The following is a 53,901-nucleotide window of genomic DNA, read 5'->3' as shown; positions in this document are numbered from 1 at the left end:
ACACGTAGATCGCGTACACGGCGACCGGCATGACGAAGGCCACGCCCATCACCTGCAGGGCCCAGCGCGCCAACCAGGGCGGCAGGCGGCGCGGCCATTGCTCGAACAGGCCGAACACCAGCATCGCCAGCAGGCCGAGCGACACGGCCCGCGCCATCAGCGGCCAGAAGCTGGACTGAAAGCCGAGACCGATCGGCAGCCCGATCGCGGCGGACGCGCACAGCGCGAAGCGCACGCGCCGCCAACCCAGCAGCAAGGCGAAACCGCGCGGCGGCGCGGCGGTCAGAGTAGTAGACATGGGCCGATTATAGCCCACGGATTTGGCGGAAATCGCGGCGTCGGCGCCGCTGTTTTGCGGACGCCGGCAGCCATCGTCGTTCGTCGGCGCCGGCCGTGCTTCGTCCGCAAAGGGTCGTCGTTCGTCGGATACGGCTGGCGCGCGCCGGTGCGTTCGGCCATATTCCACTGCGACGCCGGCCAACGGCGCAACACAAACAAGGAGGAGTGAGATGTCGGATACCCTGATGATGGATGGCGCCGTCCCCGCCGCGCGCGGCATGCGCGTGCGCGCCGGCCAGGCGCTGAAGGCCGCCGCCGCGTTCTGGTTCGCGGTGATGGTTGCAGGACAGGCGGTCTTCGCGGCCTATATCGTGTCGTTCTACGGCGGCGCGGTCGCGGCGGGCGACTGGACGCGCTGGAACAAGGTGCTGCTGGTCGGCTATGTTCAGGGCGACCGCGTGGGCAACGCCGCGCTGGCCGCGCATCTGGCGATCGCCGCGCTCGTCACGCTGGCCGGACCGTTGCAGTTGATCCCGGCGCTGCGGGCACGCTTCCCGGTATTCCACCGTTGGAACGGGCGCGTCTATGTCGCGGTCTCCATCGTCACCGCCATCGCCGGCGCCTACATGATCTGGACCCGCAACGCGGGCGGCGACATGATCCAGCGCTTGGGCACCACGCTAAACGCAGTGCTGATCGCACTGTGCGCCGTGATGGCGGTGCGCCATGCGCTCGCGCGCCGGCTGGACCTGCACCGGCGCTGGGCGCTGCGGCTGTTCCTGGTGGTCAGCGGCAGCTGGTTTTTCCGCGTCGGCCTGCTGTTCTGGATATTGGTCAATGGCGGCCCGGTCGGTTTCGATCCCAAGACCTTCACCGGCCCGGCGCTCAACATCCTGGTGTTCGGCGAATCGCTGCTGCCGCTGGCGCTGCTGGAGCTCTACCTGCGCGCTTGCGATGGCGGCCGGCCCGTCCACAAGCTGGCCACAGCGGCAGGCCTGACGCTGCTGACACTGGCGATGGCGGTGGGGATCTTCGGCGCCAGCATGGCCATGTGGCTGCCCCATATTTCCTAGACATCGCTGATCGGCGCGGCGGCCGCCTCGGCAATGCCGCTGGCGGCCATGCCGCGGCAGTAGCGCTCCAGTTTCGCGGTGTCGCAGTGGACCTCCAGCTTGTGCACGCGGCCCCAGCGCAATTCGAATTCATGCACGCCTTGGTTGGAGCCGGTGCTGCCGTCGGGCAGCGTGAAGCGGTCCTTCCACGTCACCGTGGCGACCGTGCGCCATGGCCAGCCGGTGACGGCGACGGCGTCGATCTCGAAGCGCAGGCCCGGCAGCAGCCGCGCCAGGCGCGCGTACCACTGCGCGGTCGACACCATCGTGCGGCGCTCGCCGGCCAGCGGATGGTGGCCGTGCATCACATGGCGGTGCGCGGCCGCGAACTGCGGCAGCACCCGCTCGTAGGCGCCGGCGTTGAGATCCCCGAAAGCACGCCGCAGCTTGCGGCCAACGATGAAGTGGTACATCTGCGCCCCCAATCTTTACACTGGAAAGATCTGTATAGTGCGTTTATATCTTTCTCATGTCAAGATGACTTTATGGCCACCAAGCCCTACCATCACGGCAATCTGCGCGACAGCCTGCTCGATGCCGCCGACACCCTGCTGACGCAGAATGGCGCGCAGGCGCTCACCTTGCGCGAAGTGGCCAAGGCGGCGGGGGTGTCGCACGCAGCGCCCTATCACCACTTCGCCAGCCGCGAACAGCTGCTGGCGGCGGTGGCGGCGCGCGCCTTCGCCGGGCTGGCGGCGGCCATGGCGGCGGCGGACCGCGACCACGCGCGCGCGCAAGGCGAGCGGCTGGTCGATATCTGCGAGGTGTATGTCGAATTTGCCCGCGCGCGGCCGGCGCAGTTCCGTTTGATGTTCGGTCCGATGCTGGCGCAGAAGTCCCGCTACCCGGATCTGAAGCAGGCGGCCGAGGGGGCGTTCAATGTGCTGGTCGCGGCGGCCACCGCTTTCGACGCGGCACGCGGCCCGGAACTGGCGCTGACCGGATGGAGCCTGGCGCACGGACTGGCCAACCTGGCGATCGACGAGGCGCTGACGGATTTGCCGATAGCGGTACCCGCGCCGTCGGTGCTGGCGCGCGCGATGGCGGCGCGGATGCTGGGCCTACAGGGCGGCGTCGGCCAATAGCTGCGGCTGCAGGGCGCGGATGCGCAGCTCGGTGAAGTAGCCGCCGGCCTCGTTGTAGCGCAGGTAGTGACGGCCACAGTTCAGGCAGCGCGCGACCTGGCTCAGGTTGCATGGATAGTAGCGCGGCGCGATGGGCGCCTCTTCGCTGTCGTAGCGCGTGCCGTGCGGGTGATATTCGGCGAAGGTTGGCTCGTCGTACGGGTCGTCCATCAGCGTGCCGACTTCCTCGAAGCGATCCAGCTCCAGCGACGCTGGCAAGCGCTGCCAGGCCGCCAGCGAAACGGTACTGCAACTACACGGCACAGTCACATCGGCAGAGGCCCGGGCCAACAACATCAACTGCGCAAAATCGATTTTCTGCATATTACTTCCATCAAAAAAGGGAGCCGAGGCTCCCTTGCTTGTTACATGATGTGGTGACCGACCCACCAGGCCAGCGCGGCCACGAAGGCCGAGGCCGGGATCGTGAACACCCAGGCCCACACGATATTGCCCGCCACGCCCCAGCGCACCGCCGACATCTTCTGCGCCGAACCAACGCCGACGATGGCGCCGGTGATGGTGTGCGTGGTCGACACCGGCACGCCGAAGTGCGAGGCGATCAGCAGGGTCAGCGCGCCGCCGGTTTCAGCGCAGAAGCCGCCCACCGGTTTGAGCTTGGTGATCTTCTGGCCCATGGTCTTGACGATGCGCCAGCCGCCGAACAGCGTGCCGAACGAGATCGCCGTGTAGCACGAGATCACCACCCACAGCGGCGGCGAGGCGTCGCCGGCCGGTACCTGGCCGACCGCGATCAGCAGCATCCAGATGATGCCGATGGTTTTCTGCGCATCGTTGCCGCCGTGGCCCAGGCTGTACGATGCGGCCGACACCAGTTGCAGGCGGCGGAACCACTTGTCGACCCGGCGCGGCGTCGAGCGCACAAAGATCCACGAGACGATCAGCATGATGATGGAGCCGAACACAAAGCCCATCAGCGGCGACAGGATGATCCACTGCACCGTCTTGAGCAGGCCGCCGCCGACCAGCGCGCCGGTGCCGGACTTGGCCACCGCGGCGCCGACCAGGCCGCCGATCAGCGCGTGCGACGACGACGATGGAATGCCGTAGTACCAGGTGAACAGGTTCCACGCGATGGCGCCGACCAGCGCGCCGAAGATCACATATTGATCGACGATGCCGGGATCGATGGTGCCCTTGCCCACCGTGGAGGCCACGTGCAGGCCGACCACGAAGATGGCGGTGAAGTTGAACAGCGCGGCCATGGCCACCGCCGTCTGCGGCTTGAGCACGCCGGTCGAGACCACGGTGGCGATCGCGTTGGCGGCGTCGTGGAAGCCGTTCATGAAGTCAAACACCAGCGCCAGGGCGATCAGGACGCCCAGCACGTAGATGCTGATTTGTAGGGTATGCATGTTGGACTATTCTTTTGTAGTTATGTATGCGTTACGCGTTTTCGACGATGATGCCTTCGATGATGTTGGCCACATCTTCGCAACGGTCGGTCACGGTTTCCAGGATCTCGTAGATGGCCTTCATCTTGATCAGGTTGCGCACGTCCGGTTCGTCGCGGAACAGCTTGGACATGGCGGCGCGCATCACGTGGTCGGCGTCCGATTCCAGGCGGTCGATCTCTTCGCAGATGGCAACGATCTGGCGCGAATTGTCCATGTTGTGCAGCAGGGCCACGGCGTCGCGCACCTTCTCGGCGCAGGCCAGCACCAGCTCGGCCAGGCGCTTGGCTTCCGGCGTGACCGAGTGCAGGTCGTACAGCGAGACGGTCTGGCCGGCGTCTTCCAGCAGATCGAGGATGTCGTCCATGCGGGTGATCAGCTTGTGGATGTCGTCGCGGTCGATCGGCGTGATGAAGGTCTTGTGCAGCAGGTCGACGGTGGCGTAGGTGATCTTGTCGGCCTGCTTTTCGATGCTCTCGATCGCGTGCACGCGATTTTCCAGATCGTCGAAATTGGACATCAGGCCCAGCATTTCTTTTGCACCTTTGACGCACAGCTCGGCGTGTTGGTTAAACAGGTCAAAAAATTTGCCCTCGGTGGGCATCAAACGTCCAAACATTTTATTCTCCGTTCCATTAATTACTGCAGATCGCCGCCCCAGGTAAGGACGGCGCAAAGATTAGTCGCCCTGGGTTAATCGCCTTGATACAGCGCCAGGTTACCGACATAGTTGCCAAACTTGGTGTACTGGCCGATCCAGGTCAGGCGTACCGAGCCGATCGGGCCGTTACGCTGCTTACCGATAATGATTTCGGCCGTTCCTTTATCGGGCGAGTCCGGATTGTAGACCTCGTCGCGATACAAGAAGATGATGACGTCCGCGTCCTGCTCGATAGCGCCGGATTCGCGCAGGTCGGACATGACGGGACGTTTATTGGGGCGCTGCTCCAGCGAGCGGTTCAGCTGCGACAGCGCGATCACCGGGCACTGCAGCTCCTTGGCCAGGCCCTTCAGCGACCGGGAAATCTCGGAAATCTCGGAGGCGCGGTTGTCGCCCGGCGTCGAGCCCTGCATCAGCTGCAGGTAGTCGACCACGATCAGGCCCAGCTTGCCGCACTGGCGCGACAGGCGGCGCGCGCGCGCCCGCATCTCGATCGGGTTCAGCGCCGGCGTCTCGTCGATGTAGACCTGGGCGTCGTTCATTTTCTGGATGGCGTGCGTCAGGCGCGGCCAATCCTCGTCGTTCAGCTTGCCGGTGCGCAGGCGGTGCTGGTCCAGCTGGCCGACCGAGCCCAGCATACGCATGGCCAGCTGCACGCCGCCCATCTCCATCGAGAACACGGCCACCGGCAGGCCCTCTTCCACCGCGACGTTCTCGGCGATGTTCATCGAGAACGCGGTCTTGCCCATCGACGGACGGCCGGCCACCACCACCATGTCGCCCGGCTGCAGGCCGGAGGTCATGCGGTCGAGATCGATCCAACCGGTCGGCACGCCGGTGATCTCGGAGCCGGACTCGCGCGAATACAGTTCGTCGATGCGCTCGACCACCTGGGTCAGCAGCGGCTGCACCGGGATCCAGCCGGCCGCGCCGCGCGCGCCCTGCTCGGCGATGGCGAAGATCTTCGACTCGGCCTCGTCGAGCATCTGCTTGACTTCCTTGCCCTGGGGCGTGAACGCCTGGCCGGAAATCTCGTCGGCCACGGTGATCAGCTGGCGCAGGATGGAGCGGTCGCGCACGATCTCGGCGTAGCGGCGGATGTTGGCGGCCGACGGCGTGTTCTGCGCCATCGCGTTCAGGTAGGCCAGGCCGCCGACGTCGTCGGCCTTGCCCAGCTGGGTCAGCGTCTCGAACACCGTGATGACGTCGGCCGGCTTGGAACCGTTGATCATCTTGACGACTTGTTCGTAGATGATACGGTGGTCGTAGCGGTAGAAGTCTTCCGGATGCATCATGTCCGCAATGCGGTCGAACGCCGCATTATCGCGCAGCAGGCCGCCGATGACGGACTGTTCTGCTTCGATGGAATGCGGCGGGACGCGGAGTGAATCGACTTGCGGATCGGAGGGGGCGTTCATGGCGCGAATTATACCTGCTTGCTTGAGCCGTATTACAAATTTATGACGAGAAAAAAGCCGGGCAAGCCCGGCTTTTTCAAAGGTGTTGCAACACTTGCCAGACGTTGCCGTCCGGCCAAGTATTAGGCAGCTTCGCCCACAACAGCAACGGTCACTTCCACCACCACGTCGGTGTGCAGAGCAACGCTGACTGGGTGCTCGCCAACGGTCTTCAGAGGACCGGTAGGCATACGCACAGCAGCTTTTTCAACAGCGAAACCAGCTTTGGTCAGCGCTTCAGCGATGTCGAAGTTGGTGACGGAGCCGAACAGACGGCCGTCCACACCAGCTTTTTGCGAAACGGTCACGGTCATGCCGTTCAGTTTCTCGCCTTGGGCTTGAGCAGCAGCCAGCTTCTCAGCAGCGGCTTTTTCCAGTTCAGCGCGCTTGACTTCGAATTCAGCAACGGCGGACGCGGTAGCGCGGCGAGCCATTTTTTGCGGAATCAGGAAGTTACGTGCGTAACCGTCTTTAACTTTAACGACTTCACCCAGGTTGCCCAGGTTGACGACTTTTTCTAACAGAATGATTTGCATAGTTCTTCTCCAGGATCTTATCTAGACGACGCAATTAAGCGTGGTGCAGATCGGTGTAAGGCAGCAGCGCGAGGTAGCGAGCGCGCTTGATTGCGGTGTCAACTTGACGCTGGTAGTGCGCCTTGGTACCGGTCAGACGTGCTGGCATGATTTTGCCGTTTTCCTGGACGAAGTCTTTCAGGGTGTCGACGTCTTTGTAGTCAACTTGTTCTACGTTTGCTGCGGTGAAGCGGCAGAACTTCTTACGCTTGAACAGTGGATTTTGTTGCTTGCGCTTTTCTTTCAGCTTGAGCTTGTTTTTGTCGAACTTTTTACCGAATGCCATTTTAGGCTCCTGTATCTAAATTGAGCTGTCTGGGACAGCACTAAAATCAATGATGTGAAACACCAGGCTTTTGCTATTGCGATTCTTCTTGTTCAGAAAACCGGAGAACTGATACATGCCTGCCAGTGGCGCCTGACTGAAGCGGCCTGAAATCTCGCCTGCGGCAACCGCGGCAATTTCAAACTCGCTCAATCGGGCGATGCCTGCTTCGACCTGCTGCGAGCGGTGCTGGAGTACAGCATTCACGATCGGCATGCCGGCAGGGGTGTAGCGCAAGGCGTCCCGTTCGGCGATCAAAGCAATGAACTGGAGCTGGTTCAGCTCGGTTCCCTGGAACAATTAGGCCGCAGGAGCAGCAGCAACTGCTGGGGCTTCGGTGCGATGCGATTTCGCTGCATCTTCACGTTGTACCGACTTCATCATCGGCGAAGGAGCGGTTTCCGCTTTCTTCATCTTGACGGTCAGGTGACGCAGCACGGCATCATTGAATTTGAAGGCGGTTTCCAGCTCGACCAGGGTCTCGTTGTCGCATTCGATGTTCATGCAGATGTAGTGTGCTTTAGCCAGTTTCTGGATCGAGTAAGCCATCTGACGACGGCCCCAATCTTCAACACGGTGCACGGCGCCGCCGCGGGTGGTTACCGAGGCTTTGTAACGCTCGATCATGGCGGGCACTTGCTCGCTCTGGTCCGGGTGGACGATAAATACTATTTCATAGTGACGCATGCAAACTCCCTTAAGGACTGTGAATATAGCCCACCCTGGCGTCAAGACAGGTGTGGGAAGAGGTAAGCCCGCGACTATATCAGCTTTCCCGGCAAAAGGCCAGCCCCTCGGGTGGGGTCAAGTCTGACATTCGGACACGGCCTCTGCCCTAGCGGACGCTACGGCAGAGGCCGTGTCCGAATGTCAGACTTGACCCCACTTGAAATTATTTCGTGCCAAGCAACAAATTCCCTTGCATTTCGCTTCACACTGTACAAAAATACAGACTGTCTATATACACAGGCCTAAAGCACTCTATGATCAAGCTCACCGCAAGACAGGAACAAATTCTCAATCTGATCAAGGATGCCATCGAGAACACCGGCTTCCCGCCGACCCGCGCCGAGATCGCCAATGAACTGGGCTTCAAATCCGCCAACGCGGCCGAGGAGCATTTGCAGGCGCTGGCGCGCAAGGGCGCGATCGAGATCGCCGCCGGCACCTCGCGCGGCATCCGCCTGCTGGGCGTGCACGCGGAACCGGCCACGCCCAAGGTGCCGGTGTCGCTGATGATGTCGCTGCCGCTGATCGGCCGCGTGGCCGCCGGCTCGCCCATCCTGGCGCAGGAAAACCTGGAGACCAGCTATAGCGTCGACCCGGCCATGTTCTCCTCCAGGCCGGACTACCTGCTCAAGGTGCGCGGCGAATCGATGCGCGACGCCGGCATCATGGACGGCGACCTGCTGGCCGTGAAAAAAGTGGACAGCGCCAAGAACGGCCAGATCGTCGTGGCCCGCATCGGCAACGACGTCACCGTCAAGCGCTACAGGAAGACCGGCTCCACCGTCGAGCTGCTGCCGGAAAATCCGGACTTCAAGATCATCAAGGTCGATCCCGAAGCCGACGAGTTCGCGCTGGAAGGCCTGGCGGTCGGCCTGATGCGCAGCTGGCACTAAGCACGGCGCCTAGCGCTTGCCCGCCGTCTCCGGCAGGTGCGACAGGTCGCGCGCGCTCAGGGCGATGTCGCCGCGCCGGCCTTCCCACGCGGCCTGCGCCAGCGTGACCGCGTCCGCCTGGCGCTTGGCCTCCTCCGCCACCTGCACGAACACCTGGCTCATCAGCGTCTGGGCGGCGGCCATTTCATCGTCCGTCATCAGGTCGGCCAGGTCGGGCGGGATGCTTTTGCCGACCGGCAGCGCGGCGTTGTAGTTGGCAAGGAACTGCTCGTAGCAGGCGCGCCACGCGGCCAGCGCCTGCGTCACCGCAGGGCTGCCAGCCAGCGCTGGACGCATCGGGATGTTGGGCGGCTGGCAGTTGAAGCGGGCCAGCGAGATATCGGCGCCGTCGTAGCGGCTGGTGTAGTACTCGATCTCGGCCTGCCGCGCGAGGCGGCGGGCCTGATCGTCGGCGAAGGCGTTAGTCGACAGCAAGGTCAAGGCAAGTACCCATGCTGCTCTCATCACGCCTCCTCCCGCTTGGCAAAATTGAAAGCTTAGATTATCACAATCTGGTGCGGAGCTCAGCAAGCTTCCAGTGCGCAGGTGAAATCGTCCAGCAGATCGTCGGTGTCCTCGATGCCGACCGACACCCTTATCAGCGATTCGGCGATGCCCATCGAGGCCCGGCGCTCGGCGCCCATCTCGTAGAAGATGGTATGCGCCACCGGGATGATCAGCGTGCGCGTGTCGCCCAGGTTGGAGGCGGGAATCGCCAGCTTCAGGCGGTTCAGGAAATCGAAGCAGTCGATGCCGTCCTTCAGCTCAAAGCTCAGCAGCGAGCCGAAGCTGCGGAACAGTTCGCTGGAGATCACATGCTGCGGATGCGACGCCAGCCCGGGATAGTAGACGGCGGCCACGCGCTCGTCCGCTTCCAGCAGCGTGGCCAGCGCCAGCGCATTGGCGCTGGTGCGCTCCATGCGCAGCGCCAGCGTCTCGGCGCCGACCGCGATGTGGTGCGCCGCCTCCGGCGCCAGCGAGGCACCGAAGTCGCGCAAGCCCTTGGCGCGGATCTGCGCCAGGCCCCATTGCAGCGGCGCGGCTTTCTTGTAGTTCTCGTAGATGTTCGGGAAGCGGGTCCAGTCATAGGCGCCGGTATCGGTCAGGCTGCCGCCCAACGCATTGCCGTGGCCGCCGATCGACTTGGTCAGCGCGTTGACCACTAGGCCGGCACCAACCGACTTCGGGCGGAACAGGTAAGGCGTGGTCATCGTGTTGTCGACGATGTAGAGGATGCCGCGCTGCTGACACAGCTCGCCGATACGCTTGAGGTCGGCCACTTGCGTGCGCGGGTTGGCGATGGTTTCGACGAACACCACGCGGGTCTGGTCGGTGATGGCTGCAACCACGTTGGCGACGTCGGTGGCGTCGACGAAGGACACGCCCACGCCCTGCGCCATGGTGGTCTGCCACAGGCTGTTGGTGTTACCGAACAGGAAAGACGACGACACCACGTGGTCGCCCGCCCGCAGCAGCGCCTGGAACACGGCGCCGATCGCGCCCATGCCGGTGGCGAAGCAGATCGTGCCGACGCCCTGCTCCATCTTGTTGACCTTGTCTTCCAGCGCGGAGATGGTCGGGTTGCCCTGGCGGCCGTAGCGGAAGCCCGGCTCCTTGCCCTGGAATACCGAGGCCAGCTGGCGGGCGTCGGCGTAACCGAAGGCGACCGAGGTGTGGATGGGTTTGTGCAGCGAACCGTGCTCGATGCCCTTCTGGCGATCGTTGTGCAGGATGGTGGTGGTGAAGCCGTAGGTTTTTTTATCGTTCATGGACGGGTACCGGAATTATTGACTGTCGGTGCGATGCCGCTTTCCACCCCGCATTGCGGCAAAAAGGGGTCAGACCCCGTACGGGGTCTGACCCCGGTGGCCGGGGTGCGGGGCTAACGCTCAATCAGCCTTCGGCGGTCGCGAGATTCAGATTCAGTTGCGAGCGGCCCGCATCCTCGGGGCCGGAGGCCTTCGGATGGTGGCGCGCGTACTCCAGCTTGTCCAGGTAGTCCTTGGAGATGTCGCCGGTGACGTACACGCCGTCGAAGCACGACGCCTCGAAGTTCTTCAGCGCCGGATTGACGTCGGAGATGGCGCGCTTCAGCGCGTCGATGTCCTGGTAGACCAGGTAATCGGCAGTGATCTCGCGGCACACTTCCTCGGTGCTGCGGCCGTAGGCGATCAGCTCGTCGCGGGTAGGCATGTCGATGCCGTACACGTTAGGGAAGATCACCGGTGGCGCCGCCGAGGCGAAGATCACTTTCTTGGCGCCGGCTTCGCGCGCCATCTGCACGATCTCGCGGCTGGTGGTGCCGCGCACGATGGAGTCGTCCACCAGCAGCACGACCTTGTCCTTGAACTCGGAAGCGATGGCGTTCAGCTTCTGACGCACCGACTTCTTGCGCGCAGCCTGGCCCGGCATGATGAAGGTGCGGCCAATGTAACGGTTCTTGATGAAGCCTTCGCGGTATTCCACGTTCAGCGCCAGCGCCAGCTGGATCGCGGCGGGACGCGACGAATCCGGAATCGGCATGACGACGTCGATCTCGCCGTCCTTGAATTCGCGCTTGATCTTCTCTGCCAGGTACTCGCCCATCTTCAGGCGGGTGGCGTACACGGAGGCGCCGTCGATCACGGAATCCGGACGGGCCAGGTAGACGAACTCGAACACGCAAGGATTGAGCGACGGATTGTCGGCGCACTGGCGCGCATGCAGCTGCTTGTCGGCGTCGATGAAGACGGCCTCGCCCGGCGCGATGTCGCGCACGAAGCGGAAGCCCATGCCTTCCAGCGCCACGGACTCGGAAGCGATCAGGTACTCGGCGCCCTGCTCGGTTTCGTTGATGCCCAGGCACAGCGGACGGATGCCGAACGGATCGCGGAAGGCCAGCAGGCCGACGCCGGCGATCTGCGCCACGGCAGCGTAGCCGCCACGCACGCGGCGATGCAGCACGGTCACGGCTTCAAAAATCGTGTCGGCGTCGATCGAGATGCCGGTGGTGGCTTTCTGGATCTCGTGGGCCAGCACGTTCAGCAGCACTTCCGAATCGGAATCGGTGTTGATGTGGCGGCGGTCGTTCTGGAACATTTCTTTCTTGAGCTGTTCCCAGTTGGTCAGGTTGCCGTTATGCGCCAGCGTGATGCCGAACGGCGCGTTGACGTAGAACGGCTGCGCCTCTTCCTCGCTCGACGAGCCGGCGGTTGGATAGCGGCAGTGACCGATGCCGGAATTGCCTTGCAGCGTACGCATGTTACGGGTACGGAAAACGTCACGCACCAGGCCGTTGGCCTTGTGCATGGCGAACATGCTGCTGTGATTGGTCGCGATACCTGCCGCATCCTGGCCGCGGTGCTGCAACAGCAGCAATGCGTCATACAGCAGTTGGTTGACAGGTTGATGAGAAACGACGCCGACGATGCCACACATGATGTTGCTCCTGGACTGGGTGCTACTGATTTAAAGAATTCAAAAATTCACATGCTGCGCCATGGCAGCGGGAAGAAAGGCTTTCACCGTATGCGCCCCGGTTTCCGCGAGCGGACTCAATAGCGCATTCTTCCAAAATGCTTGTTGCGGTATCGAGGTCATCCCACACAGGATGACACCGGCCAGCACAATTACAAGGCCGCGACCGAAGCCGAACACCATGCCCAGCGCGCGGTCAACCAGGCTGAGGCCGCCGGCATCGAGCAAGGCGCCCAGCGCCATGCTCAGCAGGCCCGTCAAAATCTTCACACCGATAAACAGTGCGATAAAGGCAAGGATCAGCCGCAGCACCTCGCCCGGCAGCACCGGCGGCAGCATGGGCGCCAGCACGGCGGCGTAGGCGTTGGCGAGCACGAAGGCCACCACCCAGCCGGCCAGCGACAACACTTCCTTCACCAGGCCGCGCATCATGCTGATGATGACCGACGCGACCAATACAAAAATCACCAGATAATCGAAGATCGTCACGTCGGGCGCCTGCTCGATCAGACGGTTTCGAGACGGCCGTTCAGGCCCATAGCGCTCAGCTTGGCCCGCACTTTTTCGGCCTCATCCTTGTTGGTGAACGGGCCCACGCGCACGCGGGTGATGTCACCGGACGGCGTCTTTTGCGTGAAGGAGCTGATGCCTGCTTTCTTCAATTTGTCGCGCAGCTCGTCGACCTTGCCCTGGTCGCTCAGCGCGGCCACCTGCAGTACGAATTTCTGACCGGCTTCGGCGGCCGGCTTGGCGGCCGGCTTGCCTTCCAGGATGGCCAGCGCGCGCGCGTCTTCCGACGGCGCGGCCGGCTTGGCGGCCTTGGCTTCGGCCAGCTTGCGCTCGGCTTCGGCCTTGGCCTTGGCTTCGGCCTTCACTTCGGCCTGCTTGCGTTCGATTTCCTGCTTGTAGTCGGCGTCCTGGCGGGCCTTGGCTTCGTTGTCGGCCTTGAGTTTGGCGACGGTCTCCGCCTTGGCGTCCGCCTTGGCGTCCGCCTTGGCCTTGGCTTCAGCCTTCAGTTCGGCGTCGCGCTTGGTGGTGTCGACCTTGACGGGCGCCACAGCCAGCGGCGCTGCAGGCTTGGCCGGCTTGACGTCGTCGACGATTTCTTCCTTGGCGTCCAACGCGGCGCTCTGCGCGACCGGCGCGGCGACGGCCGGGGCCGGAGCAAGCGGAGCCTCGGCCGGCTTGTCCTTGGCGGGAATCTTGATTTCAATATCGGACGCCAGCGGCTTCGGTTCGGAATCGAGCACCATCGGCAAACCGATGGCGACGCCCAGCGCCAGCGCGATGGCGCCAACCAGGCGGCGGCGCGCGCGTTTCTTTTCCGGCAACACCGGGTCGTCCGCTTCGCGGTCTTTGCTGCGGCGGGGTTTGGCGGAACCATCCGCCGACGAGGCGCGCTTGGAGCGTGCGCGCTCCGTCGCGGCCTGGTCATCTGCGCTGGTGTAATAGCCACTGTCCTGACCGGCGGCCTCTTGCTTGTTTTTACCGAGTTTCGAGAACAAGCCCATGCGTGATTTCAGTCCTGTGCGTTCAATGGAATGCGGATTTTCGTGCCGCCATGACGCCGGCGACCGTGAGGAAAGATCCAAAGACCACAATTCTATCATTCTCCCCGGCTCGGCTGATCGCATTTGCATAGGCCGCGGCCGGATCGTCGAAGATATTGATGGTGCGCTCGGCTTTGTCCGCCTGCACGATTTGCACCTTGGCCGCCAGTTCCGAGGCGCTGGCCGCGCGCGGCGACGGCAGCGTGGTCAGGCACCAGTGGTCCACATGCTCGGACATGGCGGCGATCACGCCGTCGATATCCTTGTCGTGCATGGAGCCGAACACGGCGTAGGTGTACGGGTGGAAGCCCATGTTGCCGAGGTTCTGGTTCAGCGCCGAGGCGGCGTGTGGATTGTGCGCCACGTCGAGGATCACGGTCGGGCGGCCAGGCAGCACCTGGAAGCGGCCCGGCAGCTCCACCGTCACCAGGCCGGTGCGCACTTCCTGCGCGCCGACCGGCAGTTCCAGCTTCAGCGCTTCCAGCGCGGCCAGCGCGGCCGAGGCGTTGAGGATCTGGTTGGCGCCGCGCAGGCTAGGATAGGCCAGCGAATTGCGGCGCTGCGAGCGGCCGCCGTAGTTCCATTGCTGCTTGTCGCCGGAATAGTTGAAATCGCGGCCCATCAGCCACAGGTCGGCGCCGATGGCGTTGGCGTGGTCGATCAGCGATTGCGGCGGCACCGGGTCCGAGCAGATGGCGGTTTTGCCGGCGCGGAAAATGCCGGCCTTCTCGAAGCCGATCGCCTCGCGCGTGTCGCCCAGATAGTCGGTATGGTCGATGTCGACGCTGGTGACGATGGCGACGTCGGCATCGACGATGTTGACCGCGTCCAGGCGTCCGCCCAGGCCCACCTCCAGGATCACGACATCCATGCCGGCGCCGCTCAGCAGGTACATGATGGCCAGCGTGGTGAATTCGAAATAGGTCAGCGGGGTATCGCCGCGCACAGCCTCGACCGCGTTGAAGGCGGCCACCAGCACTTCATCGCTGGCCAGCTCGCCGTTGATGCGCGCGCGCTCGTTGAAGTCCAGGAAGTGCGGCTTGATGTACAGGCCGACCTTGTAGCCGGCGCGCATCAGCACCGATTCCAGCATGGCGCAGGTCGAGCCCTTGCCGTTGGTGCCGGCCACCATGATGACCGGGCAGCTGAAATTCAGTTGCAGGCGCTCCTTGACGGCGAGCACGCGGTCCAGGCCCATGTTGATGACGGTTTCGGCGTGGCGCGACTCAAGCAGTGCAAGCCAGGCGGGCAAAGTAGTTGGGAGATTCGGCATGATGGGGGCTCAGAAATGAAAAACGGCGCGCAGGCCGGCATGATAGCCGATTGCGCGCCGTAGCGTGAGGACGTGGCTGCTTTTAGGCGAGCACTTCGACCGCTTGATTTTGCAGCAGTGCCATCAGACGGGCGATTTCTTCGCGCATCTTGCGGCGGTCGACGATCATGTCGACGGCGCCCTTGGTGACCAGGAACTCGGCGCGCTGGAAGCCTTCCGGCAGTTTCTCGCGCACGGTGTTTTCGATCACGCGCGGGCCGGCGAAGCCGATCAGCGCTTTCGGCTCGGCGATGACGACGTCGCCCATGAAGGCGAACGAGGCCGACACGCCGCCCATGGTCGGATCGGTCAGCACGCTGATGAACGGCAGCTTCTTCTCCGACAGCTTGGTCAGCATGGCGGTGGTCTTGGCCATCTGCATCAGCGACAGCAAGCCTTCCTGCATGCGGGCGCCGCCGGTGGCGGTGATGCAGATGAACGGCACTTTCTGTTCCAGGGCCACTTGCGCGCCGCGCACGAAGCGCTCGCCGACCACGGAGCCCATCGAGCCGCCCATGAATTCGAATTCGAAGCAGGCCACCACGCATGGCAGGCTCATGATGGCGCCGCCCATGACGATCAGCGCATCGGTCTCACCGGTGGCTTCCATGGCTTGCTTGAGGCGGTCAGGATATTTCTTGCTGTCTTTGAACTTCAGCGTATCGACCGGCAGGGTGTCCATGCCGATTTCGTAGCGGCCGCCGGCGTCGAACAGGCTGTCGAGGCGCTCACGGGCGCGGATGCGCATGTGATGGTCGCATTTCGGGCAAACGTGCAGGTTCGATTCCAGATCGGTGCGGTACAGGACGGCTTCGCAGGATGGGCATTTGACCCACAGGCCCTCGGGCATGGTCTTGCGTGCGGCAGCGTCGGAACGCTGGATACGTGGGGGCAGCAGTTTTTCCAACCAACTCATAAATTCTCCTTGCAGCTAACTTGTGGCCGAAGTGTAGCCGTTTCTCGCCCCCCTGTCGAACTTTGCAGTACAACAATTTTTAAACTTCGTCATGGAATTGGCGGGTTTTTAGAGGGAATCACCTACTGCCTCCTCCGCTTGTTCGGCCCCCAAGACAGGCAAATCCAGAGGAATTTTGTAACCTGTATAGGCGATATTCCTTAGGTACAATTCGATAATCCGATGTGCCGGCCAGCCAAACTTATCGCCAATTTGCTGAAAATAGTTGATCGTGTCATTCGGCAAACGCAGCGGCAATTCACGCGTCAATAGCTCGACAAAAGGATTCGGCACCGGGACGCACCTGGAAACATCGATCTCGTCCTCGCACATAGCATCACTCCCCAAAATAAAGTTGGACTTCCAATGCATTGGCTTTGCGAGCAGAAAAAATTCGGATGACGTCATTGCCGCGAAAACAATAGCATACCGACAACAACCTACCTCGATCACTAGCACCGATATTGATAAACCTATCCTCATCGTCCGAGTGTTCGGTGTCAGCCAGAGACCTTGCTCGACCATCATGAAATACCGATTCCGCCTCTTCGAAACTCACGCGATGCTTTTGCAAGTTAGCCTTGGCCTTGCGAACATTCCATTCGAAACGCACGGCCGCTCTCCTTCAACATAGTCAGTGCTTAACTATGTATCAAGGTGAGCGGTCGGGATTTGAGGGGCGGCAAGCGCCCCGGAGAGGTTTTAAGCGTCGAGGGCGCTGCGGATGCCGCTGACAAAGGTTTGCACGGCGGCGACGGCGCCGTCCTTGCCGGCGTTTTCGATTTCCTGGATGATGCGGCTGCCGATGACGACCGCGTCGGCCACCTCGGCCACGGCGCGCGCGGTGGCGCCGTCGCGGATGCCGAAGCCTACGCCGATCGGCAACTGCACGTGCTTGCGGATCGCCGTCAGACGTTCCGCCACTTCCACCGTGTCGATATTGCCGGCGCCCGTCACGCCCTTCAGCGAGACGTAGTAGCTGAAGCCGCCACCAACCTTGGCCACCTGGGCGATGCGCTGTTCGGTCGAGGTCGGCGCCAGCAGGAAGATCAGGTCCAGCTCGGCGGCACGCATGGCGGCCGCGAACTCTTCGCACTCTTCCGGCGGGTAGTCGACCACGATGGCGCCGTCCGCCCCCACCGCCTTGGACTTGGCGATGAAGGTGGCCGCGCCGATGCGCTCGATCGGATTGGCATAGCCCATCAGCACCACCGGCGTGGTCTGGTTGGTCTTGCGGAACTCCGCCACGTAGCCGAACACGTCGTGGATGCCGACGCCGTTGGCCAGCGCCCGCTCGCAGGCGCGCTGGATCACCGGGCCTTCAGCCATCGGATCGGAAAACGGCACGCCGAGTTCCAGGATGTCGGCGCCGCCCGCCACCATGGCGTGCATCAGCGGCACCGTAGATTCCGGCGACGGATCGCCGGCGGTGATGAAAGTGATGAGCGCGGTTTTGTTGTGCGCCTTCAGGGCGCTGAAAGTTGCTGCGATTTTGGACATGGATTTTCTCTTAGTTGAATGTCGAACCGTCGTTCCCGCGCACGCGGGAACCCATGCTGAGTATGGGCCCCCGCTTGCGCGGGGACGACGCGTCAGCTGAAATTCAGCCCCATACGCTCTGCGACGGTATGCATGTCCTTGTCGCCCCGACCCGACAGGTTGGCCAAAATAATTTGATCTTTAGGCAAGGTTGCCGCCAGCTTCGCCGCGTACGCCAGCGCGTGCGACGATTCCAGCGCCGGGATGATGCCTTCGATATGACAGCAATCGTGGAAGGCCTTCAGCGCCTCCTCGTCCGTGATCGACACATATTCCGCGCGACCGCTGTCCTTCAGGTAGGCATGTTCCGGCCCCACGCCCGGATAGTCCAGGCCGGCCGACACCGAATGCGTCTCGATGATCTGGCCGTTCTCGTCCTGCAGCAGATAGGTGCGGTTGCCGTGCAGGACGCCCGGATAACCCTTGGTCAGCGACGCGGCGTGCTTGTCGCCATCCAGCCCCTCGCCCGCCGCCTCGACGCCGATCAGGCGCACCTGCTTCTGGTCGATGTAGGGGTAGAAGATGCCCATGGCGTTGGAACCGCCACCGATGCAGGCCACTACGCAGTCCGGCTGGCGGCCGGTCATCTCCGGCATCTGCACCAGGCATTCCTCGCCGATCACCGACTGGAAGTCGCGCACCAGCATCGGGTAAGGATGCGGGCCGGCCACGGTGCCGATGATGTAGAAAGTGTTTTCAATGTTGGTGACCCAGTCGCGCATGGCTTCGTTGAGCGCGTCCTTCAAGGTCTTGGAACCGGACTCCACCGGCACCACGGTCGCGCCCAGCAGCTTCATGCGGTAGACGTTCTGCGCCTGGCGCTTGACGTCCTCGCTGCCCATGTAGACCACGCACTCCAGCCCGAAGCGGGCGCAGATGGTGGCGGTGGCGACGCCGTGCTGCCCGGCGCCGGTCTCGGCGATGATGCGCGGCTTGCCCATGCGCTTGGCCAGCAGGGCCTGGCCGATGACGTTGTTGATCTTGTGGGCGCCGGTATGGTTCAGGTCTTCGCGCTTGAAGTAGATCTGCGCGCCGCCGGCCAGCTCGGACCAGCGCTTGGCGTGGTAGATCGGCGACGGCCGGCCGACAAAGTGCTTGAGCTCGTAACGGAACTCGTCGAGGAACTCAGGATCCTTGCTGTAGCGCTCGTAGGCTTCGTTGAGCTCGGCCAGCGCGTAGGTCAGGGTTTCGGCGACGAAGGAGCCGCCGTAGGGGCCGAAATGGCCTTTGGAGTCGGGAAGGCTGTAGTCTTTAGCGTGGAACAGCGGCTTCGCTGGGGCGTTCATCATGGTGGATTTCGCTTTCATTCATAGTATCTCCGGCCCGCACCGCCGCGACAAAGTCGGCGATCTTGCGGGCGTCCTTGATCCCCTTGGACGCTTCGACACCACTGCTGATGTCGACGGCGTAGGGGCGTACACCGACCACCGCGTCAGTCGCGTTGTGTACGCTCAAGCCACCACTTAAAACGACCCGAGGCGCGAGATCTTTTGGAATGAGAGACCAATCAAAACCCTTTCCTGCGCCACCGTAGGCATCCACATAGGTATCCAGCAACAGGCTGGTGAACAAGGGACTGGCGGCGCGGCACAGCTGCTCGTATTCTAGCAAATCGGACGGCTGCGTGTCAGGTTTGACGCGGAACACCCGCATGAACTGTCGCCCGGCCGCTGCGGCGATGGCGGCGGACTGCTCCACCGTCTCGTCGCCGTGCAGCTGGATCAGCGAAATCGGCGCCACCTGGCAGGTGGCCGCCACCTCCTCCGGCGTGGCGTTGACGAACAGGCCGGTGCAGGTGATGAAGGGCGGCACGGCGCGGATCAGCCCGGCGGCCTGCGCGGGCGTCACGTAGCGCGGGCTCTTCGGATAGAACACGAAGCCGATCGCATCGGCGCCCGCCGCCACGGCGGCTTGCACGTCTTCCACACGGGTCAGGCCGCAAATTTTGATACGGGTGCGCATGATGCTCCTTTAGAACCAGGGGAGCGCGCTGGTGGTTTCCAGCGGCAGCTCCCATTTGGGGTCGTAGTCGATCTTGGCCAGGTACAGGCCATCCGGCATGAAGGTCGGGGCGGCGGCGTGGCGGTCCTTGGTCTCCAGCAGCTGGCCCAGCCATTCCGGCTTCTCGCGCCCGGTGCCGATGTAGACCAGCGAGCCAACCAGGTTGCGCACCATGTGGTGCAGGAAGGCGTTGGCGGTGATGGTGAACACCACCAGCTCGCCGTGGCGCTTGATCTGGATATCGTGCATCAGCTTGACCGGCGACTTGGCCTGGCATTGCGCCGCGCGGAAAGCGGTGAAGTCGTGCCAGCCGATCAGCGGCGGGATGGCCTGCCGCATCAGCTCCACGTCCAGCGGACGGAAGCAGAAGCCGGCGCGCCCTTCCAGCAGCGGCGAACGGGTCGGATTGTTGTACAGCACGTAGTGATAGGTGCGCGCGCGGGCGCTGAAGCGGGCGTGGAAGAAGTCGTTGACGGTCGGGTCGCCGTCCAGCTGCCTGGCCCAGCGCACCGCGATCGACGGCGGCAGGAAGGCGTTGACGCCGCGCACCCAGGAATGGGTGTCGCGTACCAGCTCGGTGTCGAAATGAACCACTTGCTCCAGCGCGTGCACGCCGGTGTCGGTGCGGCCGGCGCAGGTGGTGGCCAGCGGCACCCTGGCGAATTTCTCCAGCGCCTGTTCCAGCTTATCCTGGACCGTGTGGCCGTCCGCCTGTTTCTGGTAGCCGTTCCACGCGGTTCCGTCGTACTGGACGCCGATTGCTATCCGTTTCAATTGCTGCCCGATGTAATGTCTGAGTCAGCCATTATATACGGAGCGGGATTACCCCAATTGGGCGCGCATCGCATTGGCCTTGGCGATCTGGTCGTCACTGCCGCCGCGCAGCACTTCGTCCAGCAGTTCGCGCGCGCCTTCCTTGTCGCCGATTTCCTGGTAGGCGATTGCCAGGTCCAGCTTGGTGTCCATTTCCATGTGGTGCGCCGACAGCGTGTCGTCGCGCACGTGGGATGGCGCGGCGTCGGCCGCGGCCGGGGCGCCGGAGCCGCCCAGCGCGCTGTCCAGGTCGAGGTCGATGCCGGACAGGTCGAACTCCTGCGCGGCCGGGGCCGGCGCAGGCGTGACTTCTTCGACCGCCTGCAGGGCGTCGGCGAAGTCGCCGGCGTCCAGCTCGGCGGCTGGCGCTGGCGCTGGCACGGCCGGCAGTGCCGGAATTTCAAAATTCATCAGGTCCAGGTCCAGCGGATCGGTGCTGGCCGATGGCAATTCAGGCGCCACCGCCTCGGCAGGCAAGTCCAGGCCGAAGTCCATGCTCAGGTCTTCCGCCGGCGCTGGCGCTGGCGCAGGCACAGGCACGGGCGCTGGCGCGGCTGGCGCGTCGAAGGCGAGGTTGAAATCGTCTTCCGGCAACGCTTCCGGCTCGACCGCTGCGGCCGGCGCTTCAGCCGGCGCAGGCGTGGCAGCGGCCGGCTCGAAGCTCAGGCCGCCCAGATCGAAGTCCATCAGGTTGTCGGATTCCGCTGCCACCGAGGCCGGCGACACCGAGGCATCGGCTGCCTGCGGCAAGGCGGTATCCATCTCGCTGCCGAAGTCCATCAGATTGCTGTTGCCGGCGGCAGCCGGGGCGTCGGCGCCCAGATCCAGGTCGAGGCCACTTGGGGCAGGCGCCGGGGCGGGCGCGTTGAAATCGCTGCTAAAGTCCGATGGGTTGAACGCGGCAGCGCCGGCGGCGACACCGGCGGCAGCCACCGCCGGCGCGGCGGCGAACATGCCGGCGCCGTCGTCGGCGGCAGCGCCACCCTCGGAGTACAGCGGATTGCTTGGGTCCAGCGTACGGCCCATGGCGGCGGCTTGCGCCCATTCATCGCCCTGGCCGCGCGTCATCGAATACAGCTCGGAGGCCTGGCTCTCGAAGGCGCGCGCGTCCTTGCGGGTGACGTAGATTTCCAGCAGCTTCAGGCGCACCGCGTGGCGCTCCGGATGGCTGCGCAGCGCCTCTTTCAGGATTTCCTCAGCCTGGGCGTCGCGGCCGTAGGCGATGTAGACGTCGGCCTCCGCCACCGGATCGACCTCATTGGTGTCGAGCTGGCTGGCCGACGGCGCGAAGTTGGAATTGAACACGCTGTTGTTGGTGTCCACGCTCTGGCCGCCCGTTTCGGCGATCAGCGCCTGCGACGGGATCGCGGTGTCGCCGAGGATGCTGGTCTCTTCCTTCGGCACCTCGAACTTCTTGCGTCGGCGCGAGGCGATCACCGCGCCGACGCCGGCCAGCAGGGCCGCGGCAGCCAGGCCGACGTATTGCAGGTTGTCCATCAACGTTTCGAACAGGCTAGGTTCGAGTTTCTTCGGCGGGATCACCAGCGTGCGCTTGGGCTTGACCGGCGCCGGCGCTTCGACCTGGGCCGATGCGGACACCGAGGCAGAGGCCGAGGCTTTTGCGGAGTCCGCGCCAGCCTTGTTCTTCACCGCCATCAGCTTTTCGAGGTCGTGGACGTTCTTTTCCAGTTCCTTGGTGCGCGCGGCGGCTTCGTCCAGTTCCTTCTGGTGGGCGATCTTGTCTTCCACCGCCATGCCGGTCTTGCCTGCGACCGGCGCGCCGGACGTGGTTTTCGACAGCGTCAGCTTGTCCTTGGCGGCGTTGACGGCGTTGGGCTTCTCTTCCACCTTGGCGGTGATCTTGCCCGACACGTTCTGGGTGGTGTCCGGCTCCTTGGCCGGCGTGCTGTTGGCCACCTGCCCGGCCAGCTTGGCGCGGTAGGCGTTGAAGTCGGCCGCGTGCGCGACCACCACGCCGCGCGCCTCGCCTTCCGGCACGGTGTTGCGGATGGTGTCGGCATCCGGCACGGCCAGGATCTGGCCCGACTTCAGGCGGTTCATATTGTTGCCGGAGAACGCCTCCGGGTTGGCGCGGTACAACGCCACCAGCATCATGTCCAGCGACACGTCGACCGGCTTGACCTGATTGGCGATGCGGGTCAGGTTGTCGCCGGACTTGACCGTGTATTCCTTGGCGGCAGGCGCGGCAGGCTGGCGCACCGGCGCCGGCGTGCTCTGCGCCACCGGCGCGGCGGCCGGCGTCGCGGGGACAGCGGCGGCGGCTGGCGCGGCGTTGCGGCCCAGGTCCACCGGCGCGGCCACCTGCGGCGATTGCGTCGCGCGCATGTCGGCCGGGTCCAGCAGGAAGGTGTATTCGCGGACCATGCGGCCGCCGGTCCAGTTCAGTTCCAGCAGCATGTCGACAAACGGTTCGTTGACCGGCTGGCTGGACGTTATGCGTATCACCTGGCGGCCATTGCGCTGTTCGACTTCGAAGCGCAGCGACAGCAGGGTCGGATTGAAATCGATGTTGGCGGTGCGGAAGGCTTCGGCCGGCGCCAGCTTGGCGACCAGCGCGCCGGCTTCTTCCGCCGAGACCGCGGTCAGTTCGATCTCCGCTCGCAGCGGCTGCCCCAGCGACGATAAGACCGTCAGCTTGCCGAGCCCGGCGGCGTTGGCCGAGGCCGCCACTAACACCGCACTGGCGACAGCTCCGGTGAGTGTCTTCAACGCGAAGGAAACAATGCTGGAGCGAGTGGGTACGTGCATAGTGGGCGGCATCAGGTTGTCAGAGGGAAAATGTTACTTTCCCAGATATACCAACATATCATCATGCTCCAGAGCATGCAAGCTTTGCACGATGTTTCTCTAGTGATACATGAGGATGTGTAACGTCTATGCCTACTTTAAACCAAAAAAAGGGGTTTTCCCTATGAGAGCTCATAGAGAAAACCCCTTCTGCTTTAACAATTGCACAGCATGAACAGTGGTGGGGTCTGACCCCGTACGGGGTCAGACCCCTGCCTGGCCTTGCGGGTTTACTTGTCCAGCACGATGCGCAGCATGCGGCGCAGCGGTTCGGCCGCGCCCCACAGCAGCTGGTCGCCGACGGTGAAGGCCGACAGGTAATCGTCGCCCATGCTCATCTTGCGCAGGCGGCCGACCGGGATGGTCAGGCTGCCGGTGGCGGCGGCCGGCGACAGGTCCTTGACCGACGCTTCACGCGTGTTCGGCACCACTTTGACCCACTGGTTGTTGGCGGCGATGATGTCGTGGATCTCGTCGATCGGCACGTCTTTCTTCAGCTTGATGGTCAGCGCCTGCGAGTGGCTGCGCATGGCGCCGATGCGCACGCACAGGCCGTCCACAGGGATGGCTTTCGAACCGAAGTCCGCGCCCAGGCCCAGGATCTTGTTGGTCTCGGCGCCGCCCTTCCATTCTTCCTTCGACTGGCCGTTGCCCAGGTCCTTGTCGATCCACGGGATCAGGTTGCCGGCCAGCGGCGCGCCGAACTGCTTGGTTTCCTCGGCCGTCAGGCCGTGCTGGGTGGCCAGCACCTGGCGGTCGATTTCCAGGATGGCGGAAGCCGGATTGTCCAGCAGCGCCTTGACCGACGAGTTGATGGTGCCGAACTGGGTCAGCAGTTCACGCATGTGCTGGGCGCCGCCGCCCGATGCCGCCTGGTAGGTCATGGAGGTCATCCACTCGACCAGGTTGTGCTGGAACAGGCCGCCCAGGCCCATCAGCATGCACGACACGGTGCAGTTGCCGCCGATGTAGTTCTTCACGCCCTTGCCCAGCGCGTCCTTGATGACGTGCAGGTTGACCGGGTCCAGCACGATGACGGCGTCCTTCTCCATGCGCAGCGTGGAGGCGGCGTCGATCCAGTAGCCGTTCCAGCCGGCCGCGCGCAGCTTGGGGAACACTTCGGTGGTGTAGTCGCCGCCCTGGCACGAGATGATGATCTCGCACTTTTTCAGTTCGTCGATGTCGGTCGCGCTTTTCAGTTTGGTTTCATTCTTCGCCATCGCCGGGGCGTCGCCGCCCGGATTCGAGGTGGTGAAAAACACCGGTTCGATGTGGGCGAAATCGCCCTCTTCCTGCATGCGCTGCATCAGGACCGAACCGACCATACCGCGCCAACCTACCAAGCCTACGAGTTTCATCATCATTCCTTTATATTGTTTATACCGTTACCCCGTCGTTCCCGCGCAAGCGGGAACCCATGCCGCGCTGGCGCCTACGCGGCGTCAGCATGGATTCCCGCTTGCGCGGGAATGACGGCTCATACGTTTCAGGCCAAAGCCTTGACCACCGCGTTGCCCATCTCTTCCGTGCCCACCTTGGTGGTGCCGGCTTCGTAGATGTCGCCGGTGCGCAGGCCTTGCGACAGCACGTGCTTGACGGCGTTCTCGATGCGGTCGGCCTGTTCGGCCTTGTTCAGCGAGTAGCGCAGCATCATCGCGGCCGACAGGATCGTCGCCAGCGGATTGGCGATGCCCTTGCCGGCGATGTCGGGCGCGGAACCGTGCGACGGCTCGTACAGGCCCTTGTTGTTGGCGTCCAGCGAGGCCGACGGCAACATGCCGATCGAGCCGGTCAGCATGGCCGCCTGGTCGCTCAGGATGTCGCCGAACATATTGCCGGTGACGATGACGTCGAACTTCTTCGGCGCGCGCACCAGCTGCATCGCGGCGTTGTCGACGTACATGTGCTCGAGCGCGACGTCCGGGTACTCCTTGTGCACGTCGGTGACGATATCTTTCCAGAACTGGAAGGTTTCCAGCACGTTGGCCTTGTCGACGCTGGTCAGGCGCTTGCTGCGCTTCTGCGCGGCCTGGAACGCCACGTGGGCGATGCGGCGGATTTCGCCTTCGGCGTAGCGCATGGTGTCGAAGCCTTCGCGCTGGCCCTTGAAGGCGCCGTCCGGGCACTCGCGCACGCCGCGCGGCTGGCCGAAGTAGATGTCGCCGGTCAGTTCGCGGATGATCAGGATGTCCAGGCCGGACACCACTTCCGGCTTCAGGGTCGAGGCGTTGGCCAGTTGCGGATACAGGATGGCCGGACGCAGATTGGCGAACAGGCCCAGGTTCTTGCGCAGGCCGAGGATGGCCTGCTCGGGACGCAGCGCGCGTTCCAGCGTGTCGTACTGGTAGTCGCCAACGGCGCCGAACAGCACCGCGTCGGCCGCCTTGGCCAGCGCCAGCGTGCCTTCCGGCAGCGGGTGGCCGTGGGCCGCGTAGCCGGCGCCGCCGACCGGCGCGCTTTCCAGCTCAAATTTTTCGCCCAGTACGTTGAGGACTTTGACAGCTTGCGCAATGATTTCCGGGCCGATACCGTCGCCCGGGAGGATAGCGATTTTCATGAGTAGTTTTCGAGATTAGATGACGTTGGCCAACCAAGGTTGGGTTGCCAGATGGCGCTCTTCGAAGCCGCGGATAGCGTCGGCGTGACGCAGGGTCAGGCCGATATCGTCGAGCCCGTTCATCAGGCAGTATTTGCGGAAGGCGTCGATCTCGAAGGGATAGGAGACGCTGCCATTGCTGGTGGAGATGCGCTGCTGTTCAAGGTCGACCACCAGACGGTAACCGGGGAAGGCCTTGACTTCATTGAACAGATGGTCGATCTGCGTTTCGGATAAAACGATGGGCAGCAAGCCGCTTTTGTAGCAGTTGTTGAAGAAGATGTCGGCGAACGACGGCGCGATGATGGCGCGGAAGCCGTACTGGTCCAGCGCCCACGGCGCGTGCTCGCGCGAGGAGCCGCAGCCGAAGTTCTTGCGGGTCAGCAGGATCGAGGCGCCCTGGTAGCGCGGCTCGTTGAGCACGAACTCCGGATTGAGCGGACGCTGGCTGTTGTCCTGGCCCGGCTCGCCGTGGTCCAGGTAACGCCATTCGTCGAACAGGTTCGGGCCGAAGCCGGTGCGATGAATCGACTTCAAAAATTGCTTAGGAATGATGGCGTCGGTGTCGACATTGGCGCGGTCCAGCGGGGCCACCAGTCCTTCGTAGATCGTAAATTTATCCATGATTCTCGTTCGGGTTGTGCGACGGCGGACCGTCGCGGCCCGCCGTGCTGCGGTTTATTTTTTGGTCGAAGCGCCTTCCAGCGACTCACCGACTTTTTTGACGTCCTTGCCGAAGCCGTTGACGGTGTTGCAACCGGTCAGGATCAGCGCGATGATGGACAGGGCGAATAGTTTTTTCATGTTGGTGTACTCGTAGTATCAAAAGGAAAAATCAACGCAAGGCTCAGCGTAAAGCGCGTACGTCAACGAAGTGGCCGGCGATACCGGCGGCGGCGGCCATCGCGGGAGACACCAGATGGGTGCGTCCGCCCTGGCCTTGGCGTCCTTCAAAATTGCGGTTCGAGGTCGAGGCGCAGCGCTCGCCCGGTTCCAGGCGGTCGGCGTTCATCGCCAGGCACATCGAGCAGCCCGGATCGCGCCATTCGAAACCGGCATCCTTGAAGATGCGGTCCAGGCCTTCCTTCTCGGCCTGGTCCTTCACCAGGCCGGAGCCCGGCACCACCATCGCCAGCTTGACGTTGGAGGCGCGGTGCTTGCCGCGCACCACCTCGGCGGCGGCGCGCAGATCCTCGATGCGCGAGTTGGTGCAGGAACCGATGAAGACCTTGTCGATGCGGATGTCCTCGATCGCCATGTTCGGCTTGAGGTTCATGTAGACCAGCGCCTTTTCGATGGCGTCGCGCTTGACGCTGTCTTTTTCGTGTTCCGGGTCCGGCACGCGGCCGTCGATCGAGGTCACCATTTCCGGCGACGTGCCCCAGGTCACCTGCGGCTTGATCTCGGCGGCGTTGAGCGTGACCACCAGATCGAACTTGGCGCCGGCATCGGAATGCAGCGTGCGCCAGTAGTCGACCGCGCGGTCCCAGTGCGGGCCCGCCGGCGAGAACGGGCGGCCCTTGACGTAGTTGATGGTGACGTCGTCGACGCCGATGATGCCGGCGCGCGCGCCGGCCTCGATCGCCATGTTGCAGACCGTCATCCGGCCTTCCATCGACAGCGCGCGGATGGTCGAACCGCCGAACTCGATGCAGTAGCCGGTGCCGCCGGCGGTGCCGATCTTGCCGATGATGGCCAGCACCACGTCCTTGGCGGTGACGCCGGCCGGCAGCGCGCCGTCGACCTGCACCAGCATGGCCTTGGATTTCTTTTGCAGCAGCGTCTGGGTCGCCAGCACGTGTTCGACTTCGGAGGTGCCGATGCCGTGCGCCAGCGCGCCGAAGGCGCCGTGGGTGGAGGTGTGCGAGTCGCCGCAGACCACGGTCATGCCCGGCAGGGTGGCGCCCTGCTCCGGCCCGATCACGTGGACGATGCCCTGGCGCTTGTCGTTCATATTGAAGTAGGTCAGGCCGTAGGACTTGGCGTTCTTGTCCAGCGTTTCCACCTGCAGGCGCGAGACCGGGTCGGCGATGCCGTCGGCGCGGCCGGTGGTCGGCACGTTGTGGTCGGCCACCGCCAGGTTGGCGGACACGCGCCACGGCGCGCGGCCGGCGGCGCGCAGGCCGTCGAAGGCCTGCGGGCTGGTGACTTCGTGCACCAGGTGGCGGTCGATGTACAGGATCGTGGTGCCGTCTTCCTCGGCCTTGACCACGTGCGATTCCCAGAGTTTGTCGTAAAGCGTCTTCATCATAATTTATGAGTACTGCTGCAGCCTGTGTGAGTGATCCACTTCGATTATGCCATATTGTGCAATGCGGCAGCGGGCGCCGCTGTCAGGCCTCGTGAGCCGATGCGGTTCCGCCTACCGATACACTTTTTATGACTCCTTTTGAAAAATCTTGTATTGCGAATAAAAAAAAAGCCTGCGTGGACGCAGGCTTTTGGTCTATCTGGCTTAGTGCTGAGACTAAGCCGCCATGCGTACACTACCTCGACATCCGTCCATTAGGAACGATAGGCCCACCACTAGCACCAGTTCGCCTTCGGCCGAACGCGCGGTGCCGGTGATGCCCTCGACGCTAATCGCGGTCATCGGTTTAATCACCAGGTCGGCGGTGCCGTCGACCGCTTCCACCGCCAGGATGTATGGCTGTGGTGCGGCGACAACAATGCCCACCTTCTCGCGGCAGCTCTCGTAGCCCAGCGAATCGGCCAGCGAACGCACCGGCAGCGGACGGCCCTGGTCTTTCAGCACCGGCGCGCCGCCCACCTCCATGAACACTTCCGGCAGCTCGACCACGCGCTGCACCACGGCCATCGGCAGCGCCAGCGCGGCGCCCGAGGTCGAGACCAGCATGGTCGGCACGATCGACAGCTCGATCGGCAGGCGGATGGCGAACTTGGTGCCCTTGCCCAGCGCCGATTCGATGTGGATGGCGCCGCGGTTCTTCTCCACGGCGGTCTTCACCACGTCCATGCCGACGCCGCGGCCGGACACGCTGGAGGCCACTTCCTTGGTCGAGAAACCCGGCAAGAATACCAGCTGGAAGCATTCGTCGTTGGTCAACTGCACCGATTCCGAGATCAGGCCCTTTTGCTGGGCCTTGGTGCGCAGCACCACCGGATCCATGCCTTTGCCGTCGTCCTGAAGCACAATCATAACGCTATTTGCTTCTTGCCATGCTTTGAGCGAAATATAGGCCTTGGCCGGCTTGCCGGCGGCGAGCCGGTCTTCCGGCGATTCGACGCCGTGGTCCAGCGAATTGCGCAGCATGTGCACCAGCGGATCGTACAGGCTGTCCACCACCACGCGGTCGACCTCGGTCTCGGCGCCTTCGATGGTCAGCTCGACGTCCTTGCCCAGGTCTTTCGCCAGTTCGCGCACCAGGCGCGGGAATTTCTGGAACAGGCGGCCGACCGGCTGCATGCGGGTCGCCAGGGTGGCGCGTTGCAGTTCGGTGGAGTAGCGCGAGGCGCGTTCCAGCGTTTCCGCCAGCGTCGCCATCAGGGTCTGGGCCTGGCCTTCGAACTTGAACTGCAGCAGGCGCTCCAGCAGCACGGCGGCCTGGTTGGCGGCCTGCACCGATTCGCCGGCCACTTCCAGCAGCGCGTCCAGCTTGACGGCGTCGACCCGGATCGATTCTTCCTTGGCCGGCGCGGCGTGCGGACGCTCTTCGCGTTTCTCGGCGGCTTCGCGCCTGGCCGGCGCGGCGGCCGGCGCAGCGGCCTGCACGGCAGCCACGACGGCGGCCAGTTCGGCCGCCGGCAGCGGGGCCGATGGCGCATGCGCCGCCGGAGCCGCGGCCGCGACAGGTTTGGTGTAGCTACCGGCCGGCATCACCGCTTCGTACATGCCTTCCCAGTCCAGGCCGTCAGGCGACGGCGCCGAGGCGGGCGCAGCGGCTGGGGCCGGCGCAGGGGCGGCAGCCGCGGCCGGTGCGGGAGCGGGGGCTGGCGCCGGCGTGGCGGCCTTGGCGGCCGGCGCATGCGCCGGCCCAGCCGTGGTCTTGCCTTCGATGGCGTCGGTCAGGATGACTTCCAGATCCTTGGGCATGGCCGGCAGGCTGTCCGGCTCGGCGCCGTTGTTCAGTTCGGCCAGCTGGTCGGCCACGAAGCCCGACGCCTGCAGCGCCGCCTCGATCGCGATCGGCGTCACCGGCGCGGCGCCGGTGCGCAGCGCGTCGAACAGGTTCTCGGTCAGGTGGCAAGCCGCCACCAGCGCCGGCAGGCCCATGAAACCGGCGCCGCCCTTGATGGTGTGGAAGGAGCGGAACACCGCGTTCAAAGTTTCTTTGTTATCCGGGTCGCGTTCGAGCCGCAGCAGATGCTCTTCAACGTTGACCGCAAGATCCATCGCCTCGACGACGAAATCCTTGAGCATATCGTCCATTAGAATCCCAGGTCAGCAAGCAGGTCGTCGACATTGTCCTGGTTCAGCGCTACGGCTGGAGCCGAAGGGCCGGACATCAGGGACACTTCTTTTTGCGCGATTTTCTCGCGTACCGCCGGCGGCGCGTTGTCGCGCAGCAGTTCTGCCAGTTCGTGCTCCACCGTCTTGGTGATGTTCACGACTTTCTTGATCAGCTGACCGGTGATGTCCTGGAAGTCCTGGGCCATCATGATTTCCAGCAGGCGGGCCTTTTCCGCCTCGGTGGCGGCCGAGACGGCCACCGCGAACGCCTGCGAATCGCCGGCCAGCTGCTTGAACTGGTCCAGGCTGAGCTTGCCTGCGAACAGGTCGGCCCAGCGGGTTTCCATTTCCTTGGATTTCTTCGACAGCACGTCCTGCTCCGGCATGCCTTCGTCCAGGGTGTTAAGCACCTTGTTGGCGGCTTGCTCGGTCAGGGTGGCGACGTACTCGAGCCGGTCCTGGGCATCGTTGATCTGCGACGACGCCTCGGTCAGCGCCTTGTCGTAGCCCAGTTCGCGCAGCGAATCGTGCAGCAGGCGCACGATGCCGCCCAGGCGTTCGAACATCGGTTTGTCTTCGCCGTCGGCGGCGCCGTCGGCCGGCGCGGCGGCGGCGACAGGGGCTGATGCTGGGGCTGGTGCCGGGGCGGCCGCGTCTGCGGGCCGGGCCGAGGATACTTCGTCAAACAGGCTTTCCAGGTCGTCCTCGGCGGAGGCCGCTGCGGGGGCAGGTGCTGGAGCAGGCGCTGCCGTCTTGCTCTGAGCAGACACTTCATCAAATAGTGCGTCGAAATCGTCAGCGGCGTTGGTCATAATCCCTGCTTCTCCATAATTTGTAAAATTGCTGCCCTAAACTTGCATGCTTGTGATGACGCTCGGCAATATAACGCTCTTACCCGAGTTTAGCAGGGCACAGCCAGATTATTCAATCCCAGAGTCGGGTCGCCTGCCCTGCGCTCCGGGTCCAAGCCAAGTTTCGTTGTATTTGGAGATACTAACATTGGTTAGATAGACAAAACACGCCTTGAGACACAAAAGTAGTGCTCGAATGCAAAAAAAGCAGGTAAAAAGTATGAAAGCCAACACGGGTGCTACAGCATAAAGCGCTTTCATTTGATAATCATCAAGTCTTTCCATACTAACAATAATGTAAATCGGGGCTACAATTAAGAGCAGCCAGCTGGATTTAAAAGGAGGTTCATCATGTACCGCAAAATCCTGATCACCACCGACGGCTCCGCCGTTTCCAGCAAAACCGCCTGCGCCGGGGTGGCTTTTGCCGAACAGATGAAGGCCGAAGTGCTGGTGCTGTTCGTGGCGCCGGAATACCAGTACCCGATCTACGTCGAAATCATTCCGCCCAGCTATCCCAGCGAGGATGAATACCGCGCCGCCATGCTGCGCGCCGGCAAGGAGCATACGCAGGACGTGGTCGATTCCTGCGCCAGGCGCGGCGTGCCGTGCGAGGCCTTGACGGTGTTTGCGGAAAGCGCGGCGCTGAAGATCGTCGATGTGGCGGAAAAACACCATTGCGACCTGATCTTCATGGGATCGCACGGCCGCAGCGGCTGGGGCCAGCTGCTGTTGGGCAGTGTAACCAACAAGGTGTTGTCGCACGCCAAAACACCGGTGCTGGTGCACCGCCTGATCAAGGAGCCCGGCAGCAAATAAAAAGCGGGCGAGGTGCTTTTTGTAGTAAGATCATAAGATTAGTTCAAACATAATATAGCTTACTTTTAATTACTTTTACCCAAGCATCTCTATGATTCGAATTGTCATTGCCGACGACCACACCATCATGCGCGAAGGTCTTAAGCGCATACTCGACGGCGCCCCCGACATCGATATCGTAGGCGAGGCCATCGACGGCTTCGAAGTCCTGGGCCACGTGCGCCAGGGCGGTTTCGACCTGCTGCTGCTGGACTTGTCCATGCCCGGCCGCAGCGGCGTCGACCTGATCCGCCAGATCAAGGCGGAGGCGCCCAAGCTCGCCATCCTGATCCTGACCATGCACGAAGAGGAACAGTACGCGGTGCGCGCCATCCGCGCCGGCGCCCAGGGCTACCTGACCAAGGAAAGCGCCGGCACCCAGCTGGTCGGCGCCATCCGCAAGGTCGCGTCCGGCCGCCCCTACATCAGCACCGAGGTGGCCGAGCAACTGGCGCTGAACATCATGATGCCCAACGAAAGCCTGTTGCATAAACAACTATCGGACCGCGAATTCGAAGTCTTTTCGCTGTTGGTTGCGGGCAAGTCGATCACGGAAATCGCCAACAACCTGCACCTGAGCGTCAAGACCGTCAGCACCCACAAGACCCGCATCATGCAGAAAATGGGCATGAGCTCGCTCTCAGAGATGGTTCAATATGCCGTGGCTCATCGTCTGTTATCGCCCTTCAAGACCTGATACCTCCGTCCGCCATTAGGACAACTCCTACAATACCGCGCTAGCTCCTACGCGCATATTCAGCCATTGCTGATATCTATCTCCTCCCCTCGTTGGCATACTGAAACCATACGATTCATGCTGCACGGCTACAGACAAGCAGCACGATGCCGTGCGACACCACAACAGGAAACCAAGCAGCACGGTGCAGCCCAGTTCCCATCCTATCGAAAAGCAATACCTGTACACAGGAGATCACCATGCTGTCTACGCAAACGTCTGAAATTCGCCCTGCCACCACTGCGACCATGCAGTCCTCGTCGATGGAGGCTGGCCGTCAGCGCCAGGGGCGGCTCTGGTCGAACCTGAAGGAAGTCTGCGATTTGCTGCACATTCCGGCGGCCTGTTCGGTCACCAACGAGGAGCTGCTGTTCCAGCACGTGCAGTTCAAGACAGGCCAGCGCATCCACACCATCGGCCAGCCGTTCGACACGCTGTACATCGTCAACTCGGGCTTCCTGAAAACAGTGCTCATCGACGAATTCGGCAACGAACAGGTGCTCAGCTTCCCGATGAAGGGCGACATGCTGGGCGTGGACGGCATCCACACCCGCCACTACTCGTCCGAGGCGGTGGCCCTGTCCGACTGCGACCTGATCCTGCTGCCGTTCAAAAAGCTCACGGCTCTGGGCCGGGTCCACCTGGAACTGGAAAACATGATGTACGGCGTCATGAGCCGCGAGCTGGTGCGCGAGCAGGCCATGATCGGCATGCTGGGCGCGCTCAGCGCCGAGGCGCGCGTGGCGCGCTTCCTGGTGTCGCTGGCCGAGCGCTTCGCGCAGATGGGCTATTCCAGCAAGCTGTTCAACCTGCGCATGACCCGCCATGAAATCGGCAGCTACCTGGGCCTGACGCTGGAAACCGTCAGCCGCACGCTGTCGGCCTTCAACGAAATCGGCCTGATCAGCGTGGACCAGCGCACCATCGGCATCAAGGATCCGGAGGCGCTGAAAACCCTGCGCCGCCTGCCGCCTTCGCGCACCCGCGCCAAGCAGCTGGCCGCCGCCAAGACCAAGGGCGCCGAGAGCGACGCGCCCGCACAATTGCTGGCCGCGCTGTAGGCTGGCGCCGCCCTGCTTCGATCCCAGCTTGGGCCCGGTCACTCCTGCCGGGCTCTTTTTTCTCCCAAATAACACTTGCATTCCTCCTGTGCTTTCACAATAATGAATGCGAATCATTCTTATTCATGGAGCCAAGAGATGACCACCACCGTGCCCGCCATCACCGCCCACGCCGCTGCCATCGCTGCCGCGCCGGTCAAGCGCATCACCAGCGCCAGCCTGATGGACGACCGCCGCGAGGTCGAGATCGAGCACGCCGGCCGCATCTACCGCCTGCGCATCACCCAGCTCAACAAGCTGATCCTGACCGCCTGATGTCGCCCTGGGCGCCCGAGCGCCTTTCACCGAATAGCCAGCCGCAAGCGCCAGCCAGACTTCCTAACTGACGCGTCGGCCGCGGCGTAAGGAGCCCCAACCATGTGCGAAAAACATGATCCGTTGGCGGCCACCATCGCCGCCGACACACTCGCCTCGCGCCGCCGGCTGTGGGAACTAGCGCACCGGCAAGCGCTGCGTGTTCATCGACAACTCCTGCATCTCCAGCCTGGCGCGCGGCCTGGAACAAGCCGGAACCGAGTAGTACCCCGCACGGCCAAGCGGGGTCTGACCCGCCGGGTCAGACCCCTGCCTCTGTTCTGCGGGTCTGGCCTGAACTAATAAACGTCGCGCCGGTACCGTCCGGCGGCGGCCAGCTGGTCCAGCGCCTCGCGGCCCAGCGCGGCGGCCAGCGCGGCGTCGACACCGGCCGCCATGCCGTCCAGACTGCCGCACACATAGATGGCAGCGCCGCCAGCGACCCAGGCGCGCACCGCGTCCGCCTGCTCGGCCAGCACGTCTTGCACATAGCGACGCTGCGGCTGGTCGCGCGAAAACACCATGTCCAGTTTTTCCAGCTTGCCGTGCAGCTGCCAGGTCGCCAGCTCGTCGCGGTAGTGATAGTCGTGGGCCGCGTTGCGCTCGCCGAACAGCAACCAGTTGCGAGCCCGCCCGGTCGCCGTGCGCGCCTTCAGATGGCCGCGCAGGCCGGCGATGCCGCTGCCGTTGCCAATCAGGATCAGCGACCGCTGCGCGTTATCTTCCAGGCGGAAGCGGCGATGCTGACGCAGGCGCAGCTGGATGGTCTGACCGAGCTCGGCCTGCTGCGTCAGCCAGCCGGAAGCGGCGCCGTGGCTGCCGTCCTCGTGCGTGTGCAGGCGCACCAGCAAATGCACGCGGCCGTCGGCCGGCATCGAAGCGATCGAGTATTCGCGGGCGCGCCCGCTATCGGCCGGCGCCGACACCTGCGCCAGGTCGCCCGATTCCCAGGCTGGCAGCACGCCGTCCTGCGGTTCCAGTTCCAGGTGATACACCGGCGCGCCGGCGCTGCCCGGATTGAGCAGCACGCGCGCGACCAGCCGCCACGGATCGAACGCCGGCGCGCTCCAGTCCGGCGCATCGCTGGTGCCGGCCACATGACTGAGCTGCTGGCGCCACACGCCGATGGCCTCGGCCGAGCTGCGGTCCACCTCGATGCGCGGGAACAGGCTCTGCGCGCCCTGCGCCTGCAGCCACTGGTCCAGCGCGCGGCCGAAGCCGCAGAACTGCGCGTAGGCGCTGTCGCCCAGCGCCAGCACCGCGTAGTGCAATTGCGGCAGCGCCAGGCCGTTGCTCATCAGACGGCCGGCAAAGGCAGCTGCCGCGTCCGGCGCATCGCCCTCGCCGTAGGTGCTGACCAGGAACAGGATGCGCTCCGCGCCTTGCAAATCTTCGGCATGCAGTTCGGACAGCTCGCTCAGCTGCGCGGGAATGCCGGCCAGCCGCAAGGTCGCCAGCGTCTGGCCGGCCAGCTCCTCGGCATTGCCGGTCTGGCTGGCGTAGGCCACGATCCAGCCGGGGTTGGCGGCGGCTTCGGCCCTGGCGCGCCGCGCGGCCAGACCCTTGCGGCGCGTGCGCAGGTAAGGCGCCAGGCACACCAGCGCGTAGCTCATGCCCAGGCTGGCTACCAGCATCAAACGGGTGGGGTCGTTGGTCCAGATCATTCGTCGAGCATGCTGCGTAAATGGGTACTCATGTGATCGGTAAAACCGCCGTCGCGCCGGCGGACGACAAAGCGCGCCGCCAGCCCCTGTTGCTCGGCCAGGCGCAGGCCGTGTTCGCAGCCCAGCACCGTCAGCGCGGTGGACCAGGCGTCGGCCGCCATGCATTGCGGATGGACCACGGTGACCGAGGCCAGGCCGTTGGCGATCGGCATGCCGTTGCGCGGATCGATGGTGTGGGAATAACGCTGGCCGTCCAGTTCGAAAAAGCGGCGGTAGTCACCGGAGGTCGCCACCGACAGGCCGTGCAGCGCCAGCACCAGTTCGTCCGGCTGCGCTGCGAAGTTATCGGAGCTGTCGGCCACCTGCTCCAGCGCCACCCACCACGGCTGGCCGTCCGGCTTGACGCCGGCGCCGCGCAGCTCACCGCCGACTTCGACCAGGCTATGCGGGTAACCCTGGCTCGTCAAAAAATACGCCAGCCGGTCCACGCTATAGCCCTTGGCCACGGCCGACAGATCGAGCTGCACACCGCCCGGCTGCAAGGCGCGGCGGCCTGCGCGTTCCAGCAGCACCGGCGGCGGCGCCAGCGCGGCGCCGATCTGCGCGTCCGACGGCGGCACAAAATCCGGCTGTCCGAACTTGCCGTGCGGACCGAAGCCCCACAGGTTGACCAGCGCGCCGGCGCAGGGATCATAAGCGCCGCCGGACACGCGCGCCACGTCCAGCGCAAACGCCAGCACATCGAAAAACGCCGGGGGCAGCGGCTGCCAACTGCCCGCCTCGGCCCGGTTGAAACGGCCCAGGTCGGAATCGCTTTCCCAATGGCTCATCTCCGCCACCACGGCGTCCAGCTGCTGCTGCAAGCCCTGCTGCAGATGGGCGCAAGCGTCCTCCGGCGCCGACACCAGCCGCACCGACCAGCTGGTGCCCATGCTGCGGCCACCGAAATCGCGGATCACGCCGCCGGCGGGCGGCGGCGCGTCGGCGATCGCATGGGGCAGCAATACACGGCGCATGGCAGGCGTACCGCGCCTTATTGCGGCAGGATTTCCACCGTCGCCGCATAGCTGACGCGGCGCGGCGGCATCTGCGGCGGCTGGCCCGGCGCCTGCGGCGCGGCCGCCGGCCAGGCGCTGCTGACCAGGTACATGCCGGCCGCCGGCAGCTCGAACGTCGCCTCGCCATTGGCGTCGGTGTTCTTGCGCAGCTCGCCCAGCGTGCCGCGATAGCGCACGCCGCCGGGGATCAGGCTGAAGCCTTGGTTGGCGGCCGGCTTGCCGTCCAGCAGAAAGCGCCAGGTGGCCTTCTCGCCCGCGCGCATATCGTTCGGGTGCGTCACCGGCACCAGCTCCAGGCCGACGCCGCTCGGCTTGAACACCGCCAGGTCCGGCGTGCCGGTCGAGACGAAGGTCTCCAGGCGGCTGTGCATGCGCGTCAGCCTGACATCGCTGGCATCGGCCGGCACATCCCTGGCCAGCGTTTCCTCGCTGCCGCGGAAGCGCTTCATCTCGCCTTCCTTGTTCTTGTAACTGCCCATCACGCTCTGCGACACCAGCGCGATCTTGTAGGTGCCCGGCTTGGGCAGCTTCAGGTCGAAGGTATTGCGCAGCTTGCCGTTGTTGACGTTTTCCATGGCCAGCTTGCCGCCGTCCGGGCCGGTGATGACGATGCCGTCCAGCTTGAGCGGCTGATGGTCGATATCGAACAGGCCTTCGGAAATGGCGGCATCCACGGTCAGCCAGGCTTCCTTGCCTTCAACGATGGTCGACGACGGCAGCAGCCACGGCTTGTGCGCCTGCGCATTCAACGACACCGCCGACAAGCCCGCCAGCGCCAGCACGATAAACGATTTATACAGTTTCATGAACATGCCTTAAGGTTTGAGTTGTACCACCACGGCGCCCAGCTCTTCCTTACCTTGGCCACTCACGTTCTGCGCCGACTTCGGCGGCCACTGCAGCGGCACCTTGACCGCTTCGCGGCCGCCGGCTTCGCGCGCCGCCTCCACCACCAGCGTGTACTGGCCGGCCGGCAGCTTGTCCAGCACCGCCTTCGCCCCCGGGAAGCTCAGCGACTGCTCGCCCGGCGCCCTGGTCGCGCCGCTGACGCCGTCCATCGGCATCCGCAGGTCGCGGCCGCTCTTGCGCCACCATTGACGGACATCCTTTAGCCACTTGGTGCCGGCGTTGTCCTTCTTCCTGACGTCATACAGCACGGCCAGGTTGGCGACCACTTTCTGGTCGGCGTTTTCCAGCCACGCGGCGATGTAGGGACGGTGGTATTCGGCCACGTTCAGTTGCGGCACCTCGAGCTTGAGCGTCAGCTCGGCGCCCATGGCCGTGGCGCTGGCCAGCGGCAGCCCGAGGACGATGGAATAGCGTAATTTCATGGAATACCTGTCGTGAATTTAATGAATGAACAGCAGTGCAATGACAAATGGAATCAGGACGCCCAGGCCCACCATCGGCCAGGTGAACGGCCGGTTGGCCGCGTGGAACTTCAGGATCAGCAAACCGGTGATGCAGAACACCAGGCAGGCGCCGGCAAATATATCGATGAACCAGTTCCAGGCCGGGCCGGTGTTGCGGCCCTTGTGTACATCGTTGAGCCAGGAGATCCAGCCGCGGTCGGTGTTTTCGAATTCGGCCGCGCCGTCTTCCAGCGCGATGCGCACCCAGGCGTCGCCGCCGGCCTTCGGCAATGGCAGGTAGACTTCATCGGCGGCCCACTCGGCGACGCGGCCGCCAGCCTGCACCTTCCAGGTATCGCGCAGCCATTGCTCGGCGGCGGCCGGCAGCGGCTCTTTGGCGCCATCATGGCCGGCGGCGTAGGCGCGCAGCTGCGCCGTCAGCGCGGCCGGCGCGGAGGCCTGCTGGCGCACGACGGCCGGCTTGGCCTCGATCTGCGACGAGTGATTCAACGTGATGCCGGTAATGCTGAACAAGAACATGCCCATCAAACACATCGCCGAACTGACCCAGTGCCATTGGTGCAGATGCTTGAGCCAAACGGCACGGCTGGCGTTACGGGCGGAGGCGGCGGCTTGGGCGCTCAAGGGCTTTCCTTCATGGGCATAAATGTAGATGATAATGATTATCATTTGCGAAGTCAATCGCCATCATGTATCGCTAATGTAAAACTACGTGAAGCCACGCACCGAGTTTTCCCCGCAGGACGGCTAAGGTGGAGCTGTCCACCGCCATCATGGAGGCGCATTATGCCGCTCTATAGTCAGGAACAAATCAACACACTCGCCGCCAAGATCAAGGATGTACGCTTCGGCATGTTCACCACGAGCGACGACGAGAACCTGCTCAGCAGCCGCCCGCTGGCCATGCAGCAGATCGACACCGAAGGCAATATGTGGTTCTTCACGGCCGACGACGCCGACTTTACCACTGCCCTGCCGCAGCATCCCGGCGTCAACATCAGTTTTTGCCATCCGGCGGAGAACCTGTACCTGTCGGTGTCCGGCCACGCCAGCCTGCTGAAGGACCGCGCCAAGGCGCGCGAGCTGTGGCGCCCCATGACGCGCAGCTGGTTCCCCGGCGGCCTGGACGATCCGCACCTGGCGCTGATACGCGTGCGCATCCAGACCGCCGAATATTGGGACGCCAGCGCCAGCAAGATGAAGCAGTTGTTCGAGCTGGCCAGGGCGGCCATCGGCGGCCGCACGCCGCAGCAGACCGGGCCGCACACCACGATCTGCCTGTAACGCCAGGCCCCGCGAAAGCGCGAGCCCATGCCGAGCATCCAAGGTCGGCGTTCTATGGATTCCCGCCTGCGCGGGAATGACGAAAGCCGCCCGCACAGAAGTCTGTGCGGGCGGCCTGTTAACAATCAACGATTACGACTTGGAGCTTGAACCGCTTGACGATCCCGAACGGCTGGAACCGCTGCGGCTGCCTTTACCGCCCTCGTCCTCGTCTTCCTTGCCACCGCTCTGCGATCCGCTGCCGGGTGAGCTGCTCTGGCTGCTACGCGCATCGTTCTTGTGGCTCATGCTGCCGGCCCGGCGCGCTTCTTCGGAAGTGAATTCGTGCGCCGTGCCTTTCTCGTGAGCCGCGCGGCCGCCTTCGGCCGCGATCTCACGCTGCTGCTCCGGGTCCATGGAAGCGAAGCCACGCTTGCTGGTGTCCTTCTGTTGGCTACCCGATTTATCGTCTTGCTTGCTGCCTTGGTCATTACCTTGGTTGGAAGTGGCCATGATGGTCTCCTCTTGAAAACTACCTATAACTGATCCTGCTTGCAGCACAGGAGCAGTCATCGTAGTTCACGGCCCATCCGCACAATATAGGACGCCTGCAGACAGCGACGTAGGACCATTCCGTGTACCAGTTGGTATGCCTAACCGAATGTCCCTTACAACGCCCCGGGCTCAGACGACATCGATGTACTCCACCATGAAGTCCAGGTTCTCGTCCACCTCCTGATTGATGACGACGTGTTCCCCCCCCACCATCAGCATGGCCTCGATTTCCGCCGACAGCCTCGGCGGTCCGTAGGGCGCTGCCCTTCCCCCACTGGACGATACTCTCTGTTTCCCCTGACGCGGTAAGACGGCGTTCTTTTTTCTGGTCGGCATATGTGATCCGTTTTCGATGGTCAACAAAAACGCACGCGGCCCGTGAGCCGCGACGCACTGCCTTCAAGAGTAGCGCGAGTAGCGCGCGCACGCCATCGGAGGCTGCCTACAACTATCGTAGGAGGGTCTCGGAAAACGGCTAGGAGTCGTTAGGAATTAAGTCCTTTCATGCCTTCCTGCGGATAGCGCGCGCCGGCCGCGATGCCGGGCGGCAGCGCCGCGCCGATGCGCGCCAGCTCTTCCGCACTGAGCTGTACGCGCAGCGCGCCCAGGTTCTCCAACAGGTATGGGATGCGCTTGGTGCCCGGGATGGGAATGATGTCGTCCCCCTGCGCCAGCAACCACGCCAGCGCCAGCTGGGCCGGCGTGCAGCCCTTGTCGCCGGCAATCGCGCGCACGATGTCGACGATGCGCTGGTTGGCCGCCATGTTTTCCTCGGCGAAGCGCGGACTGATCTTGCGGAAGTCGCCCTCCTCCAGCGGCGCCACCTTGCCGGTCAGGAAGCCGCGGCCCAGCGGGCTGTAGGCGCAGAACACCGCGCCGACTTCGCGGCAGGCTTGCAGCACGCCGTCCTCCGGGTCGCGCGTCCACAGCGAGTACTCGCTTTGCACGGCGGCCACCGGATGCACGGCGGCGGCGCGGTGCAAGGTGGCGGGCAACACTTCGCACAGGCCGATGGCGCCGATCTTGCCCTGGCGAACCAGTTGCGCCAGGGCTTCCATCGACTCTTCCAGAGGCGTTTCCGCCAGATTCAAACGGTGTATATAGTATAAATCGATATGCTCGATATCCAGCCGGCGCAGCGAGGCCTCGCAGGCCGCGCGGATGTAGTCAGGCGAGTTGTCGACGCGGCGCTCGTAATTGCCGGCCTTGCGCACCAGGCCGAACTTGGTGGCCAGCGTCACCTTGTCGCGCTTGCCGCGCAGGAAGCGGCCCAGCAGCTCCTCGTTGTGGCCGACGCCGTAGGAGTCCGCCGTGTCGAACAGCGTCACGCCCGCCTCGTAAGCCGCCTCCAGCGTGGCCAGCGATTGCGTGTCGTCGGTGGCGCCGTAGAACTCCGACATGCCCATGCAGCCCAAACCGATCCCTGATAATTTCTTCATGCCGACCTCCGTTGTTGGTTGATGGGGCCAGTCTAGCCATCGTGCGCGGCAGGCGGAATGTGCAAAATCGTGATACCTTTTCAGTATCATGAGAAAACTCGACACCCACGCCCTGCAGATGTTTGTCGCCGTCGCCCAGTGCCTGAACTTCCGCCAGGCCGCCGAGCAGCTGCACATGACGCAGCCGCCGCTGAGCCGCGCGGTGCGCCAGATGGAGGAGCGCCTCGGCGTCAAGCTGTTCGAGCGCGACACCCAGCACGTCGCGCTGACGCCGGCCGCCAACGAGTTGCTGCCGCGCGCGCTGCACATCCTGGCGCTGCTGGACCAGGCCGAGCAGGCGCTGCAAACGCGCCAGCCCGCCATGCGGCTGCGGCTGGGCATGACCTCGTCGATGGAGTCCGACCTGTACCGCGCCTTCACCGACGGCATCTCGGCCGCGCTCGGCGACGGGCCTGCGCTGGAAACCGTGTTCGACGCCTCGCCGCGCCTGGTCGCCCGCCTGCGCGCGCGGCGGCTGGACGCGGCCATCATCGCCTTGCCGACCAAGACCTTCGACCTGCCCGTGCTGCAGCTGGGGAAACAGCCGACGCTGGTGGCGCTGTCGAGCCGCCATCCGCTGGCCAGGCGCCGCAGCCTGGCGCTGGCCGACCTGCAAGACCAGCCGGTGTACTGGTTCGAACGGGCGCGCCAGCCGGCCTTCTTCGACCACAGCCACGCGGTGTTCCGCAAGCACGGTTTCGCCCCGCGCTTCCTGCTGGAGCCGCACGACCACCACGTGCTGCTCAGCGACGTCGCGGCCGGCAAGGGCGTGGCCCTGCTGCCGACCTCGTTTGCCGCGATCAGCCGCAGCGGCGTGGCCTACCGCAAGCTCAAGGAAGGCGACGAGCTGGCCGCCGGCCTGGGCCTGATCGTCGCGGACGGCCACCCGGCCGCCGCCCTGCTGCGCCGCCTGGCAAGCGCCACCCTGGGCTGATCCGGCCGGTTCGATCCTGGCCGATTCGCAGCGCACCGGCGCGGAAACGGCTACCATATCGTCCTGGAAAATTTATCTTACAAGATCATCATGACTTTCACCCTCAGCGACACCGCCTACGGCACCGACACTCCCGAAGCCAAACGCGCCATGTTCGACGACCTGCGCTCGCAGCTGACCGGCCTGGTGCATGGCGAAAGCGACCTGATCGCCAACACCGCCAACTTCAGCTCGCTGGTGTTCAACAGCATGCCGGGCCTGAACTGGGCCGGCTTCTACTTCCTCAAGGGCGAGGAGCTGGTGCTGGGGCCGTTCCAGGGCAAGCCGGCCTGCATCCGCATCAAGAAGGGCCGCGGCGTTTGCGGCTCCACCGTGGTGGAAGGCAAGTCCATCGTCGTGGCGGACGTGCACGCCTTCCCCGGCCACATCGCCTGCGACGTCAACTCGCGCTCGGAGCTGGTGGTGCCGGTGCGCGGCGTTGACGGTTCGATCGTCGGCGTATTCGACCTCGACAGCCCGCTGCCGAACCGCTTCGACCAGACCGACGCCGACGGCATCGAAGCCTTGGTCAAGATACTCGAAGCCACGCTGGCCTGAGATTTACCCCGCACGGCCAACCAGGGGTCTGACCCGGCCGGGTCAGACCCCGCATCGGCATCGGGGTGAGCGGCGGCGTTTTTTTTCGCTTGCCAACAGACCGACCGGTCTGTACAGTAAACCCATGACGACACCACCTACACGAGAACGACTGATCCGCGCCATGGGCGACGCCCTGCAGCGCAAAGGCCTGCATGGCGCCGGCCTGAGCGAGATCCTGGCCGCCGCCGACACGCCCAAGGGCGGCCTGTACCACCACTTCCCCGGCGGCAAGACCGAGCTGGCGGTGGCGGCCATCGAACAGCAGGTGGCCGAGCTGTGCGCCCTGCTCGACAAGCTGCTGCCGGCCGCGCCCGATCCGGTGGCGGCGCTGGAACTGTGGACCAGCCGCGCCCAGCAGATCCTGGCCGCCAGCGGCTTCCAGCGCGGCTGCCCGCTGGCCACCGTGGCGCTGGAATCGGAGATCGACGACGTCGCCATCCGCCAGGCCCTGGCCGACGGCTTCGCGGCCATCCGCGCCCGGCTGGCGCAGGCCTTCGAGGCTTCCGGCAAGATCGCCAACGCCGCCGGCCTGGCCGCACTGATCGTGGCGGCCTACGAAGGCGCGCTGCTGCAAGCGCGCGTGGCCGGCAGCGTGGCGCCGATGGAACTGGTCAGCGCCACCCTGTTCCCGCTGCTGCGCGCGCAACTCCAGGGACACCGCCATGACTAAGCCGCAGACCGGGCAACTGATCCTGAACGCCGCCGACGGCTACCCCATCGTCGCCAGGCTGTACCCGGCAACTGGCGCCACGCTGGCCCACCTGGTGGTTGCCAGCGCCACCGGCGTGCCGCAGGGCTTCTACCGCCGCTTCGCCGAGTTCGCCGCCGCGCGCGGCTACCGCGTGCTGACGCTGGACTACCGCGGCATCGGCCTGTCGCGCCCGGCCACGCTCAGGGGTTTCAAGATGGACTACCTGGACTGGGGCCGGCTCGACCTGGCCGCCGCCATCGACCACATGGCCAGCGACGAGGTGCCGCTGTTCATGATCGGCCATTCCTACGGCGGCCACGCGCTGGGCCTGCTGCCCAACCAGCACAAGATCGCCGCCTGCTACCTGTTCGGCACCGGCGCCGGCTGGCACGGCTGGATGCCGCCGCTGGAGCGCGTCAAAGTGTGGGCCATGTGGAACCTGGTCGGCCCGCTGCTGACGCGCTGGAAAGGCTACCTGGCCTGGAGCAAGCTGGGCATGGGCGAGGACCTGCCGCTGGGCGTCTATCGCCAGTGGAAAAGCTGGTGCCGCTACCCGCATTACTTCTTCGACGATCCGACCATGACCGGCATCCGCAGCAGCTACGACCGGGTGCGCATGCCGGTGGTGGCGGTCAACGCGCTGGACGACCTGTGGGCGCGCCCGGCCTCGCGCGACGCCTTCATGGCCGGCTACCGCAATGCCGACGTCACCGCCGTGACCATCGACCCGGCCCGCGCCGGCGTGGGCGCCATCGGCCACATGGGCTACTTCAAGGCCCCGGCGCAACCGCTGTGGGAAGCGGCGCTGGGCTGGTTTGCGTTTCACAATTCTGTAGAATGAAGGTGTTCTCGCCGGCGGCAGGCGGAACACCTCATTTGATCGATCGGGAGATATCATGAAAAAGCAATTTGCATTAGCACTGACTGCGCTGGCATTGATAAGCGAATCGGCCCATGCGGCCGGATGCCTCAAAGGCGCCGCGGTAGGCGCCGTTGCAGGCCATGTCGCCGGCCATCATGCGGTGGTTGGCGCAGTCGGCGGATGCGTCGTCGGCCACCATCTTGCCAAGCAAAAGGCGAAGCAGGAAAAGGAAGCCGAGAAGCAAGCTGAAAAGGAAGCCGCACAAGCTAAAAAGTCGCAACAGCTGCCCTCACCCGCTCCCGCTCCGGCGAAATAGGAAACCAGGAACATCGATTCCTGAAATGCCTTTTACTGGGCGGCGGCGCGCGCCAGCAGCAAGGTGCGTTCGCGCTCGTTCTGCGTCAGCTGCGCCGCGCGTTCGAATTCGCCGCGCGCCTCGTCGTGCCGCCCCAGCTTGGACAGGAAGTCGCCGCGCACGCTGGGCAGCAGATGGTAGTTCTTCAGCGCCGCCACATCCATCAAGCCATCCACCACTTCCAGCCCCGCCTCCGGCCCGAAGGCCATAGCCAGCGCCACCGCGCGGTTCAGCTCCACCACCGGCGACGGCGTCAGCTGCGCCAGCGCGTCGTACAGCGCGGCGATGCGCTGCCAGTCGGTATCAGCCGCGAGCCGCGCGCGCGCATGGCAGGCCGCGATGGCCGCCTGCACGCCGTAGGAGCCGAGACCACGCCCCGTATGCTCGGCGCGCGCCAGCGCCGCCAGGCCGCGCCGTATCAGCAGCTGGTCCCAGCGCGCGCGGTCCTGCTCCAGCAGCAGAATGGGTTCGCCCTTGGGGCCGACGCGGGCGCGGGCGCGCGAGGACTGGATTTCCATCAGCGCCACCAGGCCGTGCACCTCCGGCTCGTCCGGCGCCAGCTCGGCCAGGATGCGGCCCAGCCGCAGCGCTTCCTCGCACAGGGCCGGCCGCATCCAGTCGGCGCCGGCGCTGGCGGAATAGCCTTCGTTGTAAATCAGGTAGATCACTTGCAGCACCGACGCCAGCCGCTCGACCAGCTCGTGCGCGCGCGGCGCTTCGAACGGCACCTTGGCCTCGGCCAGCGTGCGCTTGGCGCGCACGATGCGTTGCGCCACCGTCGCTTCCGGCACCAGGAAGGCGCGGGCGATTTCCTCGGTGCTCAGGCCGCCCAGCATGCGCAGGGTCAGCGCCACGCGGCCGTCGGTCGGCAGCACAGGGTGGCAGGCCACGAACACCAGCCGCAGCAGGTCGTCGCCGATATCGTTTTCCAGCGCGTCGGCCACGGCCGCATCGAGGTTGGGCGCGGCGTCCTGCAACACGCCCTCGATTTCGTAGGTGAGCTGCGCCTCCTTTTCCTGGTGCAGCTGGCGGCGCCGCAGCAGGTCCAGCGCACGGTTCTTGGCGACGGTGGTCAGCCAGGCGGCCGGCTGGTCCGGCACGCCGGTCTCCGGCCAGCGTTCCAACGCCATCACCAGCGCATCCTGCGCCAGCTCCTCGGCCTGGCCGACGTCGCGCAGCATGCGCGCCAGCACGGCGATGATCTTGGCGGACTCCATCCGCCACACCGCTTCGACAATCTTGTGGACGTCAGCCGCCACGGGCTTTTTTCCTGAACGCTTCGCGCAGGCCGCTCTCCAGCAGTTCGGCGCGCAGGCGTTCCTCGGCGGCGCGCATCTCCGGCGTAAATTCCTGGTGGGCGATGCGCTCGCAGGCTTCGCGGATCTCCAGCGTCAGGTCGCCGGGGCTGGGATACGGGTAGGTCTTGGCCCAGGCGATGGCGTCGTCGAGCGAGGCCGCCTGCAGCATCCAGTAGCCGGCGATCAGCTCCTTGACCTCGGCAAACGGGCCGTCGACCACCGAGGTTTTCGAATTGGCGAAGTGGACCCGGGTGGCGGAGGCGCTGGCCTTGAGGCCCTCGCCGGCCAGCAGCACGCCTTGCTGCACGCCCGCTTCGTTGTAGGCGTTCATCACGTCGATGATTTCCGGCGGCGGCGCCATATCGGCCTCGGTGTCGCCGTCGGAGCGGATGAAGACCACGTAGCGCGTCAAGGCCTCGTCACGGCGCGGCAGCGTGCCCGCCGCCGTGCCGCGTTCGTCGAAGCCGACGCAGTTGCCGGGGCAGCCTGCGTCGCGGATTTCATACACGGCGCCGCTGTCGAACAGCGGCCACCAGCGCACCTGCTCGATGGCGTCTTCCTTCGACGCCGCTTCGATCAGGGTGAAGCCGGCCACCAGCTCCCTGGGCGCGAACGGCCCGTGCTGCTGGCTCCATACGCCGTCGCGCCGCAGCAGGCGCACCGCCTCCGTGCTGGGTTTGAGAAAAGTTCCCGGCTCCAGCGCGGGCGGCTGCTGGCCGCGTTCGGTGCTCTGGTTGGCGCGGCGCAGTACCATGTATTCCATCGCGTGCTCCTTTTTTTCGCTACGGTAGCAGCATCACAGGCGGGCGCGCAAGGACTCTTCCTGCGCGACCACCTCCGGCGTGGCGGCCGCGCCGAAATCCTCCATCTCGAACACCTGGCGGATTTCGATTTCCGACGGCACGTCGAACGGATTCGGGCATCGCTTCATCCACTCGATGGCCTCCTCCTTCGATTTCACCTGCAGCAGCCAGAAGCCGGCGATCAGCTCCTTGGTCTCGGCGAACGGGCCATCGATGACGGTGCGCTTGGGGCCGTCGTAGAGGATGCGCGCGCCCTTGGAGCTGGGATGCACGCCCTCGCCCGCCAGCAGCACGCCGGCGTTGACCAGTTCTTCGTTGAACGCGCCCATCGCGGTCAGCAGCTCGGTGCTCGGCATCTTGCCCGCTTCGGAATCCTCGGTGGCTTTAACGATAATCATGAAACGCATATCGCTCTCCGCTTAGCTGCATTCAGGCATCTGTTGCTTCATCGCCGCGTCCATTTCCTCCGGCGTCATGTCCTTGACGTGGGTGGCGATCGACCAGACGTGGCCGAACGGGTCGGTGACCTGGGCATAGCGGTCGCCCCAGAACATGTCGGCCGGCGGCATCTTCTCGGTGGCGCCGGCGGCGACCGCCTGGGCGTAGGTGGCGTCGGCGTCGGGCACGTAGATGTGCAGCGTGACCGGGCTGCCCTTCAGCGCCTTGGGGCTGAGGTTGCCGAAGTCGCGGAACTCGTCCACCAGCATGACGGTGGAGTCGCCGATGCGGACGGCGGCGTGTATCAGCTTGCCATCCTGGCCGGGGATGCGCGCGGTTTCGACGGCCTTGAACGCTTTTTTATAGAATTCGATGGCGTCTGCCGCGCCGTCGACGACCAGGTGGGGGGTGACGCTGTGCATGCCTTCTGGAATCGGATCTACTTTTGCAGTCATGATGCTCTCCTTGGTGTGGGTTGAGGCGAGTGAGAACGCTCACTCTACCTCCACGACGAAGCAGCACGCGTCAAATCGACAGATTTTTTTTAAATATTTTTAAAATTATTGGATGAACTCCACGAGAGCCGGCACCACCTGCTCCGGCGCCTCGTCGATCAGCCAGTGGCCCGAGCCCTGGACGATGACGCTCTTCACGTCCGTGGCCACCGAGCCGACCTGTTTGCCGAGGAATTCGCCGGCCGAGTACTGGCCGGCCAGCGTCAGCACCGGCATGGTCAGCTTGGTCTGCGACAGCGGGCCGAAGTCGGCGGCGTCGCGCTCGAAATCGCTGAAGTAGGCGAAGCCGGCGCGCATGCCGCCCGGTTGCGCGTAGGCCGCGGTGTACAGCTTGCGGTCGGCCTCCTTCACCGACTTGGTCTTGTCGGCCGAGAAGTCGTTCCAGAAGTGCTCGAAGTAGATGCGTTCACGGCCCTGGACCAGCGCCAGCGGCGTTTCGCCGTAGAAGTGGAAGTGCCACACGGCCTTGGCCGGGAAGGCGTTGCGCCAGTCGCCGACGCCGGGAATGAAGGCGTCCATCAGCACCAGCTTGCTGGTGTCGGCCGGGAACTGGGCGGCGTAGCCGTAGGCCACCATCAGGCCGATGTCGTGGCCGACCACGGCGGCCGGCTCGCTGCTGATGCCTTTGACCAGTTCATGGATGTCGACCGCCATGGTTTTCTTGTCGTAGCCGTCGGCCGGCTTTTCCGAGCCGCCGGCGCCGCGCAGGTCGGGCACGATGACGGTGTGGTGCTTGACCAGTTCGGCCATGGCCGGCGTCCACATGTGGCCGGTCTGGCCATAGCCGTGCAGCAGCACGACCGGACTGCCCTGGCCGCCGATCTTGTAGTGCAGTTTAACGCCATTGACTTGCGCGTATTTGTCGGCGAAACCGTCGACCTTGACGTCGATCGGTGCGGCGGCCGCGGCGGCCAGGCCGGTGCTCAGTACGAGGGCGGCGGCGGCCAGGCTGCGGCGGATAATGGTGGTGCTGGTGTTCATGTGGGGCTCCTGAGTGGTGGGTTAGTGCAGCCACTATATGCTTCACACTTAAGAACACCGATACCCAGAACATCAATCAATCATTCATAATTTATGAATTTAAGCACCGCCGCAGCAAGGCGGCGGTGCGGTGAAACAATCAGCCGGCATTACGGCGGCGCAGTGCCGCCAGGCCGACCAGGCCGGCGCTCAGCCGGGTTTCGTTTTCAGCCCGTCAGCGTGATGGGGCGCGCGCCACGGTAAAGTCGACCACGGCGTCGGCCGCCGGCGCCGGCGATGCCGTCAGCGCCGTCTCGAAGTGGCCGCCCAGACGATTGCCGGCGGCATCCTCCAGCGTGGCGCGCACCACGAGCTGGTAGCGGCCGGCGCGCCAGGGCGCCTCGGGCGTGAAGGTCCACACCGTCTCCCCCGCCTTCAGCCGGGCGCGGCCCGCGATCCGGCGGTTGCGGCTGTCCGCGATCGCCAGGTAGCCGGCGTCCCGGCCATCGATGGCGCCGTCCAGCGCCACGGTCAGGGCCTGCTTCGACCCGGCCGTGACCGCCGACAGCTTCCATGCGGACGGCGCCGGGCCGTGATCGTCCACCGGGCCGACCCGCCAGCGCCGGATCGGACGCCCATCCAGCGCCAGAACGACCTCCTCCCCGACTTCCAGGATAGGCCCCATCGCCTCGCGCGCTTGCAGGCCGGTCTTGACGCGGCCGGGATGCATCAGCACCGTCAAGACCTTGCCGTCCGGCGACCACAGCTCCTGCTGAAGAAAGGGATCCCGGACCGGCGTGCCGTCCGCGTGCAGCAGGCTCAGACCGGGCAACACCGGCCCTGCGACCGGCGCGGCCAATACGATAGAGAAGCGCAGCAGGTTGGCCGGCACCTCGGCCGCCGATGGCTGGACCAGCACAACGCGCGGCGGCGCAGCGGCGGCAGCGCCGCCCAGCGCCAGCGCCGAGGCCGCGACGGCGAACAATCGACTGGCGCGCATGCCTACTCCGATGCCTTGATGAACTCAGGATAGCCTTCTTCCTTCAGCAGGACATCCAGCCGCGGCTTGACGTATTTCAGCTGGAACGCGTTGTCCTTGAAGCTGTGTTCCGGGAACGCGTATTCCGACACGTGATCGCTCAGCCTGAAGCTCAGGTCCTTGCTCATGGAGACCAGTTGCAACGCGTCCTTCTCCAGCCGGCGACGCACGAGGACAAAGGATTTCTCGTCGAGGTTGTCGAGCCGCAGCGTGCCCACCAGCGGCTTGGGCATCACATCCACGCCGGTGATCTGGCCATACGGGACGACCTGCTCGATGCCCGGACGGGCGCCGGCGGCCTCCAGTTGCGACACCGGTATCAGGTCGGACACCCGGTCGAAATTCACCAGCAGCAGGAAATCTTCCTTCTTGCCCTGATTGGTCTGGCTGTACGAGATCATGTCGGCAGGCGTATTGCCGTAGCCCAGCTCGGCGATCGTCTTGCCGCGCACATGGGCGCCATCCTTCAACTCGTCGAGCGGGATGGTCACCAGCGGCGTGCAGGTGTAGGCGGCCACCAGGTAGGATTTGCCGCCCCAGCTGGCAAAACTCATGGCCCGGATCGGCGCCCGCGTCTCGATCAGGTTATGGCCGGCGTGATAGATCTCCACCGAGGTCAGCGACTGCGACGCGACGAACGGGTACTTGACCCGCCGCAGGGTCGACGCGAACTCCTGGTTGGACAAGCCGGCCACGAACAGTTCGCCGTCGCGCCACTTCATGTCGGTGACGGTGAAGCTGCGTTCGGGGATTTCTCGCCAAAACTTGAATGCCGAAGTGGGCGCGTCGCGCAGCGCGACCGAGGTCGACGCCGCCGCCTTCAGGTCGATGCGGCGGGTCTTCTTATCGCTGGTCACGGCGATCAGCGCCGGCGATTTCGCCGGGCCGTAGCTGACCGCCACGTACACCTCCGCCGTGCCCGGCCGCACCACCATATCCTCGACGGTGATCTTGGCGCCGCCCACCTCGCGCGACAGGCGCTGCTCCAGGTCCAGCACATTGAACACCGTGCCGGCCGGCTTTTGCGGCGCCGCCGGCAGCGTGATGGCGTGCACCCGCGCCGCTTTCCAGTCGGCGATGAAAAGGATGTTGTCAGGCCCGGCCGCGAGGCGCGAGATGGATTTCACGTCCGCCGCATACGCGCTGGCGGAAGCAAGCAAAAAACAAGATATGGCGATGACTGGACTACGCATGAACAGCTCCTGGTAAATAAATCGATAGGCTTGCCCGCATCGGCGGGCGCTCTCACTTGACCGGTATCAGTACCGGCTTCTTGGTTTCCTTGACCAGGAAAACCAGAAACTTTGCGGGCTTGGTGGCGCTGGCGTTGCGGCCGACGGTATGGATATCCTCCGGGCCTTCGTAGAACGTCTGCCCCGGTGTCAGGGTCTGCTGCTTGCCACCTTTGACACCCATCACGATGGAACCCTCCAGCACGTAGATGTAGCCATGCGCATCATGGCGATGGACCGGGTCCACCGCGCCGGGCGGGTACTCGACCAACAGCATCAGTCCTTCCTTGCCGGGGAGGTTATGGAACGGCTTCTCGATCAGCGGCGTGACGATGGCATCGGCGGCGGCGCTCGCGTGCTGGGTGGCGGCCACGCCTGCCACGGCACAGGCCACAGCGAGCATTTTCCTGGTATCGAACATACTGTTTCTCCTTTTATTGGCTAACCGCCAGGCGGTAGCATGGGTTCATACAAACCGAGACCCATGGCCATGACGACAGCCTGGGTCCGGGTGGACACGCCTAACTTCTGGAACAACTGCTTCATATGGCTCTTCACGGTACCGACTTCGATTCCCAGCCCCCGGGCGATTGCTTTGTCGGAACGGCCGGCGACCAGTACCTGCAACACCTCGGCCTCGCGCTGGGTCAACGGCCGCCGGCGCGACCACTCGGCTTCAAGGCGGCCGGCCATCGGGCTCAGGTAGGAATCGCCGCGGCTCAGCATGCGCACCGCCTCGACCACCTCGCAGGCGTCGCCGCCCTGGATCACGTAGCCGCGCACGCCGCTCTCCATCGCATGGCGCACGGCCGCCGGCTTGGCGTGATACGTCAGCGCCAGCACCGGCCACCGGTTCGCATGCGCCGGTGCGCTCTGCCAGCGTTCGCGCGCAGCGCTCACACCGGCCTCGTAGTCGGCGATAAGGACGCAGGGATCGGCCGGCGACAGCGCGCCGCGCGGTTCGGTGCAAAGGTGGAAGTCAGGCTGCGCCGACAGGATCGCGCGCAAGCCCGCGCTGACGATGGAACATTGGTGCCGCACTTCGACCTGGATCAGGCGCGGGCCTGCCGGCTCGGCCGGGATGAAAAGTGTTTGCATGATGGTCCTTGAATTAGCGCGCGCCGAGAGCGCGCTCGTTGATGCCGCCGCCATGCCTGACCAGCGCGACGATGCACACAATGCCCTGCCTTGCCATCTTGGTGTACGGGCAGACGCGCTCGGCATTGCGTATAAGCTCCTCGGCGGCGGCGACGGCGACGCCGGGCATGTCGATGTTGACTTCGGCAACCAGCATGTAGAGCCCATCCATCGGATCGCGTCCGAACGCCACCGTGACCGCCACCGTGCAGTCCTTGAGCTCGATGCGCGCTTTCGCCGCCAGCAAGCCCAGCGCGCCATGGAAGCACGCCCCCAGCGCTGCGGCGAACAACTGCTCCGGGTTGGTGCCGCCGCCCCGCCCGCCCAGCGCATCAGGCAGGCGCAAGGCGACATCGAGGCTGCCGTCATCCGAGCGCGCGATGCCCGACGCCCTGCCATGCGCGGCCGCACCGCCGCTCACCTTGACGCGGGTCGAGTACAGGGGCTTGAAGTCCTGGCCGAGATATTTGTCCAGCATGGACACCGGCGGTGGGGAAAGCTTTTTCATGGTCGAGTCTCCTGGGGCTGCGGCCGGCGCGTTTAGTGGTGCGCGGCAGCGGCGCTCTCCAGCCAGTGCGCCAGGGTGGTCGTGCCCACGCGGACGGGACTGGCCGGCACCAGGCTCAGCTGAGACAGCTCGGCGCCGAAATAGCGCGCGTGGGGATCGGCCACCACCGTCCGCCCATCCTCGGCGTCGCGCAAATAGCGCTGCACCAGGCCGCACATGCTTTCGCGCTCGGGGCCGGCGATCTCGCACACGCCGTTGGCGGGGGCCGACAAGGCGAAGTCGGCCATGGCGGCGGCGACATCGTCGGCGGCCATCGGCTGCATCAGGGCGGTGGGCAGGCGGATCGCCTGGCCATCGAAGCCGGCCGCCGCGATCCCGCCGAGGAATTCAAAGAACTGGGTGGCGCGGACGATGGTGTAAGGCAGGCCGGAGCGGCGTATCAATTCCTCCTGCGCGATTTTCGCGCGGCAGTAGCCGCTGTCGGTGAGCCGGTCGCTGCCGACCACGGACAGCGCGACATGATGGCGCACGCCAGCAGCGGCGGCCGCGGCCAGCAAATTGCGGCCCGAGGTCTGGAAGAATTCCATCACCGGTCCATCTTCAAAAGACGGCGCGTTGGCGACGTCGACCACGACCCCGGCGCCGGCCAGCACCGACGCCAGGCCTGCGCCGGTCAGGGTGTTGACGCCGGACGACGGCGAAGCAGCCACCGCTTCATGGCCACGCGAGCGCAGCAGGTTGACCAGTTTGCTTCCGATGAGGCCAGTGCCTCCGATAACGACGATTTTCATGATGACACCTTGAGAGTTGGGAGAAAGAGCGCCTTGATGCGGAAGAAATTCTAGGCCCGGGCCGGCGCGGCCGGTAGCCATGCGGCGGGCCGCACGGTGGTGCATGGCAGGCACCAATCGCATGGCGGACTGGCAGAATTCAAGGGGTATTTGTCATTTACGCCGCGTTCGAACGAACCTAACATCAGGTTCAGTCCGCCCCGTGACAACGTGATTAGGCATTTCATGACACTTCATCAGCTCCATCCGAACCACGGTGTCGATCCGCTGGCCTCGAGTTTCGCCACCACCTACGCGGGGGTGATCGCCTTCATCGCGGTGGTCCATGAGGGGAGCTTCGCCAAGGCGGCCGAACGGCTCGGCATCGGGCGCTCGGCGATCAGCCGCAGCGTGCAGAA

The 53,901-nt window shown here is 64.5% G+C and carries 63 protein-coding genes (2 of these 63 cut by a window edge); 14 read left to right on the top strand and 49 right to left on the bottom strand.

Features of this window, described 5'->3' with window-relative positions:
• On the bottom strand, positions 1-298 hold the 5' portion of the coding sequence (locus ACEN9O_RS16685; RefSeq protein WP_495612982.1) for a sensor histidine kinase. 785 nt of this gene lie to the left of the window's left edge; only the first 298 of its 1,083 coding nucleotides appear in the window; it begins with the start codon at positions 296-298; its stop codon lies beyond the left edge, outside the window.
• Between the two features lie 211 nt (positions 299-509).
• Between ACEN9O_RS16685 and ACEN9O_RS16680 the strand changes: the two genes are divergently transcribed.
• Positions 510-1,352, top strand: a complete 843-nt coding sequence (locus ACEN9O_RS16680) for a DUF2306 domain-containing protein (protein WP_495612981.1) — start codon at positions 510-512, stop codon at positions 1,350-1,352.
• Here ACEN9O_RS16680 and ACEN9O_RS16675 read toward each other — a convergent pair.
• Positions 1,349-1,804, bottom strand: a complete 456-nt coding sequence (locus tag ACEN9O_RS16675; RefSeq protein WP_495612980.1) for a nuclear transport factor 2 family protein — start codon at positions 1,802-1,804, stop codon at positions 1,349-1,351. The two genes, ACEN9O_RS16680 and ACEN9O_RS16675, sit on opposite strands and share 4 nt — an antisense overlap.
• A 72-nt stretch (positions 1,805-1,876) precedes the next feature.
• On the opposite strand from ACEN9O_RS16675, the gene ACEN9O_RS16670 reads away from it, so the two are divergent.
• The gene (locus ACEN9O_RS16670) at positions 1,877-2,476 is read left to right on the top strand and encodes a TetR/AcrR family transcriptional regulator (protein WP_495612979.1); all 600 of its coding nucleotides are present in this window, start codon (positions 1,877-1,879) and stop codon (positions 2,474-2,476) included.
• Here the strand turns inward: ACEN9O_RS16670 and ACEN9O_RS16665 are convergent.
• The 8 genes from ACEN9O_RS16665 to rpsF all read right to left on the bottom strand — a co-directional run bounded on the left by ACEN9O_RS16665 (position 2,453) and on the right by rpsF (position 7,635).
• On the bottom strand, positions 2,453-2,839 hold the full coding sequence (locus ACEN9O_RS16665; RefSeq protein ID WP_495612978.1) for a hypothetical protein: 387 nt from the start codon (positions 2,837-2,839) through the stop codon (positions 2,453-2,455). The genes ACEN9O_RS16670 and ACEN9O_RS16665 overlap by 24 nt on opposite strands.
• 41 nt (positions 2,840-2,880) lie before the next feature.
• Positions 2,881-3,891 (bottom strand): inorganic phosphate transporter, encoded by a 1,011-nt coding sequence (locus ACEN9O_RS16660; protein ID WP_117014909.1) that lies wholly within the window; start codon positions 3,889-3,891, stop codon positions 2,881-2,883.
• 31 nt (positions 3,892-3,922) lie between these two features.
• Complete coding sequence (locus tag ACEN9O_RS16655) at positions 3,923-4,549, bottom strand: DUF47 domain-containing protein (RefSeq protein ID WP_495612977.1); 627 nt, start codon at positions 4,547-4,549, stop codon at positions 3,923-3,925.
• Positions 4,550-4,623: 74 nt separating this feature from the next.
• Positions 4,624-6,009, bottom strand: coding sequence for a replicative DNA helicase (locus tag ACEN9O_RS16650; protein ID WP_495612976.1), 1,386 nt, complete (start codon positions 6,007-6,009; stop codon positions 4,624-4,626).
• Positions 6,010-6,131: 122 nt separating this feature from the next.
• Positions 6,132-6,584, bottom strand: coding sequence for a 50S ribosomal protein L9 (gene rplI, locus ACEN9O_RS16645; RefSeq protein WP_116990169.1), 453 nt, complete (start codon positions 6,582-6,584; stop codon positions 6,132-6,134).
• A gap of 34 nt (positions 6,585-6,618) precedes the next feature.
• A complete protein-coding gene (gene rpsR, locus ACEN9O_RS16640; RefSeq protein ID WP_008450941.1) occupies positions 6,619-6,909 on the bottom strand; it encodes a 30S ribosomal protein S18 in 291 nt (96 codons plus the stop codon).
• A 15-nt stretch (positions 6,910-6,924) separates the two neighbouring features.
• Complete coding sequence (gene priB / locus ACEN9O_RS16635) at positions 6,925-7,230, bottom strand: primosomal replication protein N (RefSeq protein ID WP_495618492.1); 306 nt, start codon at positions 7,228-7,230, stop codon at positions 6,925-6,927.
• An 18-nt stretch (positions 7,231-7,248) separates the two neighbouring features.
• Entirely contained in the window at positions 7,249-7,635 is a 387-nt protein-coding gene (rpsF, locus tag ACEN9O_RS16630; RefSeq protein WP_445233306.1) for a 30S ribosomal protein S6, read from the bottom strand.
• 296 nt (positions 7,636-7,931) lie between these two features.
• On the opposite strand from rpsF, the gene lexA reads away from it, so the two are divergent.
• A complete protein-coding gene (gene lexA, locus ACEN9O_RS16625) occupies positions 7,932-8,570 on the top strand; it encodes a transcriptional repressor LexA (protein WP_008450946.1) in 639 nt (212 codons plus the stop codon).
• Between the two features lie 9 nt (positions 8,571-8,579).
• On the opposite strand, the gene ACEN9O_RS16620 is transcribed toward lexA, so the two are convergent.
• From ACEN9O_RS16620 to ACEN9O_RS16520, 21 genes are all read right to left on the bottom strand, one after another.
• Positions 8,580-9,074 (bottom strand): hypothetical protein, encoded by a 495-nt coding sequence (locus ACEN9O_RS16620; RefSeq protein WP_495612975.1) that lies wholly within the window; start codon positions 9,072-9,074, stop codon positions 8,580-8,582.
• A 59-nt stretch (positions 9,075-9,133) separates the two neighbouring features.
• Positions 9,134-10,378: a cystathionine gamma-synthase family protein gene (locus tag ACEN9O_RS16615; protein WP_495612974.1), complete on the bottom strand. Its 1,245-nt coding sequence runs from the start codon at positions 10,376-10,378 to the stop codon at positions 9,134-9,136.
• Positions 10,379-10,502: 124 nt separating this feature from the next.
• Entirely contained in the window at positions 10,503-12,026 is a 1,524-nt protein-coding gene (purF, locus tag ACEN9O_RS16610) for an amidophosphoribosyltransferase (protein WP_495612973.1), read from the bottom strand.
• 39 nt (positions 12,027-12,065) lie between these two features.
• Positions 12,066-12,554: a CvpA family protein gene (locus ACEN9O_RS16605; protein ID WP_495612972.1), complete on the bottom strand. Its 489-nt coding sequence runs from the start codon at positions 12,552-12,554 to the stop codon at positions 12,066-12,068.
• 17 nt (positions 12,555-12,571) lie between these two features.
• On the bottom strand, positions 12,572-13,576 hold the full coding sequence (locus ACEN9O_RS16600; RefSeq protein ID WP_495612971.1) for an SPOR domain-containing protein: 1,005 nt from the start codon (positions 13,574-13,576) through the stop codon (positions 12,572-12,574).
• Positions 13,577-13,598: 22 nt separating this feature from the next.
• Positions 13,599-14,888 carry a bifunctional tetrahydrofolate synthase/dihydrofolate synthase gene (folC, locus tag ACEN9O_RS16595; RefSeq protein ID WP_495612970.1) on the bottom strand — a complete coding sequence of 430 codons (1,290 nt, stop codon included), beginning with the start codon at positions 14,886-14,888 and terminating at the stop codon, positions 13,599-13,601.
• Positions 14,889-14,970: 82 nt separating this feature from the next.
• Positions 14,971-15,843 carry an acetyl-CoA carboxylase, carboxyltransferase subunit beta gene (gene accD, locus ACEN9O_RS16590; protein WP_020701805.1) on the bottom strand — a complete coding sequence of 291 codons (873 nt, stop codon included), beginning with the start codon at positions 15,841-15,843 and terminating at the stop codon, positions 14,971-14,973.
• 108 nt (positions 15,844-15,951) lie between these two features.
• The gene (locus ACEN9O_RS16585; RefSeq protein WP_495612969.1) at positions 15,952-16,215 is read right to left on the bottom strand and encodes a hypothetical protein; all 264 of its coding nucleotides are present in this window, start codon (positions 16,213-16,215) and stop codon (positions 15,952-15,954) included.
• Positions 16,216-16,219: 4 nt separating this feature from the next.
• Complete coding sequence (locus tag ACEN9O_RS16580) at positions 16,220-16,441, bottom strand: BrnT family toxin (protein ID WP_495618491.1); 222 nt, start codon at positions 16,439-16,441, stop codon at positions 16,220-16,222.
• A gap of 143 nt (positions 16,442-16,584) precedes the next feature.
• The gene (gene trpA / locus ACEN9O_RS16575; protein WP_495612968.1) at positions 16,585-17,382 is read right to left on the bottom strand and encodes a tryptophan synthase subunit alpha; all 798 of its coding nucleotides are present in this window, start codon (positions 17,380-17,382) and stop codon (positions 16,585-16,587) included.
• Positions 17,383-17,474: 92 nt separating this feature from the next.
• Positions 17,475-18,728, bottom strand: a complete 1,254-nt coding sequence (trpB, locus tag ACEN9O_RS16570) for a tryptophan synthase subunit beta (protein WP_495612967.1) — start codon at positions 18,726-18,728, stop codon at positions 17,475-17,477.
• A complete protein-coding gene (locus ACEN9O_RS16565) occupies positions 18,673-19,386 on the bottom strand; it encodes a phosphoribosylanthranilate isomerase (protein ID WP_495618490.1) in 714 nt (237 codons plus the stop codon). Before ACEN9O_RS16565 ends, trpB begins: the two co-directional genes overlap by 56 nt.
• A gap of 6 nt (positions 19,387-19,392) precedes the next feature.
• Positions 19,393-20,196 (bottom strand): tRNA pseudouridine(38-40) synthase TruA, encoded by an 804-nt coding sequence (gene truA / locus ACEN9O_RS16560; RefSeq protein ID WP_495612966.1) that lies wholly within the window; start codon positions 20,194-20,196, stop codon positions 19,393-19,395.
• 48 nt (positions 20,197-20,244) lie between these two features.
• On the bottom strand, positions 20,245-23,004 hold the full coding sequence (locus ACEN9O_RS16555) for a motility hub landmark protein FimV (RefSeq protein WP_495612965.1): 2,760 nt from the start codon (positions 23,002-23,004) through the stop codon (positions 20,245-20,247).
• A gap of 269 nt (positions 23,005-23,273) precedes the next feature.
• Positions 23,274-24,401 carry an aspartate-semialdehyde dehydrogenase gene (gene asd, locus ACEN9O_RS16550; protein WP_494728135.1) on the bottom strand — a complete coding sequence of 376 codons (1,128 nt, stop codon included), beginning with the start codon at positions 24,399-24,401 and terminating at the stop codon, positions 23,274-23,276.
• Positions 24,402-24,529: 128 nt separating this feature from the next.
• The gene (leuB, locus tag ACEN9O_RS16545) at positions 24,530-25,600 is read right to left on the bottom strand and encodes a 3-isopropylmalate dehydrogenase (protein WP_495612964.1); all 1,071 of its coding nucleotides are present in this window, start codon (positions 25,598-25,600) and stop codon (positions 24,530-24,532) included.
• Between the two features lie 15 nt (positions 25,601-25,615).
• Positions 25,616-26,263 (bottom strand): 3-isopropylmalate dehydratase small subunit, encoded by a 648-nt coding sequence (leuD, locus tag ACEN9O_RS16540; protein WP_495612963.1) that lies wholly within the window; start codon positions 26,261-26,263, stop codon positions 25,616-25,618.
• 54 nt (positions 26,264-26,317) lie between these two features.
• Positions 26,318-26,443 carry an entericidin A/B family lipoprotein gene (locus ACEN9O_RS16535; RefSeq protein ID WP_008450980.1) on the bottom strand — a complete coding sequence of 42 codons (126 nt, stop codon included), beginning with the start codon at positions 26,441-26,443 and terminating at the stop codon, positions 26,318-26,320.
• A gap of 43 nt (positions 26,444-26,486) precedes the next feature.
• Positions 26,487-27,890: a 3-isopropylmalate dehydratase large subunit gene (gene leuC, locus ACEN9O_RS16530; RefSeq protein WP_495612962.1), complete on the bottom strand. Its 1,404-nt coding sequence runs from the start codon at positions 27,888-27,890 to the stop codon at positions 26,487-26,489.
• 216 nt (positions 27,891-28,106) lie between these two features.
• Entirely contained in the window at positions 28,107-30,029 is a 1,923-nt protein-coding gene (locus ACEN9O_RS16525) for a chemotaxis protein CheA (RefSeq protein WP_495612961.1), read from the bottom strand.
• The gene (locus tag ACEN9O_RS16520) at positions 30,029-30,862 is read right to left on the bottom strand and encodes a protein phosphatase CheZ (RefSeq protein ID WP_495612960.1); all 834 of its coding nucleotides are present in this window, start codon (positions 30,860-30,862) and stop codon (positions 30,029-30,031) included. The genes ACEN9O_RS16525 and ACEN9O_RS16520 overlap by 1 nt, the downstream gene beginning before the upstream one ends.
• A 390-nt stretch (positions 30,863-31,252) precedes the next feature.
• On the opposite strand from ACEN9O_RS16520, the gene ACEN9O_RS16515 reads away from it, so the two are divergent.
• The 4 genes from ACEN9O_RS16515 (at position 31,253) to hemP (ending at position 33,871) form a co-directional block, all read left to right on the top strand.
• A complete protein-coding gene (locus ACEN9O_RS16515; protein ID WP_495612959.1) occupies positions 31,253-31,720 on the top strand; it encodes a universal stress protein in 468 nt (155 codons plus the stop codon).
• A 91-nt stretch (positions 31,721-31,811) separates the two neighbouring features.
• A complete protein-coding gene (locus tag ACEN9O_RS16510; RefSeq protein WP_495612958.1) occupies positions 31,812-32,456 on the top strand; it encodes a response regulator in 645 nt (214 codons plus the stop codon).
• Positions 32,457-32,758: 302 nt separating this feature from the next.
• Positions 32,759-33,556 (top strand): Crp/Fnr family transcriptional regulator, encoded by a 798-nt coding sequence (locus tag ACEN9O_RS16505; protein ID WP_116990661.1) that lies wholly within the window; start codon positions 32,759-32,761, stop codon positions 33,554-33,556.
• A gap of 138 nt (positions 33,557-33,694) precedes the next feature.
• Positions 33,695-33,871 (top strand): hemin uptake protein HemP, encoded by a 177-nt coding sequence (gene hemP, locus ACEN9O_RS16500; protein WP_495612957.1) that lies wholly within the window; start codon positions 33,695-33,697, stop codon positions 33,869-33,871.
• A gap of 338 nt (positions 33,872-34,209) precedes the next feature.
• Here hemP and ACEN9O_RS16495 read toward each other — a convergent pair whose 3' ends face one another.
• From ACEN9O_RS16495 to ACEN9O_RS16475, 5 genes are read right to left on the bottom strand one after another with little or no spacing between them, the layout of a single operon-like run.
• On the bottom strand, positions 34,210-35,574 hold the full coding sequence (locus tag ACEN9O_RS16495) for a sulfite reductase subunit alpha (protein ID WP_495612956.1): 1,365 nt from the start codon (positions 35,572-35,574) through the stop codon (positions 34,210-34,212).
• Positions 35,571-36,590, bottom strand: a complete 1,020-nt coding sequence (locus tag ACEN9O_RS16490) for an FAD:protein FMN transferase (RefSeq protein WP_495612955.1) — start codon at positions 36,588-36,590, stop codon at positions 35,571-35,573. Before ACEN9O_RS16490 ends, ACEN9O_RS16495 begins: the two co-directional genes overlap by 4 nt.
• A 17-nt stretch (positions 36,591-36,607) precedes the next feature.
• Complete coding sequence (locus ACEN9O_RS16485; protein WP_495612954.1) at positions 36,608-37,438, bottom strand: DUF4198 domain-containing protein; 831 nt, start codon at positions 37,436-37,438, stop codon at positions 36,608-36,610.
• Positions 37,439-37,447: 9 nt separating this feature from the next.
• Complete coding sequence (locus ACEN9O_RS16480) at positions 37,448-37,963, bottom strand: DUF2271 domain-containing protein (protein WP_495612953.1); 516 nt, start codon at positions 37,961-37,963, stop codon at positions 37,448-37,450.
• An 18-nt stretch (positions 37,964-37,981) separates the two neighbouring features.
• Positions 37,982-38,629, bottom strand: coding sequence for a PepSY-associated TM helix domain-containing protein (locus tag ACEN9O_RS16475; RefSeq protein ID WP_495612952.1), 648 nt, complete (start codon positions 38,627-38,629; stop codon positions 37,982-37,984).
• A 162-nt stretch (positions 38,630-38,791) separates the two neighbouring features.
• Between ACEN9O_RS16475 and ACEN9O_RS16470 the strand changes: the two genes are divergently transcribed.
• Entirely contained in the window at positions 38,792-39,289 is a 498-nt protein-coding gene (locus tag ACEN9O_RS16470) for a pyridoxamine 5'-phosphate oxidase family protein (RefSeq protein ID WP_495612951.1), read from the top strand.
• Between the two features lie 132 nt (positions 39,290-39,421).
• On the opposite strand, the gene ACEN9O_RS16465 is transcribed toward ACEN9O_RS16470, so the two are convergent.
• Entirely contained in the window at positions 39,422-39,781 is a 360-nt protein-coding gene (locus ACEN9O_RS16465) for a KGG domain-containing protein (protein ID WP_495612950.1), read from the bottom strand.
• Positions 39,782-40,308: 527 nt separating this feature from the next.
• Entirely contained in the window at positions 40,309-41,262 is a 954-nt protein-coding gene (locus tag ACEN9O_RS16460; protein ID WP_495612949.1) for an aldo/keto reductase, read from the bottom strand.
• Between the two features lie 88 nt (positions 41,263-41,350).
• Between ACEN9O_RS16460 and ACEN9O_RS16455 the strand changes: the two genes are divergently transcribed.
• From ACEN9O_RS16455 to ACEN9O_RS16435, 5 genes are all read left to right on the top strand, one after another.
• Positions 41,351-42,235: a LysR family transcriptional regulator gene (locus ACEN9O_RS16455; RefSeq protein WP_495612948.1), complete on the top strand. Its 885-nt coding sequence runs from the start codon at positions 41,351-41,353 to the stop codon at positions 42,233-42,235.
• 90 nt (positions 42,236-42,325) lie between these two features.
• On the top strand, positions 42,326-42,832 hold the full coding sequence (locus tag ACEN9O_RS16450) for a GAF domain-containing protein (protein WP_495612947.1): 507 nt from the start codon (positions 42,326-42,328) through the stop codon (positions 42,830-42,832).
• Positions 42,833-42,956: 124 nt separating this feature from the next.
• The gene (locus ACEN9O_RS16445; RefSeq protein ID WP_495612946.1) at positions 42,957-43,544 is read left to right on the top strand and encodes a TetR/AcrR family transcriptional regulator; all 588 of its coding nucleotides are present in this window, start codon (positions 42,957-42,959) and stop codon (positions 43,542-43,544) included.
• On the top strand, positions 43,537-44,406 hold the full coding sequence (locus ACEN9O_RS16440) for an alpha/beta hydrolase family protein (RefSeq protein WP_495612945.1): 870 nt from the start codon (positions 43,537-43,539) through the stop codon (positions 44,404-44,406). The genes ACEN9O_RS16445 and ACEN9O_RS16440 overlap by 8 nt, the downstream gene beginning before the upstream one ends.
• A gap of 55 nt (positions 44,407-44,461) precedes the next feature.
• Positions 44,462-44,743: a hypothetical protein gene (locus ACEN9O_RS16435; protein WP_495612944.1), complete on the top strand. Its 282-nt coding sequence runs from the start codon at positions 44,462-44,464 to the stop codon at positions 44,741-44,743.
• 32 nt (positions 44,744-44,775) lie between these two features.
• Here ACEN9O_RS16435 and ACEN9O_RS16430 read toward each other — a convergent pair whose 3' ends face one another.
• The 11 genes from ACEN9O_RS16430 to ACEN9O_RS16380 all read right to left on the bottom strand — a co-directional run bounded on the left by ACEN9O_RS16430 (position 44,776) and on the right by ACEN9O_RS16380 (position 53,503).
• Positions 44,776-45,999, bottom strand: a complete 1,224-nt coding sequence (locus ACEN9O_RS16430) for an RNA polymerase sigma factor (protein ID WP_495618489.1) — start codon at positions 45,997-45,999, stop codon at positions 44,776-44,778.
• 31 nt (positions 46,000-46,030) lie between these two features.
• Positions 46,031-46,843 carry a YciI family protein gene (locus tag ACEN9O_RS16425; RefSeq protein WP_495612943.1) on the bottom strand — a complete coding sequence of 271 codons (813 nt, stop codon included), beginning with the start codon at positions 46,841-46,843 and terminating at the stop codon, positions 46,031-46,033.
• A 33-nt stretch (positions 46,844-46,876) separates the two neighbouring features.
• Positions 46,877-47,290, bottom strand: a complete 414-nt coding sequence (locus tag ACEN9O_RS16420; protein WP_495612942.1) for a YciI family protein — start codon at positions 47,288-47,290, stop codon at positions 46,877-46,879.
• 12 nt (positions 47,291-47,302) lie between these two features.
• Positions 47,303-47,776: a VOC family protein gene (locus ACEN9O_RS16415; RefSeq protein WP_495612941.1), complete on the bottom strand. Its 474-nt coding sequence runs from the start codon at positions 47,774-47,776 to the stop codon at positions 47,303-47,305.
• A 105-nt stretch (positions 47,777-47,881) separates the two neighbouring features.
• Positions 47,882-48,817: an alpha/beta fold hydrolase gene (locus ACEN9O_RS16410; protein WP_495612940.1), complete on the bottom strand. Its 936-nt coding sequence runs from the start codon at positions 48,815-48,817 to the stop codon at positions 47,882-47,884.
• A 214-nt stretch (positions 48,818-49,031) separates the two neighbouring features.
• Entirely contained in the window at positions 49,032-49,796 is a 765-nt protein-coding gene (locus ACEN9O_RS16405; protein ID WP_495612939.1) for a hypothetical protein, read from the bottom strand.
• A 2-nt stretch (positions 49,797-49,798) separates the two neighbouring features.
• The gene (locus ACEN9O_RS16400; protein WP_495612938.1) at positions 49,799-51,028 is read right to left on the bottom strand and encodes a hypothetical protein; all 1,230 of its coding nucleotides are present in this window, start codon (positions 51,026-51,028) and stop codon (positions 49,799-49,801) included.
• Between the two features lie 52 nt (positions 51,029-51,080).
• Positions 51,081-51,488 carry a cupin domain-containing protein gene (locus ACEN9O_RS16395; RefSeq protein WP_495612937.1) on the bottom strand — a complete coding sequence of 136 codons (408 nt, stop codon included), beginning with the start codon at positions 51,486-51,488 and terminating at the stop codon, positions 51,081-51,083.
• A gap of 20 nt (positions 51,489-51,508) precedes the next feature.
• A complete protein-coding gene (locus ACEN9O_RS16390; RefSeq protein WP_495612936.1) occupies positions 51,509-52,165 on the bottom strand; it encodes a response regulator transcription factor in 657 nt (218 codons plus the stop codon).
• A gap of 13 nt (positions 52,166-52,178) precedes the next feature.
• Positions 52,179-52,712 carry an Ohr family peroxiredoxin gene (locus tag ACEN9O_RS16385; protein WP_495612935.1) on the bottom strand — a complete coding sequence of 178 codons (534 nt, stop codon included), beginning with the start codon at positions 52,710-52,712 and terminating at the stop codon, positions 52,179-52,181.
• A gap of 32 nt (positions 52,713-52,744) precedes the next feature.
• A complete protein-coding gene (locus ACEN9O_RS16380; RefSeq protein WP_495612934.1) occupies positions 52,745-53,503 on the bottom strand; it encodes an SDR family oxidoreductase in 759 nt (252 codons plus the stop codon).
• Positions 53,504-53,728: 225 nt separating this feature from the next.
• Here ACEN9O_RS16380 and ACEN9O_RS16375 point away from each other — a divergent pair, with 225 nt between their 5' ends.
• Positions 53,729-53,901 carry the 5' end (the start) of a LysR family transcriptional regulator gene (locus tag ACEN9O_RS16375; RefSeq protein ID WP_495612933.1) on the top strand. It continues 847 nt past the right edge of the window, so the window shows 173 of its 1,020 coding nt (coding positions 1-173); the start codon lies at positions 53,729-53,731; the stop codon falls past the right edge of the window.

The sequence above is a fragment of the Duganella sp. Dugasp78 genome, assembly GCF_059491455.1.
The sequence above is the reverse complement of the archived record's forward strand: the minus strand, read 5'-3'. Positions and strand labels throughout refer to the sequence as shown.

What these genes read in the sequence shown, in the direction of transcription:
- ACEN9O_RS16680 (WP_495612981.1), top strand. Translation starts at nt 510, where the DNA reads ATGTCGGATACCCTGATGATGGATGGCGCCGTCCCCGCCGCGCGCGGC.
- ACEN9O_RS16675 (WP_495612980.1), bottom strand. Translation starts at nt 1,804, where the DNA reads ATGTACCACTTCATCGTTGGCCGCAAGCTGCGGCGTGCTTTCGGGGAT.
- ACEN9O_RS16670 (WP_495612979.1), top strand. Translation starts at nt 1,877, where the DNA reads ATGGCCACCAAGCCCTACCATCACGGCAATCTGCGCGACAGCCTGCTC.
- ACEN9O_RS16665 (WP_495612978.1), bottom strand. Translation starts at nt 2,839, where the DNA reads ATGCAGAAAATCGATTTTGCGCAGTTGATGTTGTTGGCCCGGGCCTCT.
- ACEN9O_RS16660 (WP_117014909.1), bottom strand. Translation starts at nt 3,891, where the DNA reads ATGCATACCCTACAAATCAGCATCTACGTGCTGGGCGTCCTGATCGCC.
- ACEN9O_RS16655 (WP_495612977.1), bottom strand. Translation starts at nt 4,549, where the DNA reads ATGTTTGGACGTTTGATGCCCACCGAGGGCAAATTTTTTGACCTGTTT.
- ACEN9O_RS16650 (WP_495612976.1), bottom strand. Translation starts at nt 6,009, where the DNA reads ATGAACGCCCCCTCCGATCCGCAAGTCGATTCACTCCGCGTCCCGCCG.
- rplI (WP_116990169.1), bottom strand. Translation starts at nt 6,584, where the DNA reads ATGCAAATCATTCTGTTAGAAAAAGTCGTCAACCTGGGCAACCTGGGT.
- rpsR (WP_008450941.1), bottom strand. Translation starts at nt 6,909, where the DNA reads ATGGCATTCGGTAAAAAGTTCGACAAAAACAAGCTCAAGCTGAAAGAA.
- rpsF (WP_445233306.1), bottom strand. Translation starts at nt 7,635, where the DNA reads ATGCGTCACTATGAAATAGTATTTATCGTCCACCCGGACCAGAGCGAG.
- lexA (WP_008450946.1), top strand. Translation starts at nt 7,932, where the DNA reads ATGATCAAGCTCACCGCAAGACAGGAACAAATTCTCAATCTGATCAAG.
- ACEN9O_RS16620 (WP_495612975.1), bottom strand. Translation starts at nt 9,074, where the DNA reads ATGAGAGCAGCATGGGTACTTGCCTTGACCTTGCTGTCGACTAACGCC.
- ACEN9O_RS16615 (WP_495612974.1), bottom strand. Translation starts at nt 10,378, where the DNA reads ATGAACGATAAAAAAACCTACGGCTTCACCACCACCATCCTGCACAAC.
- purF (WP_495612973.1), bottom strand. Translation starts at nt 12,026, where the DNA reads ATGTGTGGCATCGTCGGCGTCGTTTCTCATCAACCTGTCAACCAACTG.
- ACEN9O_RS16600 (WP_495612971.1), bottom strand. Translation starts at nt 13,576, where the DNA reads ATGGGCTTGTTCTCGAAACTCGGTAAAAACAAGCAAGAGGCCGCCGGT.
- folC (WP_495612970.1), bottom strand. Translation starts at nt 14,888, where the DNA reads ATGCCGAATCTCCCAACTACTTTGCCCGCCTGGCTTGCACTGCTTGAG.
- accD (WP_020701805.1), bottom strand. Translation starts at nt 15,843, where the DNA reads ATGAGTTGGTTGGAAAAACTGCTGCCCCCACGTATCCAGCGTTCCGAC.
- ACEN9O_RS16585 (WP_495612969.1), bottom strand. Translation starts at nt 16,215, where the DNA reads ATGTGCGAGGACGAGATCGATGTTTCCAGGTGCGTCCCGGTGCCGAAT.
- trpA (WP_495612968.1), bottom strand. Translation starts at nt 17,382, where the DNA reads ATGTCCAAAATCGCAGCAACTTTCAGCGCCCTGAAGGCGCACAACAAA.
- trpB (WP_495612967.1), bottom strand. Translation starts at nt 18,728, where the DNA reads ATGAAAGCGAAATCCACCATGATGAACGCCCCAGCGAAGCCGCTGTTC.
- ACEN9O_RS16555 (WP_495612965.1), bottom strand. Translation starts at nt 23,004, where the DNA reads ATGCACGTACCCACTCGCTCCAGCATTGTTTCCTTCGCGTTGAAGACA.
- asd (WP_494728135.1), bottom strand. Translation starts at nt 24,401, where the DNA reads ATGAAACTCGTAGGCTTGGTAGGTTGGCGCGGTATGGTCGGTTCGGTC.
- leuB (WP_495612964.1), bottom strand. Translation starts at nt 25,600, where the DNA reads ATGAAAATCGCTATCCTCCCGGGCGACGGTATCGGCCCGGAAATCATT.
- leuD (WP_495612963.1), bottom strand. Translation starts at nt 26,263, where the DNA reads ATGGATAAATTTACGATCTACGAAGGACTGGTGGCCCCGCTGGACCGC.
- ACEN9O_RS16535 (WP_008450980.1), bottom strand. Translation starts at nt 26,443, where the DNA reads ATGAAAAAACTATTCGCCCTGTCCATCATCGCGCTGATCCTGACCGGT.
- leuC (WP_495612962.1), bottom strand. Translation starts at nt 27,890, where the DNA reads ATGATGAAGACGCTTTACGACAAACTCTGGGAATCGCACGTGGTCAAG.
- ACEN9O_RS16525 (WP_495612961.1), bottom strand. Translation starts at nt 30,029, where the DNA reads ATGGACGATATGCTCAAGGATTTCGTCGTCGAGGCGATGGATCTTGCG.
- ACEN9O_RS16520 (WP_495612960.1), bottom strand. Translation starts at nt 30,862, where the DNA reads ATGACCAACGCCGCTGACGATTTCGACGCACTATTTGATGAAGTGTCT.
- ACEN9O_RS16515 (WP_495612959.1), top strand. Translation starts at nt 31,253, where the DNA reads ATGTACCGCAAAATCCTGATCACCACCGACGGCTCCGCCGTTTCCAGC.
- ACEN9O_RS16510 (WP_495612958.1), top strand. Translation starts at nt 31,812, where the DNA reads ATGATTCGAATTGTCATTGCCGACGACCACACCATCATGCGCGAAGGT.
- ACEN9O_RS16505 (WP_116990661.1), top strand. Translation starts at nt 32,759, where the DNA reads ATGGAGGCTGGCCGTCAGCGCCAGGGGCGGCTCTGGTCGAACCTGAAG.
- hemP (WP_495612957.1), top strand. Translation starts at nt 33,695, where the DNA reads ATGACCACCACCGTGCCCGCCATCACCGCCCACGCCGCTGCCATCGCT.
- ACEN9O_RS16495 (WP_495612956.1), bottom strand. Translation starts at nt 35,574, where the DNA reads ATGATCTGGACCAACGACCCCACCCGTTTGATGCTGGTAGCCAGCCTG.
- ACEN9O_RS16490 (WP_495612955.1), bottom strand. Translation starts at nt 36,590, where the DNA reads ATGCGCCGTGTATTGCTGCCCCATGCGATCGCCGACGCGCCGCCGCCC.
- ACEN9O_RS16485 (WP_495612954.1), bottom strand. Translation starts at nt 37,438, where the DNA reads ATGAAACTGTATAAATCGTTTATCGTGCTGGCGCTGGCGGGCTTGTCG.
- ACEN9O_RS16480 (WP_495612953.1), bottom strand. Translation starts at nt 37,963, where the DNA reads ATGAAATTACGCTATTCCATCGTCCTCGGGCTGCCGCTGGCCAGCGCC.
- ACEN9O_RS16470 (WP_495612951.1), top strand. Translation starts at nt 38,792, where the DNA reads ATGCCGCTCTATAGTCAGGAACAAATCAACACACTCGCCGCCAAGATC.
- ACEN9O_RS16465 (WP_495612950.1), bottom strand. Translation starts at nt 39,781, where the DNA reads ATGGCCACTTCCAACCAAGGTAATGACCAAGGCAGCAAGCAAGACGAT.
- ACEN9O_RS16460 (WP_495612949.1), bottom strand. Translation starts at nt 41,262, where the DNA reads ATGAAGAAATTATCAGGGATCGGTTTGGGCTGCATGGGCATGTCGGAG.
- ACEN9O_RS16455 (WP_495612948.1), top strand. Translation starts at nt 41,351, where the DNA reads ATGAGAAAACTCGACACCCACGCCCTGCAGATGTTTGTCGCCGTCGCC.
- ACEN9O_RS16450 (WP_495612947.1), top strand. Translation starts at nt 42,326, where the DNA reads ATGACTTTCACCCTCAGCGACACCGCCTACGGCACCGACACTCCCGAA.
- ACEN9O_RS16445 (WP_495612946.1), top strand. Translation starts at nt 42,957, where the DNA reads ATGACGACACCACCTACACGAGAACGACTGATCCGCGCCATGGGCGAC.
- ACEN9O_RS16440 (WP_495612945.1), top strand. Translation starts at nt 43,537, where the DNA reads ATGACTAAGCCGCAGACCGGGCAACTGATCCTGAACGCCGCCGACGGC.
- ACEN9O_RS16435 (WP_495612944.1), top strand. Translation starts at nt 44,462, where the DNA reads ATGAAAAAGCAATTTGCATTAGCACTGACTGCGCTGGCATTGATAAGC.
- ACEN9O_RS16430 (WP_495618489.1), bottom strand. Translation starts at nt 45,999, where the DNA reads ATGGAGTCCGCCAAGATCATCGCCGTGCTGGCGCGCATGCTGCGCGAC.
- ACEN9O_RS16425 (WP_495612943.1), bottom strand. Translation starts at nt 46,843, where the DNA reads ATGGAATACATGGTACTGCGCCGCGCCAACCAGAGCACCGAACGCGGC.
- ACEN9O_RS16420 (WP_495612942.1), bottom strand. Translation starts at nt 47,290, where the DNA reads ATGCGTTTCATGATTATCGTTAAAGCCACCGAGGATTCCGAAGCGGGC.
- ACEN9O_RS16415 (WP_495612941.1), bottom strand. Translation starts at nt 47,776, where the DNA reads ATGACTGCAAAAGTAGATCCGATTCCAGAAGGCATGCACAGCGTCACC.
- ACEN9O_RS16410 (WP_495612940.1), bottom strand. Translation starts at nt 48,817, where the DNA reads ATGAACACCAGCACCACCATTATCCGCCGCAGCCTGGCCGCCGCCGCC.
- ACEN9O_RS16405 (WP_495612939.1), bottom strand. Translation starts at nt 49,796, where the DNA reads ATGCGCGCCAGTCGATTGTTCGCCGTCGCGGCCTCGGCGCTGGCGCTG.
- ACEN9O_RS16400 (WP_495612938.1), bottom strand. Translation starts at nt 51,028, where the DNA reads ATGCGTAGTCCAGTCATCGCCATATCTTGTTTTTTGCTTGCTTCCGCC.
- ACEN9O_RS16395 (WP_495612937.1), bottom strand. Translation starts at nt 51,488, where the DNA reads ATGTTCGATACCAGGAAAATGCTCGCTGTGGCCTGTGCCGTGGCAGGC.
- ACEN9O_RS16390 (WP_495612936.1), bottom strand. Translation starts at nt 52,165, where the DNA reads ATGCAAACACTTTTCATCCCGGCCGAGCCGGCAGGCCCGCGCCTGATC.
- ACEN9O_RS16385 (WP_495612935.1), bottom strand. Translation starts at nt 52,712, where the DNA reads ATGAAAAAGCTTTCCCCACCGCCGGTGTCCATGCTGGACAAATATCTC.
- ACEN9O_RS16380 (WP_495612934.1), bottom strand. Translation starts at nt 53,503, where the DNA reads ATGAAAATCGTCGTTATCGGAGGCACTGGCCTCATCGGAAGCAAACTG.